Source organism: Streptomyces sp. NPDC033180, assembly GCF_055577645.1.
In genome coordinates this window covers 54748-110954 of sequence record NZ_JBVIPU010000001.1, presented here as the reverse complement: position 1 = coordinate 110954, position 56207 = coordinate 54748, and the positions used below count along the sequence as shown (strand labels likewise).

Genomic DNA, 56207 nt, shown 5'->3' with positions numbered 1-56207 from the left:
CACTCGGCACCACCGACCGGGCCTACGAGTTCGCCGTGCTCGACCAGGTGTGGAACTTCTGGCAGAGCGGCACCGTCGACAACTGCCCGACCGTGCCCGACGCCAAGAAGGCAGGCGACGACGAGCTCTACGACTGGTCGAAGAAGCACGGCTTCAGCGTCTACCAGGACGAGTCCCTCGGCACGAACGGCACGGGCCCCTACTACCGTCAGGCCGCCACCCAACTCGGCTGGGCCGACCTGAAGTTCAAGCACCTCAAGGATGTCCGCCACTACCCGGACATCTACCAGCCCAACTCCGTCCTTCCCGAGGCGATGCGCGGCTCGTACCGCAACAGGACGATCGCCGACGTCGACCGCTGGGTGAAGACCCGCGGCCAGCGGATGATGTTCATCTACGGCGAGAACGACCCGTGGAGCGCGGAGAAGTTCACCCCGAGCCACCACGACTCCTACCGCTACGAGGTCCCCGGCTCCAACCACGGCGCCTCCATCGCCAAGCTCCCGGCGGCCGAACAGACCCGGGCCATCGCGACGATCAAGCGCTGGGCCGACGTGAAGTAGCCGCCGCCGGTGGGGCCTTGAGCAGGGGCATGGCGATCAGCAGTCGTGCCCCGGCAAGGGCCGGCAGCAGGATGCGGTAGTCGACTGTCTCGATCAGGGCCGCGCCCAGGGCGATGCCCAGTGCGGTCGGCGTGAACATCAAGGTGTTCGCGGTCGCCGCCGCGCGGCCCAGGAGGGCCTGCGGTGTCTCGCGCTGTACCGCCGTCATGCCCGCGATCAGCACACAGGGCAGCCCGAGGCCGTTGGCGAGGCTGCCCGCCAGGGCCGTCCCGTCGTACGGCAGTGCGTGCAGGGCCGCGGCGAGGGCGGTGAGCGCGATGCCCGCCCCGCCGAAGCGGCGGCCTCCGAAGCGCCGCAGCAGCGCCCCCGAAGCCACGCCGACCGCGACCGAACCGGCTCCCTGTACGACGTACAGCACGCCCGTGTACGCGGGGGAGTGGCCGAGTCCCTCCACGACCGCGTAGACGGCGGCCCCGCTGATCCCCGAGGTGAGCATGGTCAGACCGCCCGCGCGGATGAGGAGGCGCAGCTGCTGGTTGCCCCACAAGTAGCGGGCGCCTTCGGCTGTTTGAGCGCGCCAGCTCTTCGAGACGCGTGCGGGTGCGTCCTCCTGTACTCGCAGCAGCGTGAACATTCCGGCCGCCAGTACGAAGGTGGCGGCGTCCAGGAGCGCCACCCGGGTGCCTCCGTACGCGGCGAAGAGGCCCGCCCCGGCGAGCGGCGCGATCAGTTTCATGCCCTCGTTCGCCGACATCCGCAGGCCGTTGAAGTCCCCCGTCAGGTCCCTGCCGACCGCCGACGTCACCAGCGCCGTCTCCGCCGCGTCGGTGACGGCGCCGCATGCCCCGTACAGGAAGAGCACGGCGTAGAGGAGCCACAGCGTGTCCGGGGAGTCGACGAACAGGAGGGAGGTCAGCAGGGCGCCCAGGGCGAGGTTCACGCCGATGAGCAGGGGTTTGCGGCGGGTGCGGTCGGCGAACGTTCCCAGGAGGGGGCCGATGAGGGTCGGGGCCCAGAGCGCGAAGGTGCACAGGGCCGCCAGGCCGTCCGAGCCGGTCAGTTCCTTCACCCAGACCCCGGCGACCAGCCACATCGCGGAGCTCCCGAAGCCGGAGACCACCACCGCGCCCAGGCAGAGGCTCGCGTCGCGGTTGCGCAGGACGCGCGTGATCGTGGATGTCGCGGCAGGTGCGGCAGGTGTCATGGCAGGTGATGGTGGTTCTAAGTTCCCTGGCCCCGCATAGGGCAGGTGCGGTAGATCGGCCTCTCGGCTTCGGCGATGACTTCCGGCGATGACTTCCGGCGGTGGGGCCGGTCTACAGGGCAGGACCGCGGTCCGCTGTGCGGGGCCGCCGAGAATCGGGAGCATTCATGACGGAGACGATCGACTTCGCGCCGCAGGCCCGGCTTGTGGCGGCTGTCGCGGAAGGCGTGAGGGACGAGCAGCTCGCGGGGCCCACGCCCTGTCCGGAGTACCGGGTGCGTCATCTCCTCGGTCATCTGGTCGGTCTGACCGGCGCGTTCCGGGACGCCGCGCGCAAGGACCTCGGGCCCCACCTCGACCAGGACCCGGGCAGCGCCGTGCCGGACCTCGACCCCGAGTGGCGTGCCGCCCTGCCGAAGCTGCTCGACGAGCTGACGGGGGCGTGGCGCGACCCGGCCGCATACGAGGGCATGACCAGGGCGGGTGGCGTCGATCTGCCGGGTGCCGCCGCCGGGGCCGTTGCCATGGACGAACTCGTGGTGCACGGATGGGACTTGGCGCGGGCGACGGGGCAGGCGTACGCACCCGACGAGGCGAGCCTGCGCGTGGCGCAGGGGCTGCTCACGCCCCAGGAGGGTGATGACTCGGGGAACAGCCTCTTCGGGGCCGTGGTGCCGGTGCCGGACGACGCCCCGCTCCTCGACCGCGTGATCGGTCTCAGCGGACGGGACCCGGGGTGGGCGCCGCCAGGGGCGTAGCCCCAGGCTTTCTCCGGATCAGGTATTGATCGGGTAAAGGGTCTCGCGGGGCAGCGTGTGATGCGCGTAGACAGTGCGCGTAGACAAGCACTGACCTGCCCTGACTCTGATCCGGAGAGAACGCACCCATGCGCAAGTCCCTACGAACGGCGGGCATCGCCACCGCCTGTGCCGTCGCCGGCGCCACGCTGTACGGCACCGGCACCGGCGCCGCCACCGCCGACAACGCATCGCCGCGGCACACCGCCGAGCCCCAGAACATCGGCGTGCTCGTCGGCGAGATCGACGACTACTACGGCGCGTACCAGGACGCCGACGGCGTCTGGCGCTCCTCGCCCAAGAGCCCGTACGCCAAGGATCTGGCACGCATCCAGGCCAAGGCGAGGAAGGACATCCGGAAGGCCGCTGCGCACGGCGGCGGTCACGGTGCGAAGACCGGCGGCCACGGCAAGAAGCCCGCGATCGTCCTCGACGTGGACGACACCGCGCTGCTCAGCTTCGACTACGAGAAGACCACCAACTACACGTACAACAACGGAACATGGGACGCGTACGTGAAGGCGGCCAAGCGCCCCGCCGTCTTCGGCATGCCCGGACTCGTCAAGTACGCCAAGAGCAAGGGCGTCGAGGTCTTCTTCCTGACCGGCCTGAGCGAGTCGCAGCGCGCGGGCGCCGTCACCAACCTCGCCAGGGCCGGGTACGACACGCAGCTCGACACCACGCACGTCTTCACCAAGGACAAGACGGCCCCGCCCGCCTATCTGAGCGACTGCGCCACACCCGCCAAGTGGGAGTGCACCACCGTGCAGTTCAAGGAGGGCACCCGCAAGCACATCGAGTCGAACGGCTACAACATCGTCGGCAGCTTCGGTGACCAGGTCTCCGACCTCGCGGGCGGGTACGCGGACAAGACGTACAAGCTGCCGAATCCGACGTACTTCGTGGAGTAGGCCCGTCGCCGGGTTCCAGTCTGCATGGCGAGATAGGTTGTATTCCTGACTAGGTCGCTCTACGGTCTAGGTAGCTCACGTGCTCATGGGGCCGCGCGGCACATCCGCCGCGGCCCCTTCGGGAAGGGGGATCCCGCCATGACCGTCTCGCCGGACTTCTCGGCCGCGTCCACGGCCATCACCGCCGTGCTCGGCGCCTATCTGCTGCTCGGTGAGCCCTGGCTCGGCCGCCGTCTCTACGGCTCGCTCGCCCGCCGCCGCGACACCGAACCACGCGCTCTCGTCGGCTACTTCGCCTTCGTGCTCGCCTTCTGGGCGTTGTTCGCCGCGCTCGCCGTGGCGGTACTGCTGCTCTCGCCGGGCATGGCCGCCGCCGACCTCGGCATCGCGGCACCCGCGTCACCCATGTCCACGGCCGTCGTCATCGTCCTGGTGGCGGCGATCTCGGTGGTGTCCGGGCGCAAGATGCGCGCCCTCGCCGAAGGCGGCAGGAACGTACCGGGACTCGCCTCCATCCAGGCGATGCTGCCGCGCACCGCACAGGAGCGCCGCCTCGCGATCGCCGTCGCCGTGACCGACGGCATCTGCGCCGAACTCGTCTACCGCGGGCTCCTGATCGCCTTCGGAGTGGGCGTACTCGGCCTCAACCTCTATGTGGCGGCGGCCCTTTCGGCGCTCGTGTACGCCATCGCCGGTGTCTACCAGGGTCGCAGCGGCGCCATCGCCTTCGGCCTGGTCGGTGCGCTGTTCGCCGGACTCTATGTGTCGACCGGCAGCCTGCTGCTGCCCATCGCCGTCCACATCGCCCTCTCCGTGAGGGACTTGACGCTCCCCGTCCCGGAACCGGTCGGCAGCTTTTCCGCGTACGAGCCGACCCCGAAGGGCAGCTGACCAATGACCGCACCCGCCTCCGGAGGCGCGAAGACCGACCGCCGGGCCAGCTGGTTCAAGGGCGTACTCGACCTGCTCGTGCTCGCGAGTCTCACCGACGGCGAGAGCTACGGCTACGAGATCGCCAAGCTGCTCGGCGCCGCGGGCTTCGGCCAGATCAAGGGCGGCACGCTCTACCCCGTGCTCAACCGCCTGGAGGAGGCGGGCCTGGTCGCTGCCGAGTTCCGCGCCACGGAGAAGGGCCCCGGCCGGCGCTACTACTCGCTGACGGACGCCGGACGCGCCACGCTCGGCGAGCAGGGCGGGCTGTGGCTCGCCTTCGACGGCTCCGTGCGCGAGGTGCTCGCGAAGGCGGGTGTGCGATGAGCTGGTTCGACGACCTCGCCGCGCTGCTGCGGGAGCGGGGGATGAGCTCCGACCACGTCACGGCGATCCTCGCGGATCTTCGGGCGCACCTGGAGGAGTCGGGCGGCGCGGCCCCGGAGGCCGAGTTCGGGCCGGCGGCGGAGTTCGCCGGCGAACTGGCGCCCGCCGGGGGCCGGGGGCCCGAGACTCCCGAGGCGCACGTCGAGACATGGCGGTGGACCGCGGACACGTACGTCGACGAGGAGCTGCTGAACCGCTTCGGGGACGAGGGCTGGGAGGTCGAGCGCGTCGACGCCCTCGGGCGATTCGTCAGCCACCGGGACCCGGAGCGGCCGCAGCGCTGGGAGTACCGGCGTGAGCTGGTCACGCGGGGGCGCGAGGGCCTGGACGAGCGGCTGGCCCCCGAGGGCTGGGAGGCCTGCGGGAACTGGATCGTCTACGCGTGGTTCAAGCGGCCGCTGGCTGCGAGCCTTGGGCCGGGGGCCGAGGTGATGTCGCCGCCGCCGGTGCCGGGGCGGCGGAACTTCTTGAGCCGGAAGTTCTACCTGCTGGTGGCTTCCATGCTGGTCGCCCTGGCCGTGGCGGGGGTGGCCGTCGCCCTGGACGAGGGTGACTCCGGCACGGGGCTCGGCTTCGCCGGGGGAGCGTTGGTGGGGGTCCTGGTACCTCTTGCTGCCCTGTGGAGCCGGCAGGTCCGGCGTTCGCGCCGTTGACCTCCGCGGGGTGCCGTCTTCTGTATCGGCACCCCGCGGGTGGGCCCGCCCGCAGCCGCAGCGGCTAGCGCTTCAGCGCCGCCGACATCATCGACTTCGCGATCGGCGCCGCCAGGCCGTTGCCGCTGACCTCCGACCTCGCCGCGTCCGATGACTCGACGATGACCGCCACCGCGACCTCCTTGCCGTCACTGCCCTTGGCATACGACGTGAACCAGGCGTACGGCGTCTTGCTGTTGTTCTCGCCGTGCTGGGCCGTGCCCGTCTTGCCGCCCACGTCCGCGCCGCTGATCCGCGCGTTCGTGCCGGTGCCCTTCTCGACGACCGTCTCCATCGCGGACTGCAGCTGGCTCGCCGTGTCCTCGCTCATCACCCGCTCGGAGTCCGCGTCGTCGAACGAGTCGAGCACATCGCCGTTCGAGTCGGTGATCTGGGACACCATGTGCGGCGAGAGCAGCTCGCCACCGTTGGCGATCGCCCCGGTGACCATCGACATCTGCAGCGGCGTCGCCGTCACGTCGAACTGGCCGATGCCGGTCAGCGCCGTCTGGGCCTTGTCCATGTCGGAGGGGTAGACACTCTCGGACGCGCGCACCGGCACGTCCAGCTTGTCGGTGTTGAAGCCCATCTTCTCGGCCATCGACTTCACCTTGTCCTGGCCCAGGTCGACGGCCAGCTTCGCGAAGACGTTGTTGCACGAGTACTGCAGCGCCGTACGGATCGAGGCGTCCTCGCAGGGCGCGCTCGCGCTCTCGTTCTTCAGGACCGTGCTCGTGCCGGGCAGCGTGTACGGGTTCGGGCTGTCGGTCCTGGTGTCCGCCGAGCCGTAGAGCCCGTCCTCCAGGGCCGCCGCCGCGACGACCAGCTTGAACGTCGACCCCGGCGGCAGCGGCTGCCGCAGCGCGCGGTTGACCATCGGCTTCTCCTTGTCCTTCAGGAGCGCCTGCCACTCCTTGGAGTCCGTGGAACTGCTGATGTCGGAAGGGTCGTACGAGGGAGTCGACACCATGCCGAGGATCTTGCCCGTCTTCGGGTCGACGGCGACCGCCGCGCCCTTCTTGTCGCCGAGCGACTCGTACGCGGCCTTCTGCACCGCCGGGTCGATCGTCGTGATCACGTCACCCGGGTCGGCGCGCTTGTTGGTCAGCGTGTCCAGTGGGTTCTTCAGCCGGTTGTCGGTGCCGTCGAGGACGTCCTTGTAGATGCCCTCGAGCTGCGTCGCTCCGAACACCTGCGAGCTGTATCCCGTGACGGACGAGTACAGGTCACCGTCCTTGTAGGTGCGCTTGTACTTGAGGTCGCCGCCCTTCGTCCGCGCGGAGCCGGTGACGGCGTCACCGCCCACGATGATGTCGCCCAGCGGGTTCGCGTACTGCTCGATCGCGTTGCGCCGGTTCAGCTTGTCGTCCGCGAGCGCCTTCGAGTCGTAGAACTGCACCCACGTCGCCCGCACCAGGAGGGCGAGCACGAGCAGCAGCGTGAAGACCGAGGCGTTCCTGATCGTCTTGTTCATCCCATAAAAGGACGAGCGGACCGGACGTATTCGTTCCGTTCTGCCAGGCTTCTTAGAGATTCCTCATACTGCGGGCGGCGGGTTCAGTCGGCGTTCATGAAACCCGCCTCGTACGCCGCGATCACCGCCTGCGTACGGTCCCTCGCCCCCGTCTTGGCCAGCACCGACGCCACGTGCGTCTTCACCGTCGCGGGGCCCACACCCATCCGCCCCGCGATCTCCGCGTTGGTCAGACCCGCCGCCATCAGCCGCAGCACCTCGCTCTCGCGCCCCGTCAGCCGCGCCACCCAGGACGGCGGCGCGGGCTTCGCGCGCGCGTGCTCGGCGGCCAGGGCACGCACCGCCGCGGGGAAGAGCAGCGAGTCGCTGCGCGCGACGAGCCGCACCGCCTGTACGAGCGAGTCCGCGTCGGCCCGCTTGAGCAGGAACCCGGAGGCTCCGGCGCGCAGCGCCTCGTACACGTAGGAGTCGTTCTCGAAGGTCGTCACGACCACGATGCGCGGCGGGTCGGCCTGCGTCCGCAGGATCTGCTCGGTGGCCCGGATGCCGTCGATCTCCGGCATGCGCACGTCCATGAGCACCACGTCGGGCCTCGCCTCGCGCACCACGGACACCGCCTCCGCACCGCTCGCCGCCTCGCCGACGACCTCCAGGTCGGGCTCGGCGGAGAGGATCACACGCAGGGCGGTGCGCACCATACGCTCGTCGTCGGCGAGCACGATGCGGATGGGGGCAGAGGCTGTCTCGGTCATGTGTGAACGGGTCCCTTCGGGAGGTCGGTCGTCATACGGGTCCCTTCAGGGGGAGCCTTACGTCCACGCGCCACACCCCGCCGACGGGGCCCGCCCGCACGGTGCCGCCGAGGAGCCTGGCCCGGTCGGTGATGCCGCGCAGGCCGTGGCCGCCGCCGGGGCGGGAGGCGGGGGTGTCGTCGGGCAGCGGGTTCTCGGCGAGGATCTCCAGGTCGGTGCCGTCCAGGGCGATCCTCAGCGTCACCGGGGCGCCGGGGCCCGCGTGCCGCAGCGCGTTGCTCAGGCTCTCCTGGACGATGCGGTAGGCCTCGCGGGACACCATCGGGGGCAGGGCGTCCGGTCCTTCGGGTCCGAGCTCGACCGTGGCCCGTACCCGCAGGCCGCCGGCGCGGGTGCGCTTGAGCAGCCCGTCGAGATCGGCGGCGAGGGTGGGGGCGGGAGCCGTCGGGCTCGCCTGATCGCCGCCGCCCTCCCTCAACACCCCGAGGACCGCGTCGAGTTCACCCACCGTGCGCCGGGTCGTCTCCTCGATGGCGGCCAGGGCCTCGCGGACGAACTCCGGGTCGTGGTCCAGGACCCTGCGGGCTGCGCTCGCCTGCAGCGTGACCGCGCTCAAGGCGTGGCCCACCGAGTCGTGCAGCTCCCGAGCGAGCCGGTTGCGCACGGCGAGGTCCGCGGCGCGCTGCTCGGCCGCCGCGAGCCGGTCGGCGGGCGAGGGGCCGAGGAGCGCGGGCGCCCAGCGCGCGAGCAGGCCCCCGGCCGCAGCGGCGCACCCCGCGAGTGCCACGAGGGAAAGGATCCCGATGACCGGGGAGAGCGCCAACATCCAGCCCTCGCCGAAGACTTCCGGCATCCCGACCCGGCTGCCCCGCAGCACCGCGGCGAACGGCAGCGCGATCAGCACCGCGGCGAACGGCGGCAGCGCGAGCGACATTCCGCTGATGATCCCGCCGAACCCGAGGTGCAGGGTGAACCACCCGACGGTGCGCCCGCGCGCCTGCCGTGACCGGGCGGGCCCGTCGGCGAGCACGTCGCCCGGCACGTCGCACAGCGCGCGCACGGCGGCCACCGACATGGGCCGTGTGAGGGGGAAGAGCGCGGTGATCGCGGCGAGCGGCAACCCCACGGCGAACGCGCCGAGTTGAGCGGTGAGCGAGCCGAAGATGTTGTCCTCGCCGAGCAGCGGCCCGACGATGACGGAGCCCACGAGGACGTACGGCATGGCGAGCGCGCCGCCGAGGACCAGATGGATCCACCGGCGCCGCGCCCGCCGCCCGAACAGGACCGACGGCGCCGTCAGGGTCGCGGCGAAAGGCTTCACGCGGTGAGCCGCGGTTCCGAAGCGGCGGCGCACGCCCGCTCCTTGAAGAACCGCACCCCGAGGGTGAGCACAAGCGTCCCGACGATCATCCGCACAGCGTAGGTCAGGATCATGGGCGTCGTCGGCTGCGCGGCGATGTCGTCGACGCCGCCGAGCGAGGCGAGCAGCAGCCAGCCGCCCCAGCAGGTGACCGCACCCGAGCCGAGCCAGGCGAGGGCGAGCGGCACCTTCACCGGCAGCGCGCGGCCTCGCCGGAAGGCGAGGAGGAGGCCGCCGCCGACGGCGGCGCAGAGGTAGAGCAGGTCGAGAGCTGCCAAGACGTGGAAGTCGGTCGTACGCTCCTCGATCCGCGCCTCGTTGAGGGCGAAGGTGGAGCCGGTGGCCCACAGGACGTTGAGGGCGGCGGGGCCGAGGGCCAGGAGGGCGGCGGCGAGGGCGAGGCGGCGGTTCCCGTGGGGGACGGTGCGGGGCAGGTCCCGCACACGGCCCCGCCACAGGTGGCCCCAGCGGTTGCGGGCGTAGAGGATGAAGAGGCTGCCGAGGGCGAGGCCTTGCAGGATGAATCCGGTGTAGACGACGCCGAAGACCCACTCGTGGAGAAAGACGTTCTCGCTGCCGCCGTCGCTGGCGCTGCTCGATTCGCTGTTGACGCTGCCGGCGAGCGCCTTGACCAGGAGCTGGAGGGGGAAGCCGGCCATGATCGGCGTGAGGAGACCAGTGGCCGCCCACATGGGAAATGCCAGCAGCCAGGCCGGTGTGCGCAGGCCCCAGGGGCGGGTCAGGAGCAGCGCGAGGACGATGACGCTCGCGTCCATCAGGACGGTCAGGCTGTTGGCGAAGATCATGGCGGTGCGGTGCTCGAGGAGGCTGCTGTTCTCGGGGATGCCGATGTGGCTTCCCGCGATCCAGGCGATCTTCAGGGTGAGGTAGGGGAGGGCGGCGAGAATCGCGAGGGCGCGGAGAGCGGCGGTGAGTGTCGGGGCCATGCCTCTACGCTCCCGGCGGCGGCTGCCGGGCACGTCCTGCGCGCCGATGATCCGCCTCCGCCGTGCGGGGGAGGGGCCGGAATCGATCAGCCCGTCCGGCGTTTGAGGACGAACTCGGCGGAGCCGGTGATCGACGGTGCGCGAGGCTCCTACGCCAGAACCAGCACTGCCTCGTCGATCTCCTCGCCCCGCGCATGTGCGAAGCCCCGCGCGGCGGCGGTCACCCGGAAGCCGCACTTTTCAAGCACTCGCAGGGACCCCGCGTTGTCCGCCGCCGCCCGCGCGTACAGCGGGCGCTCCGGCACCTCCGCGAGGAGAGCCCGCAGCGCGGCCGTGGCCAGGCCGCGGCCCCAGTACGCGCGGTCCATCCAGTACGTGACCTCCCGCTCGCCCGGCTCCCCGTAGACCGCCGCACTGCCCACCACGTCGCCGTCCGCGAGGACCGTGCGGGCGACGACGTCGCCCGACTCCCGAAGCCCCTTCCAGTGGGCTTCAAAAAGCGTCCAGTCCGCCGACTTCGGCGAGGTGAACGCCGCGACGCGGTTCGCCTCGGGATCGTTCATCTGCCGGTAGAAGACCGGGAGATCACTGTCGTGGACCGGGCGCAGACTGACATCCATGCTCATCACGCTCCTGCTCGGGTTCTCCATGCTCAGAGCCTACGAGTCGCCAGTGTCAGCCGGTCCCGCGCGTCGAACAACGCGTCCTTCACCATCTGTTCGTGCGCCGGCGTCAACCGGGCCACCGGCACGGAGCAGCTGATCGCGTCCCGCGCGGGCGTGCGGTACGGGATCGCGACGCCGAAGCAGCGCAGGCCGAGCGTGTTCTCCTCGCGGTCCACGGCGAAGCCCTGCTCGCGGACCGTGCGCAGCTCCTCGATCAGCTTCTCGCGGTCGGTGATCGTGTGCTCGGTCAGCGCGGGCAGCGTCTCGGGAAGCATCTTGCGGACCTGCTCGTCGGTGTGGGTGGCGAGCAGCGCCTTGCCCAGGGACGTCGAGTGCGCCGGGAGGCGGCGGCCCACCCGCGTGAAGGGCCGCAGGTAGTGCTGCGACTGGCGCGTGGCGAGGTACACGACGTTCGTGCCGTCCAGGCGTGCCAGGTGGATCGTCTCCGTGGTGTCGTCCGAGAGCCGGTCGAGCGTCGGACGTGCCGCCGCCACCACCTCGTCACCGTCGATGTACGAGGTGCCGACAAGCAGGGCCCGTACCCCGATCCCGTACCGCGTTCCCGTCGCGTCCGTCTCGACCCAGCCCAGCTCCACCAGCGTGCGAAGGAGCATGTAGAGGCTGGACTTGGGATATCCGACGGCTTCCTGGACGGCGGCCAAAGAGTGCATTCCGGGGCGTCCCGCGAAATACTCGAGCAACTCCACCGTCCGCACAGCGGACTTGACCTGTGCCCCGCCAGTCTCGCCAGCCGACATCGCCCTTGACCCCTTAGTTCGACGAGAAATAGTCTCCAAAGCCTCCGCTATTCATCATCGGAGACAGTGTTCAGCATATCGAACAGCCCAGGTGGGTGGCAGCACATCTGTGGCATCACCTCTGGAGGAGCCCGCGGTGGCAGCAGCACCAGTCTGGAGTGTCGACCCCCGAACCGGGAAGCAGCGCGAACAGGTTGCGGTCGAAGCCACAGTCCAAGAGGTGGATCAGGCGGTACGCGCCGCGCTGGCCGCCAAGGAGGCACTGGCCGACCGCGTCGTACGCGCCGCCTTCCTGCGGTCCGCGGCCGAACTGCTCGACGGATCCAAGGACTACCTGGTGGAGGCCGCGGACGCGGAGACCGCGCTCGGCCCCGTCCGGCTCACCGGTGAACTCGCCCGTACCAGCTACCAGTTGCGGGCCTTCGCGGACGTCGTCGACGAGGGCGGCTTCCTCGGCGTCGTCATCGACCACCCCGACAGCAGCGCTACGCCGCACATCCCGGACCTGCGGCGCTACAAGATCCCGCTGGGCGTCGTGGCCGTCTACTCCGCGTCCAACTTCCCCTTCGCCTTCTCCGTCCCCGGCGGCGACACCGCGAGCGCGCTCGCCGCGGGCTGCCCCGTGGTCGTCAAGGCGCACCCGGACCACCCGGCCACCTCCGAGCTGGTGGCGGCGACACTGCGGCGGGCCGCGGCCCTGCACGGCATCCCCGAGGGCGTCGTCGGCCTTGTGCACGGCTTCGACGCGGGAGTCGAGCTCGTCAAGCACCCGCTCGTGTCCGGCGCGGGCTTCACGGGCTCGATCCGCGGTGGCCGCGCCCTCTTCGACGCGGCGGCGGCCCGCCCCGTCCCGATCCCCTTCCACGGCGAGCTTGGCTCCCTCAACCCGGTCGTCGTCACCGAGGCCGCGGCTCTCGAGCGCGCGGAGGAGATCGGGGCGGGCCTCGCGGGCTCGATGACGCTCGGCGTCGGCCAGTTCTGTGTCAAGCCGGGCCTCGTCTTCGCTCCGGCGGGCGCGGGCGGCGACCGGTTCATCAAGTCCCTGACGGAGGCGGTCAGCGACACCGAGGCGGGGGTGCTCCTCGACCACCGGATGCGGGACAACTTCGTGGCGGGCGTGCGTGAGCGCGGTGAACTCCCCGACGTGGACGTGCCGGTGACGCCGGGTGCGGGCAGCGAGCACACGGTGAGCGCCGGCTTCCTGACGGTCCCCGCGGCGAAGCTCGCCACCGAGGGTGAGCACGATCTGCTCCTGGAGGAGTGCTTCGGACCGGTGACGGTCGTCGCGCGCTACGAGGACGACGCCGAGATCACCGCCGCCCTCACCCGCCTCTCCGGCAACCTCACCGCCACGGTGCAGCTCTCCGCGGAGGAGACCGCGGGCGAGGGGCGCGGGGCCGCGCTGCTCGCCGAACTGACCCCGCTGGCCGGGCGCGTGCTGGTCAACGGCTGGCCGACCGGGGTCGCGGTGGCGCCCGCGCAGCACCACGGCGGGCCCTACCCCGCGACGACGTCCACCTCCACCTCCGTGGGCGGTACGGCGATCGAGCGCTGGCTGCGTCCTGTCGCGTACCAGAACACGCCCGCCGCGCTGCTGCCGCCCGAGCTGCGGGACGACAATCCGCTGGGGCTGCCGCGGCGCTACGAAGGGCGCCTGGAACACTGACGTCCATGGACGTCAACATCCCCCAACTGCCCTTCTCCCTGCGCACGTACGGCCCCGACGGCAACTGGTCGTACGAGGACGGGGTGCTGACCGGCTGGGCGGGCGCCCGGCAGGACCGCTTCGTCCCGCCGACGGGCGAGGCCCTGGACCCGGCCTCGGACGCCCCGCGTCTCCTCGGCGCTCCCGAGGGGGACTTCCAGCTGATCGCCCGCGTGACGGTCGGCTTCGCGGCGGCGTTCGACGCGGGCGTGCTCTACCTGCACGTGGGCGACCGGGAGTGGGCGAAGCTCTGCCTGGAGCGGTCGCCGGACGAGGCGACGGTCTGCACGGTCGTCACCCGCGGCCGCTCCGACGACGCGAACGCCTTCGTGGTGGACGGCAGCAGCGTCTGGCTCCGGATCAGCCGCACCGGTGCGGCGTTCGCGTTCCACGCCTCGCTCGACGGGAAGCACTGGACGTTCGTCCGGATCTTCTCCCTCGGCGAGGAGAAGGCGGCGGGCGCGGCTCTGGTGGGCTTCATGGCGCAGTCCCCGGTGGGGGAGGGGTGCGTGGTGACGTACGAGGGGATCGAATTCCGCCCGAACTGGCCCCGGGGCCTCAGGGACGGTTCCTGACCCCGGGTCGCGCGCACCGTCTGTCACCGGCTTCGCCGAGTTCGTCCTCAAACGCCGGACGGGCTGGATCTGTCCAGCCCGTCCGGCGTTTGAGGAGGCCTCGCACGGGGTCACCGCCCTCGCCGCAGCCCCAGCGTCGCCACCCCCGAAGCCGCGAGCAGCCCCGCCGAGATCAGCAGACTCACCCGCATCCCGGAGACGAAGTCCCCGGCCACCAGCCCCCCGAAGGCCGCGATCCCCAGGCCTCCGGCCACCTGCCGGGCCGAGTTGAGCACCCCCGCGGCAAGACCGGCCCGGTCAGCAGGCACCGCCTCCATCATGGCCGCGGTGAGCGGCGGGATGGTCAGCGCGCAGCCCAGTGCCAGCGGCACCATGAGGAACGCGAGGGCGAGCGCGGGCGTCGAGGAGTCGGCGAGGAGCAGCAGCAACAGCCCCGCGACGGCGACCGCCTGCCCGACCAGCATCGGGATCCGCGGGCCGACCCGCGCCGCCAGCTTCCCCGCCGCGACGTTCGTGACCGCGATGAGCCCGGTCATCGGCAGGAACATCAGCCCGGCCCACAGAGCCGAACGCCCCTGCACCTCCTGGAAGAAGAGGCTGAAGACGAAGACGAGACCGTAGAAGGCGACGCTGCACGCGGCACCGGCCGCGACGGTGATCGCGACCGTCCGGTCACGGAAGAGCTCCAGCGGCACCACCGGGTGCGCCTGCCGCGCCTCCGTCCGCAGGAACACCGCTCCCGCCGCCACCGCGACGGCCAGGGCGAACAGGCCCGTAGTACCGCCCTCGATCACCGCGAAGGTCAGGGCCGTCAGCGTCAGGACCGCGAGCAACTGACCCGGCACGTCCAGCGGCGCGGGCCGCCGCTCCGAGCGCGGGGAGCGCAACAGCAGAACCAGCGCCACCGCGCCCAGCGGGACGTTGATGAAGAAGATGCCGCTCCAGTCCCACGCGGTGGTCAGCGCACCGCCCGCGACCGGGCCGAGCGCCACCGCCACCGAACCGCCCGCCGCCCACAGGGCCACCGCACGCGCCCGCTTGGCCGCGTCGGAGTAGGCCTGGCGCACCAGGGAGAGCGAGGCGGGCAGGACCACCGCGGCCGCCATGCCCTGCACCACCCGCGCGCCGATCAGGACGGGCAGCGACGGCGCGAGCCCGCACGCCACCGAGGCGGCCGTGAACACCGTGATGCCGGTCGCGTACGCCCTGGTCGCGCCGATCCGGTCGGAGAGCGCGCCGGTGGAGAGCATCAGGGCGGCGAAGGCGAGGGTGTAGGCGTCCACGACCCACTGGAGCCCGGACATGCCGCCGCCCAGCGAGTCGCCTATGGCGGGCAGCGCCACGTTCACCACGGAGGCGTCGAGCGTGATCAGGGCGAAACCGAGCATGGCGGCCGTGAGCGTGAGACCGGGGGAGACGCGGCCCCTGCCGGGCGCGGGGCGGGGCGCCGGCGAGGGGGCCGGGGCCGGGGCCGTCAAGTGCCCCGCCTCGCGGGGGCCTTCGGTGAGGGAGTTCGTTGCCATGCCCATGAGTCTGCTGATGGCGGCGCGGCTACAGTAGTGGCCTGAATGCCATACCTCCGGAGGTTCTGGCCATGCCCCATCGCGTCGCCGTCATCGCGCCCTCGCCCGTCTCGATGTTCAACCTCGCGATCCCCGAGATGCTCTTCGAGAAGGTCGAGGTGGCCGGCGGGCCCGGCTACGAGGTGGTCGTCTGCACTCCGCGGCCCGGCGCCATCGCCACCACCGGCGGGCTCAGCCTCCAGGTGGAGCGGGGGCTCGACGCCGTGCGCGACGCCGACACCCTCCTCGTCGCCGGCACCGGACACCGCTACGAACCCGACCCGCGGACCGTCGCCGCCGTCCGCGAGGCCGCAGGCGCGGGCCGGCGCATCGCGTCCATCTGCAGCGGCGCCTTCGTGCTGGCCGAGGCGGGACTGCTCGACGGACGCAGCGCGACCACGTACTGGCAGCTCGCCGAGGAGCTGCGCGGCCGCTACCCGGCGCTCGACCTCAAGGGCGACGTGCTCTACGTGGAGGACGGGCAGGTCATGACGTCCTCGGGGTACGCCGCCGGGATCGACCTGTGCCTGCACATCATCCGCACCGACTACGGGGCGGCCGTGGCCAACGAGGTGGCGAGGGCCGCGCTCGTCGCCCCCGTACGGCCCGGCGGCCAGACGCAGTTCACCCAGACCCCCCTCCCGCCCGAGCGCGGCAACGCCTGCGCCGACACCCGGGGCTGGGCCATGCGCCACCTCGACGAGCCGCTCACGCTCACCGACCTCGCCCGGCAGGCGGGCGTCAGCGTGCGCACCCTCACCCGGCGCTTCCACGCGGAGAGCGGGGTGAGCCCACTGCAGTGGCTGCTCCACCAGCGCATCGAGCGGGCCAAGGAGCTCCTGGAGACGACCCCGCTCTCCATGGACCAGGTGGCGCAGGCCTGCGGGCTCGGCAGCGCCGACTCGCTCCGCGGCCACCTGGTGCGCCGCACCGGACTCACGCCGAGCGCCTACCGCGCCCAGTTCAGCCGCCTCGGAACTCAAAGGTCCCGGAACACGTCTATCGCAGCGTGATCCACTCAGCACTCCCCACGACGATGCGGACCGTGATGCCGACCGTCATACGCAGCGCCCTCACCGCCGACGCCCCGGCCCTCGCCGCCCTGCACGAGCGCGCCCGTGCCACGTACTACCCCGAGGGGCTGCCGGACGAAGCCGTCGACGGGACGGCGATGTGGCGGGCGGGCATCGAGCGACGCGGCGGGCATGTGCTGTGCGCGGTCCGCGAGGGCCGGATCGTGGGCCTCGCGTCCTTCCGTACGCCGGAGGGCGAGGCCGCGGACACCATGACGCTCTTCCAGTTCCACGTCGACCCGGGCCACTGGCGCGCGGGGGTCGGCGCGGCGCTGCACGCCGCGTGCGTGGAGGAGTGGCGGGCCGACGGCATTCGGGAGGCCTCCCTGGACGTCCACCGCGAGAACCGACGGGCCCAGGCCTTCTACGCCCGCCTTGGCTGGCGGGAGGCGGCGCCGGGCGAGGGCGCCGACACGCATCTGCGGATGCGGCTTTCCGTGACGGCCGGGGAATGAGCGGGACAGGTCGTACGTTCTTCAACTGACCGGAGGGATCCTCCGCACTACCGTTCGACCTGAAGAGAGCTAGTCACATGCGCGTCGAGATCTGGTCCGATATCGCCTGTCCCTGGTGCTATGTCGGCAAGGCCCGCTTCGAAAAGGCACTCGCCGCCTTCCCGCACCGCGACGACGTCGAGGTGGTGCACCGCTCCTTCGAGCTCGACCCCTCGCGCGCCAAGGGCGACAGCGGGCTCGTGATCCCGATGCTCGCCAAGAAGTACGGCATGAGCGAGGAGCAGGCCCAGGACGCCGAGCGGAACCTCGGCGTGAACGCCTCGTCCGAGGGCCTCGACTACCTCACCGAGGGCCGCGACCACGGCAGCACCTTCGACATGCACCGCCTCCTGCACTTCGCGAAGGAGCAGGGCAGGCAGGACGAGCTGCTCGGGCTCCTCTACCGGGCCAACTTCGCCGAGGAACGCTCCGTCTTCGACGACGACGAGCGGCTCGTGGAGCTCGCCGTCGCGGCCGGTCTCGACGCGGAGGCGACCCGCGCGGTGCTCGCCGACCCGTCCCGCTACGCCGACGACGTACGCACCGACGAGCGCGAGGCCGCCGAGCTCGGCGCGAACGGCGTGCCGTTCTTCGTCCTCGACCGCAAGTACGGCGTCTCCGGCGCCCAGCCCGCCGACGTCTTCGCGCAGGCCCTGGAACAGGCGTGGGGCAGCCGCTCGCCGCTCACCACGCTCGCGGACGGCGACGCCTGCGGCCCTGACGGTTGCGCTGTTCCGCAGGCCTGAACCCCCTGGGAGCGGCGACGCGTGAGCGTCACTGAGAGCACCCCTCCGCGCTTCGGCGATGGACGTGGGTGCGAAGGGGCGCGAGAGTTGACCCCATGGGGATCACGCCTGGCGCCGAGTTCGCGCCCACGTCGACGTATCTGAACACGGCGAGCTGCGGCCTGCTGCCCGCCAGGGCCGTCGAGGCGATTCAGCGCCTCGCGGCCGAGAACGGCGCGGGCAGACGGGGCGGCTCGGGCGACTTCGGGATCGTGCAGGCCGCCCGAGAGTCGTTCGCGCGGCTCGTCGGAGTGCCGCACGCGCGCGTGGCCAACGGCGGATCGGTCGCCGTCCACGCCGGACTGATCGCCGCGTCGCAACGGCCCGGCTCCGAAATCCTCTTTCCCGAGGGGGATTTCAGCTCGATCATCAACCCCTTCGTGGTGCGCGGCGACCTCAAGATCCGGTACGCGCCCCTCGAGGACCTCGCCGATGCGATCCGCCCCACCACGGCCCTCGTCGTGTACTCCGGCGTGCAGTCGGCCGACGGCCGCCTCGCCGAGGACACCGCGGTCCGCGAGGCAGCCGCCGCCCACGGCACCCGCACCCTCAACGACGCGACGCAGGCGGCGGGTTGGCTGCCTTTCGACGCGAGTCTGTACGACTACACCGTCACGGGCGCCTTCAAGTGGCTGCTCTGCCCGCGCGGCACCTCGTTCCTGACGGTGAGGGAGGAAGCCCAGGAGTCCCTCGTCCCGCTGCACGGCGGCTGGCTCGCGGCGGCGGACACCTGGAACTCGACATACGGCCCGCTGTCGGAACTGGCCCCCGACGCACGCCGCTTCGACGAACCACCCGCCTTCCTCGCGTACCACGGAGCGGCAGCGGCCCTTGCGTACCTGGAGGAGACCGGCGTCGAAGCGGTGCACGCCCACGACACGGCGCTGGCGGCCCGCTACCGCGCCGGGCTCGCGGATCTCGGCCACGAGCCGGTGCCCGGCGCGTCCCCCATCGTCTCCGTCCCCGGGCTCGCCGACAGGCAGCCCGAGTTGAGCCGGGCCGGCATCAACACGGCCGCGCGGGCGGGACACCTGCGGGCCTCGTTCCATCTGTACAACACAGAGAGGGACGTGGACCGGATCCTCGACGTGCTCTCCGGCTGAACCCCGGCGCCGCGGGCGGCGGGGCGCGAGGAAGGCATGACGGGGTGGCCTGAGGAGGCGGTGGTATCAGTGGCCCATCCGGCCCATCCGGCCCATCCGGCCCATCCGGCACGGCACTTGCCGACGCTCCAGGTGAAAGAGGCGCGTGATGACCACGGATCACGAGGCCGTACATGAACTGCTCGGGGGCCTGGGCCGTCGGCGCGCTCATGCCGGGCGAGGAGCGGACGGTGGCTCCGCCATCTGGCCGACTGCGAGCCGTGCGTGGCGCAGACGGGGCGCCTGCGGGCGACAGCAGGCCATCTGGACGGCCCGACCGTGACGGTCCGGCCCCGCCCCCGCCGACCGGGTCCTGGCCCTCGCCCTGCGCTCCCGGCCGGCGGCCTCCGGTACGGCCGCGCATGCCGCGCCGTACGCTGCCGCTGTCGCCGGACTCCAGGCGCTGCTAGGGGAGTTGGACGCGCACGGGCCCTGGGCGACCCCCGTCGTGCACGACGGCGACGTTCACGACACGGTCGCGCATCTGCTGGCCGCGGACGAGCCGCTGCCGTGCGGCTCGGGCTGCGCGCACCCGGGCCGTGCGGCGGTGCGGACGGCACGCCGTGGCGTGTGGCGTGGGCCGCGCGTACGGAGGAGGCCCTGGTCCTTTCCCGGCTACCCACCCGATTGGCCCCGCAGCGACAGGACTGGGCGGGGACTAGGCGCCCCCGCCCCGCCCCTCCAAGGGGCAGTCCGCCGTCTCCGTGCACAGGTTCGCCTCCACCCGGCCGAGCAGCCGTGCCAGCTCCGCTCGCTCGTCCTTGTCCAGCCCCGCCAGTGTCTGCTCCTCCAGCTCGCCCCACGCCCGCTCCACCTCCGCCAGCAATCCGCAGCTCGCGTCCGTGGCCTCGACCAGTACCGCGCGGCGGTCGGCCGGGTCCGGGCGGCGGAGTACGTGGCCCGACTGTTCGAGGCGTTGCAGCATCTTGGTGACCGTCGACGGGTCGAGGTCGACTGCCTTGATGAGCTCCGACTGCCGCACAGGCCCGGCGTCCCAGAGGTACATCATCACGAACTCCTGGCCGGGGTAGAGCCCGAGCCTCTTGAGCACCTTGCCCGCCGCGATCCGGTGCAGCCGGGCCACCCGGCTCACGGTGTGGCTGACGGGGCCCCGCCGCGCCGCGGTGGGGAGCTCGGTACAGGCGGGGTCGGCGGGGGCGGCCGAAGCCTTCATCGGTACTCCTGAGGGGAGAGGAGGTGTCTCTGAGGGGAGAGGAGGTGTCCCTGAGGGAAGAGCGGGTGTACTTCTCCAGATTAGCTTGGCCGGCCAAGGAATAGGTTACAGTGGCGTCCGGTTCAATTACTTGGCCGACCAATCACCTTTCCTGGGGGCATCAAGATGACCACCGCGTTCGACTCCATCGACCTCGCAGGCACCCCGCTCGCCAACCGCATCGCCATGGCTCCGATGACCCGGAGCCGTGCGGGCGCGGGCGCCACCGCCACGGAACTCACCGCCGAGTACTACGCCCAGCGCGCCTCGGCGGGCCTGATCATCACGGAGGGCATCCAGCCCTCCGTTGTCGGCCAGGGCTACCCGGACACCCCGGGCCTGCACTCCGCCGAGCAGATCGAGTCCTGGCGCAAGGTCACGACCGCCGTCCACGCCGCGGGCGGCAGGATCTTCGCGCAGCTCATGCACGCGGGCCGCATCGGCCACCCCGACCTGCTCCCCGACGGCCTGGTGAACGTGGCCCCCTCGGCCGTCGCGGCCGAGGGGCAGGCGTATCTGGCCGGGGGTCCCAAGGACTACGTCACGCCGCGCGAGCTGACCGGTGAAGAGGTCCGCGCCACCATCGGCGACTTCGTGGCCGCGGCCCGCAACGCGATCGATGCGGGCTTCGACGGAGTCGAACTGCACGGCGCCAACGGCTACTTGATCCACCAGTTCCTGGCGCCGGGCTCCAACCGGCGCACCGACGAATGGGGCGGCACCCCGGAGAACCGCGTCCGCTTCGCGGTCGAGACCGCGAGGGCGGTCGCCGCCGAGATCGGCGCCGCCCGCACCGGCATCCGGCTGTCTCCCGGCAACCCCTTCAACGACATCTCCGAGCCCGCGGACGAGCTCGAAGCGACGTACACCTCCCTGGTGAAGGAGCTGAGCGCCCTGGATCTGGCGTACCTGCACGTCATGGAGGTGGGTCCGGTCCGCGATCTTGCGACCACCCTGCGCGACGGCTTCAACGGACACTTCATCCTGAACCCGGCGACCGAGGGCCCCACAGGCCACGACGCGCTCGCCCTGGTCGAGGACGGCACCGCGGACATCGTCGCCTTCGGAGCGCTGTTCCTCGCCAACCCCGACCTGCCGGCCCGCCTCAAGGCCGAAGGCCCGTACAACACGCCCGACCCGGCGACGTTCTACGGCGGCACGGAGAAGGGCTACACGGACTACCCGGCGCTGTAGGCGCGCGGGCGGCGGAGACGAGTGTGGCCCGGCACCCCCAGGTGCCGGGCCAACTCTCGTACGAGACTGCGTACTTCAGAGACCGCGTACTTCAGAGACTGCTTGTCTCAGAGACTGCTCACTTCACCGGAGTGAAGTCCCGAGCCCCAATGTATTCCGGCCGCCGTACCGGTGCCGCGAACGGCTCCACCGCTGTGTTCTCCACGCTGTTGAACACGATGAAGACGTTGCTGCGCGGGAACGGCGTGATGTTGTCCCCCGAACCGTGCATGGCATTGCAATCGAACCAGGTCGCGGAGCCCGCCTCACCGGTGAAGAGCCGGATACCGTAGTCCGAGGCGAGGCTGGTCAGCGTCTCGTTCGAGGGAATGCCCGCGTCCTGCATCTGCAGGGACCGCTTGTAGTTGTCCTTCGGCGTCGCGCCTTCACAGCCGAGGAACGTCTTGTGCGACCCCGGCATGATCATGAGGCCGCCGTTGGTGTCGTGATTCTTGGTGAGCGCGATGGAGACGGAGACGGTCCGCATGTTCGCGAGTCCGTCCTCGGCGTGCCAGGTCTCGAAGTCCGAGTGCCAGTAGAACCCGGAGGCTCCGAAGCCGGGCTTCACGTTGATCCGGGACTGGTGGACGTACACGTCGGAACCCAGGATCTGCCGGGCCCGACCCACCACTCGCGGGTCGGCCGCGAGCTTCTTGAACAGCTCGCTGATCTTGTGCACCTCAAAGATGGTGCGGATCTCCTGGGAACGCGGCTCCACGATGGAGCGCTCGTCCGCCCGCATCGTGGGGTCACCGATCAACCGCTCCAGCTCGGCGTGGTAGACGCTCACCTCGTCCGGGGTGATGAGCTGGTCGATCGCCAGGAAACCGTCCCGTTCGAACCCCGCCAGTTCATCGGCCGCGATCGGCCCCGGCGTACCCGGCTCGGACCACACGACGGGGTCCTTGCGCTCGATGAGGACCTCCTCGGTGCCTCGGGTCGGGTACAGGTCGGCGGTGCGTTCGGGTGCGGTGGTCATGGTGTTGCCTGCCTCTCCTCTCGTACGGCCCTTTCCGGGATGTACACCCCCGCCGCCCAGAGGAAAGGGCGGCGAGGGAGATTCTGGGTGCGCGCTCCGGCTAGGCCGGCTCCGGCTCCGTGAGCAGCGGGTACACGCCGTTCTCGTCGTGGTCCTCACGACCCGTGACGGGCGGGTTGAAGACACAGATGCAGTGGAAGTCCTCCTTGATCCGCATCGTGTGCTTCTCGTGCCCGTCGAGCAGGTACATCGTGCCCGGCGTGATCGTGTACTTCTCGCCGGTCGTGTCGTCGGTCAGCTCGGCCTCGCCCTTGGTGCACACGACGGCCTCGATGTGGTTGGCGTACCACATCGACGTCTCCGTACCCGCGTACAGGATGGTCTCGTGGACCGAGAAGCCCACCCGCTCCTTGGCGAGGACGATGCGCTTGCTCTCCCAGGTGCCGGACGCGGACTTCACGTGCCGGTCGGTGCCTTCAATGTCCTTGAACGAACGGACGATCACGGTGACTTGGTTCCTTTTCTCTTACGGGGGTGAAGACGCGGGCGGCCGGGCCGCCGAGGCGGTCCGGCGCACCGCTCAGGCGGTCTCGCGCACCGCGCGGGCCAGCGTGCGAAGTCCTTCGTCCAGCTCGTCGGCGGTGATGGTCAGCGCCGGAAGGAGCTTGACGACCTCGCTCTCGGGGCCTGAGGTCTCGATGAGCAGACCGAGCTCGAAGGCGCGCTTGGCGATGGCGCCCGCGCGTGCCTTGTCGATGAACTCCATGCCCCAGACGAGACCGCGGCCGCGGTACTCCTTGATGGCGCCGGGGTTCTCGTCGACGATCGCGGCGAAGGCCTCCTCGACCTGCTCACCGCGGGCGCGGGTCTGCTTCTCCATGGCCGGGCCGTCGGACCAGTAGGTCTCCAGGGCGGCGGCGGCCGTGACGAACGCGGGGTTGTTGCCGCGGAAGGTGCCGTTGTGCTCGCCCGGCTCCCAGATGTCCAGCTCGGGCTTGAACAGGGTCAGCGCCATCGGCATGCCGTAGCCGCTGATGGACTTGGACACCGTCACGATGTCCGGCGTGATGCCCGCCTCCTCGAAGGAGAAGAACGCGCCGGTGCGGCCGCAGCCCATCTGGATGTCGTCGACGATGAGCAGCATGTCCCAGCGCTCGCACACGTCGGCGAGCTTGCGGAGCCACTCGGCGCGGGCGACGTTGATGCCGCCCTCGCCCTGCACCGTCTCGACGATCACGGCGGCGGGCTGGTTGAGGCCGGAGCCCTGGTCCTCGAGCAAACGCTCGAACCAGACGAAGTCGGGGGTCGTGCCCTCGAGGTAGCGGTCGAAGGGCATCGGTGTGCCGTGCACCAGCGGGATGCCGGCGCCGGCGCGCTTGAAGGCGTTGCCGGTCACCGCGAGCGAACCGAGCGACATGCCGTGGAAGGCGTTCGTGAACGACACGATCGACTCGCGGCCCTTGACCTTGCGGGCCAGCTTCAGCGCGGACTCGACGGCGTTGGTGCCCGTCGGGCCCGGGAACATGACCTTGTACGGCAGGTCACGCGGGCGCAGGATGATGTTCTGGAACGACTCCAGGAACGCGCGCTTGGCGGTCGTCGACATGTCGAGTCCGTGGACGACGCTGTCGCGCTCCAGGTAGTCGATCAGGGCGCGTTTGAGGACCGGGTTGTTGTGGCCGTAGTTGAGCGAGCCGGCCCCGGCGAAGAAGTCGAGGTACGAGTGGCCGTCCTCGTCGAACATGCGGCTGCCCTGCGCACGGTCGAAGACAGTGGGCCAACCGCGGCAGTAGCTGCGCACCTCCGACTCCAGGGTCTCGAAGACGCTCAGGTCGGGCTGGGTGATGGTCACAGCAGATCTCCTGGGAGATGGAAAGACGTGGGAGGTGGGGGGTGACGGGTGGTACGTGAAGTGCGTGAAGCGCGTGGGGGAAGGGCGGGAACTCAGCCGAGTGGTTCGACCGGTTCGGTCCGCGCGACTTTCCCGGTCTGTGCGATCGGCTCGATGAGGAACAGGACCTCGGGCAGGTGCCCCTCGTCGGGGAAAAGACCCGCGTCGAAGAGCACCGTGCGCTCGACGGACGCTCCGTGGCGCTGTGCGAACGAAGTGAACAGCCGCTGGGAGGCGGTGTTGTCCGGCGTGATGGTCGTCTCGACCGAGACCAGCTCCCGGTCGGCGGCGACCTTGGCGGTCAGCCCTTCGAGCAGCGCACCGGCAAGGCCGCGGCCTCGGTGCGCCTGGTCGACGGCCACCTGCCAGACCACCAGGGTGCGCGGCCGCTCGGGCCGGATGTAGCCGGTGATGAACCCGGCGGGCTCACCGTTCGAGTCCCTGGCCACCATGGAGGTCGCCGCGAAGTCGCGACACCACAGCAGGTAGCTGTACGAGGAGTTGAGGTCCAACACCTTCGAGTCGCGGGCGATGCGCCAGATCGCGGCGCCGTCGGCAACGTCGGGGGTGTCGAGTCGCAACCCCTCGGGCAATTCCAGGGAATTCGCGTGCAGGTCGGTCGGTAGATCGGCTTGTGCAGCGGTCATGCGGATTGAATTTACCGAGCAATTTCTTTAATTGCATCGCCGTGAGGGGTTACGTCGGAGCGCCGTATGTGTTATCAGGCGGGGGTGCGCGCCCGCAGGAGTCCCCGGCGGTATGGCCTGATTTGATGGGGTCATACAGAGCATATCGGGCGCGCTGTGGAGTACGTCACAGAACCGTAACTCCCTCGAAGCATGTCCGAATTGTGAGACTTGGTGCTGTCGAAACCTTAGTGTTTAGGTCTCCGGAAAGCGGGCAGAAGAATACGGGAAGCTGTGCTCATAAAGTGGATAAAGAAGCGGTGAGAATTCGTCCGTGAATTTACGTAGAGTATTTACGGCCCTGTCGCTCCGTCGATCCCCTCCCTGAGAAGATCGGCGTGACCGTTGTGCCGCGCGTACTCCTCGATGAGGTGGACCAGGATCCAGCGCAGGCTGACCTCGGCGCTGCCCGTCACGGCCGCCTCCTGCTCGCTCAGCCGCCCGACCGCGTCCAGCGGGCGCCCCGCGCAGATCTCCCGGCTCACCGCCACCTCACGGCGCCACACGGCCAGGGCCTGCTCGCACGTCCGCTCCGGGTCCAGGGTGAAACCCCCTACCGGACCCTCGTACACCGGCGGCACGTCCCGCCCGGCGAGGACGCGCTGGAACCAGTTCCGCTCCACCTCGGCCAGATGCTGCACGAGACCGAGCAGGGTCAACGACGAGGACGGGACCGAAGCGGCACGGGTCTGTGCGTCATCGAGCCCGGAGCACTTGACGGCGAGGGTCCCGCGATGGAAATCGAGCCAGTCCGCCAGCATCGCGGGCTCCGCGGCGGTCGGGTCGGGAACAGGGCGGCCGTCCGGGAGTGTGGGCATGGCCGTCACGCTGCCACGCCGGCCGCTCCGGACGACCGCTGTTCGCTGTGAGCGATGGGTGATGGGCGGTGGGCGACGGGTGGTGGAGGCGTGCCCCTACGGCGCCTACCGCCAGGCTGCCGTTACCGCGCGCCGAGCCGATTCCAGGTCGACCGTGAGGCCGGTTTCGCCCATCGCGGCGCCCAGTGCGGCGAGCGAGGCGTGGACGACGCCGCGGGTCGCGTCCGGGCCGTAGTGGTTCACCCGGATCATCTCCTTGGCGAGGGCGCCGCCACCGGCGACCAGCGGAAGCACGGGGTCCGCCGCGAGCGCCCTGGCGACGAGCTCCGAGGCGTCGACTCCGTCCGGGGTACGCAGCGTCGTGGCGACCGGAGCGGCGTCCCGCGCCTCATGCACGTACGGCGCGAGGCCACCGCCCAGGGCGATCGCGCCCGCACGCGTAGCCTCGGCGGCGGTGGCGTGCCGCGCCATCAGGGCGTCGAGCCCCTCCGCCTCGATGCGCTCCACGCATGCTTCGAGCGCGAGCATCTCCAGCTGGGCCGGGGCGTGCAGCAAGGCCTTGCGCCCGCCGTCGATCCACCGCTCCTTCCAGTCCAGGAGGGAGAGGTAGGAGCGGCGCGGCGCCTGCGGATTGGCGGCGAGGCGTGCCCAGGCCCGTTCGCTCACGGAGACGGCCGAGACGCCCGCGGGACCGCCCATCGCCTTCTGCGCGCCGATCACGCACAGGTCCACGCCCCACGCGTCGGGAAGCAGCGGCTCGGCGGCCACCGAGGCGACGGCGTCGAGCATGAAGAGCGCGCCGTGCTCGCGCACGACCTCGCCGATCTCGGCGACGGGATTGGTGTTGCCGGTCGCGGCCTCGGCGTGGACGAGGGAGACGAAGTCGATCTCGGGGTGCGCGGCGAGGGCCTCGCGGACCTGCTCCGCGGTCACTGCGGTGTGGAAGGGAACGGCGAGGTCGACGACGGTCGCCCCGCAGTCCCGCAGCCAGTTGCCGAAGGTCTGCCCGTAAGGACCGGTGATGACGTTCAGCGCGGTCGTGCCGGGCTGCGCCGCACCCCGGATACAGCCCTCCAGGGGAAGCAGCGCCTCGCCCTGCATGATCACGACGTCCTGCGAGGTGGAGAGCAGCCCGGCGACGCGCTCCTCGATGGAGGCGAAGTGCTGGGCGCTGAGGGGGGCCAGGTCAAGGAATGGATGCGTCGTCACGTGTGTCGTCACGGTGCTGCTCACTTCGCTGCTCACTTCGTTCACGAGTTCGTTCGGGCTGCCGGACCGAGCGTACCGACAGGCTCCTAAGCTGCTGTACATGAGCGATCACACGGTGCTGCACGTGAAGGGGCGGGTGCTCGTCGGCCCGGACGAGGTCCGGGACGAATTGTGGGTGGTCGGGGGCAGGGTGACGTTCGACCGCCCGTCCGCGGCACCGGACGTCACGGTCGACGGATGGACGCTCCCCGGTCTGGTGGACGCGCACTGCCACGTGGGCCTGGACGCGCACGGACCGGTGGACGCGGCCACGGCCGAGAAGCAGGCGCTGACCGACCGCGAGATCGGCGCGCTCCTCATCCGCGACGCGGGCTCACCGTCGGACACCCGCTGGATCGACGACCGCGAGGACCTCCCGAAGATCATCCGCGCGGGCCGCCACATCGCGCGCACGCGCCGCTACATCCGCAACTACGCCCACGAGATCGAGCCTGCCGACCTCGTCGCGTACGTCGCCCGGGAGGCGCGGCGCGGCGACGGCTGGGTCAAGCTGGTCGGCGACTGGATCGACCGCGACGCCGGAGACCTGACGGCGTGCTGGCCTCGGGCCGAGGTGGAGGCGGCGATCGCCGAGGCGCACCGCCTGGGCGCGCGGGTCACGGCGCACTGCTTCGCGGAGGACTCCCTGCGGGACCTGGTGGAGGCGGGCATCGACTGCGTCGAGCACGCCACCGGACTGACCGAGGAGACCATCCCGCTCTTCGCCGAGCGGGGCGTCGCGATCGTCCCGACCCTGGTGAACATCGCGACGTTCCCACAGCTGGCCGACGGCGGCGAGTCGAAATTCCCCAAGTGGTCACGGCACATGCGGCGGTTGCACGAGCGCCGCTACGACACGGTGCGGGCGGCGTACGACGCCGGGGTGCCGGTGTTCGCGGGCACGGACGCGGGAGGCTCGCTGGCCCACGGCCTCGTCGCCGCGGAGGTGGCCGAGCTGAGGCTCGCCGGAATCCCGGCGGTGGACGCGTTGTCGGCGACGACGTGGGGGGCGAGGTCCTGGCTGGGGCGCCCTGGCCTGGCGGAGGGAGCGCCGGCGGACCTGGTGGTGTACGGGGCGGATCCGAGGGAGGACGTGGGGGTCCTCGCGGCGCCGCGGAGGGTGGTGCTGAACGGGAGGGTGGTGGGGTAGTCCGCCTCTCCCCGCGGGCTGCCCACCGATCTGCGGCCCAAGTGGCCCCCATTGACGGAGCGTTACTCGCGACGCCTTCGGTTCGTTGAACGTCATTCGGCCATCGCGTCGGCGTCAACCGGTGTGTTCGAGACAGGGAGTTGCTCGGGTGGCTGGGGGGAACGTCCGTGCCGGAAGATTCGAAAGCAGGGGCGGAAACCTCCCTTTGGAGTGAACTCACGCTTCGTCGCTGGCTATTCACTCTCAGTGCGTAAAGATTCCCCCTGTCGATGTTGCCGGTGTCGTGCTCATGCGATGTCCCCATCCAGCGAAGCGCGAGGCTGCCGGCGGCTCCGTAACTCTTGTGGGGGTTCCACCACCTTGAACAGCAACACCTTCCGCATGCCCGCACGCCGTCTCGGCGTGATCGCCACCGCCACGGTTCTCGTCGCGGCTCCCGTGGCGCTCGCCACCGCGGGAACCGCATCGGCGACGGGCGGCGACAAGGGCCGCGCGAACGCCGTCGTGCTGCGCACCGGGCTCGACGTGTCCCTGCTCAACAAGACCCTGAACGTCCCGCTCAAGGTTTCCCTCAACGAAGTCCAGGCGCCGGCCAGCGCGGGGAAGACCGCGCTCACCGCCGAGTTGGACGGAATCAACGGCGGGCAGCCGTTCAGTGTGCTGCGGGCGGACGTCGCCACCGCGAAGGCGACCGTCGAGAACGGGAAGGCGGAGGGGTACAGCAACATCGCGCGGGCGAAGGTGCACGTGCCGGGCCTGCCGCTGCTGTCCCTGATCGAGGTCGAGCAGGTGACGTCCAAGGCGGTCTGCGCGGCGGGCAAGCGGCCCGTCGCCGAGGCGAATCTGCTGGGCGGCGTCACGGTGCTCGGCAAGAAGGTCACGCTCTCGGCGGGGGGAACGACCCAGGTGACGGTGCCGGGGGTCGGTGAGGTGCGGCTCGACCTGTCCAGGACGCACACGACGTCGCGTACGGCGGCGGCGACCGCACTGGAGCTGAAGGTGTCCGTGAACCCGCTGAAGCTGAATGTCGCGGAGGTGGAGGGGACGGTGACGCTGGCGGGTGCGTCGTGCGAGGCGCCTGCGGCGGCCGCGAAGCCCGAGCCTTCGGCTCCGCCGGTGAAGCCGCAGGGGGGCGCGGAGGAGAAGCCGGTGGCGGCGAAGCCGGCCGCCAACCTCGCTGAGACTGGGGGTAACTCGGCCACTCCGTACCTGGTGGGGGGCGGGGCTCTGCTGCTTGCTGGGGGTGGGGCAGCGGTGGCGATGACTCGCCGGGGGCGTAGGGGCTGAGGTTCGGGCGTTCCCTGCGGGGCTTTCCCCGCTGCACCCATCAGCGCGCTCCGCGCGCGGGCACCCCTTCCCGGCTGCGTCTCCCGGGCCGGTGGGAATCTCAGCCCGTCCGGCGTTTGAGGACGAACTCGGCGGAGCCGGTGATGACGGCAACCAAGGCTCTCGCGCCAGAGCGAGTTCTCGGGAAGGGGCGGGGTTGGGGAAATTACCCCCCGAACGCCCCCCGCGCCGCCCCCAGCAATTGATCGGTGGTCCCCGGGTCGCGGACAGCGACCCGCAACCACTCCACCCCCAGCCCCGGAAACGTGTCCCCCCGCCGCAACGCGAACCCCCGCTCCCGCAACTGCTCGCGGAGGGCCGCTGCCCCCGGAGCCCGGAGCAGGACGAAGGGACCCTCCGCGGGCTCGACGGCCCGCACCCCGAGGGGGGCGAACTCCCGCAGGCCGCGGAGGAGATAGGCCCGGTCATGAGCCACCCGCACCGCCGCCGCCGAGGCCTCGGCAAGCGCCGCAGGGGCCACACACGCCTCCGCCGCCGCGAGGGCGGGTGAGGAAACCGGCCACAAGGGCTGGGCCCGCGACAAGGCGGCGATCGTCTCCGGGTCGGCGAGGACGTAACCGATCCGCAAACCCGCAAGGCCCCACGTCTTGGTGAGGCTTCGCAGGACGACGAGGCCGGGCACGTCCGTGCGGCCCGCCAGCGCCTCCCGTTCCCCCGGCACCGCGTCCATGAACGCCTCGTCGACCACCAACACCCGTCCAGGGCGGGCCAGTTCGGTGATCGAGGAAGCGGGGTGGAGAACCGACGTCGGGTTCGTCGGGTTGCCGATCACGACCAGGTCGGCGTCCTCGGGGACCTTCGCCCCCGCGAGACGGAAGCCGTCCTCCTCCCGGAGCAGCACCCGCCCCACCGAGTGCCCCGCATCCCGCAGCGCCGCCTCCGGCTCGGTGAACTGCGGGTGCACGACGACAGGCTGACGCGCTCTCAGGGCGCGGGCGAGGAGCACGAACGCCTCCGCCGCGCCCGACGTGAGCAGCACCCGGCCCGGCGACACCCCGTGCCGCTCCGCCACCGCCGCCCGCGCCACCCGGCCGTCCGGATAGGCGGCGAGGCCGTCGAGCGAGGCGGCGATGTGCCGCTTCAGCCAGGCGGGCGGGGTGTCCGCGCGGACGTTCACCGCGAGGTCGGTGAGGTCGGCGGCGCCCCGGACCTCGGCATCCCCGTGATGCCGCAGGTCCGGTTCACCGTCGTACCCGGTCCCGGTCCCGGTCTCAGTGCGAGTGCGCATGGGACCCGTGGTGGTGGCCGTGCCCATGACCGTGCCCATGACCGTGCGCGTGGTCCCCGTCGTCGTCCGGGTGGAAGTGCGGCTGCTGCGGGAGCCCCACCTTGTCCTCGAAGCCGGGGAGCGCGATGCGGTAGACGCAGGAGTCGCAGTTCATCCGCAGATCGCCCTTGACCGCCTCCCGGTAGCGTTCCATGACGAGGTCGAGCAGCTCCTCCTCGGGGCCGATCACGTTCGCCGAGCGCACCTCGGTGTCGGGGTGCGCGGCCGCCCAGCCGTCCGTCTGCTGGCGGACTCGGTCCGGCAGGATGCCGGTGAACAGGAAGTAGGGCAGGACCACGATCCGCTTGGCGCCCAGGCGTACGCAGCGGTCGAGGCCCGAGGGCACATCCGGCGCCGCGAGCGACACGAACGCCGTCTCCACGCCCGCGTAACCGCGCCCCTCCCACAGCAGCCGCGCCGCCTTGTGCACCTCCGCGTTGGCGTCCGGGTCGGTCGAACCGCGGCCCACGAGCAGCACCGTGACGTCCGCGCGGTCCTCGGGCGTGCGGACCGAGCCGCCGAGCGCCTCGTCCAGGCGGCGGTCGAGGACCTTCAGGAGCGAGGGGTGCGGGCCGAGCGGGCGGCCGTAGGTGTACGAGATGCCGGGGTGGCGCTCCTTCTCGCGGGTGAGCGCCGCGGGGATGTCGCCCTTGGCGTGCCCGGCCGACACCAGCATCAGCGGGACCGCCGCGAAGCGTTTGACACCCCGGTCCACGAGATCGGTGACCGCGTCACCCAGCGGCGGCGGCGACAGCTCGATGAAGCCGCCGGCGACCGGGAGTTCGGGGTTGCGCCGGGCGAGCTCCTGTACGAAGTCCCGGAAGGCTGCCGCCCCGGCGTCGTCACGGGTGCCGTGTCCGGCGATGAGCAGTGCGGGCGGGGTGGTCACTGGGACTCCTTGATTGCTTCGGTTGTTTCATTCGTACGATGCGACGGCCGGCCCGGGGCGGGGTGGTAGAGCAGCGCGTTCAGCGCCGCCGCAGCCACCGCCGAACCGCCCTTCTCCGACACGTTGCTGACGGCGGGAAGACCGCTCTCGCGCAGTGCCGCCTTGGACTCCGCCGCCCCCACGAAACCGACCGGCAGGCCGATCACCAGGGCGGGAGCCGCGTCGAGGACGAGCAGTTCCTCCAGGGCGGTGGGCGCGCAGCCGATCACCCAGAGGGCGCCGGGGCCCACTTCCTCGTACGCGAGACGGATCGCGTGGGCCGAACGCGTCAGATCGGGCGACGACTTGGCGTCCTTGAGGCGGCAGACCGTCTCGCGCTTGGTGATGCCCGCGGCGACCATCTCCACGTCGGTGACGACGGGGGCGCCCGCGTGCAGCGCCGCGTGTGCGGTCACCAGCGCGTCCTCGTCGGTGACGAGATCCGTCGCGTACTCCAGGTCCGCGGCGGAGTGGATGACGCGCTCCACGACCGCGCGGGTCAGCGGCGCGAAGTGCGAGGTGTCCAGGCGGGCCCGCAGTCGCCGGAACGACTCCTGCTCGATGGGGTGGACGACACGGGTCACTTGGACACCTCCGAAGGGGCCGCGGGGGCCTCGGAAGGGGCCGCGGAGACCTCGGAAGGGGCCGCGGAGACCTCGGAAGGGGCCGCGGGGGCCTCCGAAGGAACCGCAGGGTCCGCGTGCTGCCAGCGGTAGCCGCGCGGCGTCACCATGCGGCCCGCGATCTCGCGGGTCGCGGTGTTGCCGACGGTCACGACCGTCATCATGTCGACGACTGCCGGGTCGAGTTCGCCGATCGTGCTCAGACGCGCCGACTCGTCCGGGCGCGAGGCATTGCGCACCACACCCACGGGGGTCGTGGGCTCCCGGTGCTCGGCGAGGATCGACAGGGCCTTCGGCAGCTGCCAGTCGCGGCCCCGGCTGCGGGGGTTGTAGAAGGTGACGATGATGTCCGCCTCGGCCGCCGCGCGCACCCGGCGTTCGATGACCTCCCACGGCGTGTGCAGGTCGGACAGGCTGATGGACACGTGGTCGTGGCCGAGCGGTGCGCCGAGGATCGCCGCGGCGGCCAGCGCGGCCGTCACGCCGGGCACACCGATGACGTCGATGTCGTCGCTCGCCTCGGCGAGCGCGGGCGACGCCATCGCGTACACGCCCGCGTCACCGGATCCGATCAGCGCGACCGCCTGCCCCTTCTGGGCCTCGGCGACAGCGGTACGGGCGCGCTCCTCCTCGGCGCCCAGACCGGACTCGATGACCTTCGTGCCGGGCCGCAGCAGGTCACGGATCTGGTCCACGTACTGGTCGAGGCCGACGAGGACCGAGGCCCGGCGCAGCTCGTCGCGGGCGCGCGGCGTCAGCAGATCACGCGCGCCGGGTCCGAGCCCGACCACGGCGAGCCGGCCGCGGGGCGCACGGCGCACCACCGCGCAGGTCGCCATGGGCGCGCGGCCATCGGGCGCCGACTTCCGCTTGGGTACCAGGAGTTCACCGCCACCGCGCAGTGCGGCGGCCTCCGCCACGGAGGGCGTACCGACGGCGGCGAGCGGCGCGTCGGAGGGGTTCGGTACGTCGACACCGGCCAGCTCGTCGGCCGCGTACGTCACCACCGGCACCCCGAGCCGCGCAGCCGCCTCGACGATGCCGGGCTCCTCGGCCTTCGCGTCGACGGTCGCGAGCGCGGCGACGGAGGCGGGGGAGAGCCCCGCTTCCCGGAGGGTGTCCCGGATGAGCCCGATGACTTCCTCGGCGGGTGCGCCCCTGCTCGCGCCCACGCCCACGGTGAGCGAGCCGGGACGCAACACGGCCTCACCCGGGCCGAGTTCGAGCAGCCGGTCCGTCACCCACACGGCCGACCGTCCCTGACCGGGCGTGACGTTGGGTGGCAGTGCGGGCAGCGGGTGGGCCAACTCCGCGTGCAGGGCGACCGGTTCGCCGTCCAGGATCGCGCGGGTGACCCCGGCGACATCCCCCTCCGCCGGAATGCCGAGCGTGTCGAGCCCAGGGACGTCCACGGAGTCGGTCGCCGTCGTCACGACAGGCGTGGCCCCCAGAAGCTCTCCCACCTCCTGGGCCAGGGCATTGGCGCCCCCCTCGTGGCCGCCGAGCAGGGCGACCGCGAAACGCCCGGCCTCATCGACGCACACGACCCCCGGGTCGACGTCCTTGCCCCGCAGGAGCGGCGCGGCAAGGCGCACCACCGCGCCGGTGGCCAGGAAGCACACCACCTGCTCGCACTCCGCGAAGGCCCGCTCCAGGGCCTCCCGCACGGGACCCTCGTACACCCGCGTCCGCGAGGACCACGCTGCGGCGACGCGGTCGCGTGCCGCGCCGCCCGCCGCCGTGGCGGAGATCAGGCCGATCACTGAACTACTCCTTCAGGCAAGGAAGATGGGGGGCGGGTGCCCCCCACCGATGAGGGGCGGGTGCCCCACACCAGAAAGACCGGATTGGCCGCGGCGAGCCGCGAGACCTCACCGGGCAGCGGCGCGAGCCGCGACGACTGCAGCAGTACGCCGTCGCAGTCGTACCCGGCACCGCTCAGCGCGGCCCGGACCGCGGGCACCCGGTCGATCGCGGCCATGGCGACCACGACGGTCCGCCGTGCGCGCCGCGCGCACGCGGTCACTATGGCGGGCAGCTCACGGCCGCCGCCGCCGATGAACACGGCGTCCGGGTCCGAGAGGTCGGAGAGGACAGTGGGCGCGGCCCCGTGCACGGCGCGTACGTCGACACCGTGCGCGGCGGCGTTGGCACGCACGCGCTCGACGCCGTCGGCGGTCTTCTCCACGGCGACGACGGCCGCCCCGAACCGCGCGCACTCCACGGCGACCGATCCCGAACCCGCGCCGATGTCCCACACGAGGTCGCCGACGCGCGGCCCGAGCCGGGCCAGGGCGAGCGCCCGCACCTCGAACTTGGTGATCATCGAGTCGCGGTGCGTGAACTCGTCCTCGTCCAGGGCCCAGCGGCCGGGGGAGGGGCGTGGCCCGGCGACAGTGCGCACGGGCGCCAGGGCCCGTTCCTCGTCCAGGCACAGGACGACGCTCACCCCGGTGCCCCAGTCGCGGCCCGCGGCCTCGGCAGGCGTGACCCGCTCGACGCGCTCGTGCTCCGGGTCGCCCAGGGCGGACGCGACGACGAGAACGCGGGTGTCGACGCGGCGCATCAGCTCGCCGCCGAGCTCGGCGGGGCCGCTGCCGGGGCCGGTCAGGACGGCCACCTTGGGGTGCGCGCCGCAGACGTTCACGGCGGTGCGCGGATCGCGGCCGTGCGCGCTCACCACCACCGCGTCGTCCCACGGAAGCCCGACCCGCGCGAAGGCGGTGGCGACGGACGAGACGCCGGGCCGGATGTCCAGCGCGGCGGGCCCGAAACGCTCGGCGAGCGCCCGCACGATCCCGAAGAACCCAGGGTCCCCGGAGGCGAGCACGACCACACCGCCGCCCTCGGTCGCGCCGTCCGCGTCCGCCTTCGCCAGCTGCTCCTCGACGGCGTCGAGCGCGGGGGCGAGCGGCCCCATCACCACGCGGGCCGTCCCCGGCGGCAGCTGGGCGGCGTCGATGTGCCGCCGTGCTCCCACCACGAGACCCGCGGCGCGCACGGCGTCGAGGGCCGCCGCGTCGAGCGGCGCCCCCGTCCCCGTACCGAAGACCGTGATCATGAAGTGGCCTTCTCGGCCCGTAGCGCGGCCCGTGCCCGCGGGTCCGCCTTGCGGTAGCCGTGGAAGTGGCCCGGGTGGTACAGGTGCGAGCGGGTGCCGTGCGCGGCGAGGGCGGGGCCGACCAGGAAGAGGGTGTGCTTCCAGAGCTTGTGCTCCTTGACCGTCTCTTCGAGGGTCTCGATGGTGCAGTGCAGGACGAGCTCCTCGGGCCACGTCACCTGGTACGCGATGACGACGGGTGTGGTCGTCGGGTAGCCCCCTTCCAGGAGCTCCCGCACCAACTGGCCGCTGCGCGCCGTCGAGAGGAACAGCGCCATCGTCGTGCCGTGCCGCGCGAACTCCCGCACTTCCTCGCCGGGCGGCATCGGCGTCTTGCCGCCGCCGAGCCGGGTGAGGATCACGGACTGCGCGACCTCGGGGATCGTCAGCTCGCGCTGCGCGATCGCGGCGACCGCCGAGAACGACGAGACGCCGGGCACGATCTCGGTCGCCACGCCGATGTCGGCGCACCGGTCGACCTGCTCCTGGGTGCCGCCCCACAGGGCGGGGTCGCCGGAGTGGATCCGGGCGACCTTCAGGCCCTCGGTGGCGGCCCGCTCGTACACGGCGACCACCTCTTCGAGGGACATCGTCGCCGAGTCGAGGATCTCTGCGCCCTCACGCGCGTGTTCGAGAACTTCCGGCTGTACGAGGCTGGCCGCCCAGATGACGACATCGGCGTCGGCGATGGCTCGTGCGGCGCGGAAGGTGAGCAGGTCGGCGGCGCCGGGCCCTGCCCCGACAAAGGTCACCTTGCCGGTGGTGGCTTCGGCGTCGGCCATGGGTGGGTTCCTCTCGTACGAAACAGAAAAAACAGTGGGTGTCGCCCCGCGCCGGATGTGCGGGGCGGGGGGTCAATCGGCTAGCAAGGGCGCATGGCGGTGTTCGTGGCGCTCGGCGCCTTTGTGATGACCCTGGTGGGCGGCTGGACGGCCCAGCGGGTCACCGACCGGCGCCACCTCGTCCTGGGGCTCGCGGGCGGTCTGATGCTCGGCGTGGTCGGCCTCGACCTGCTTCCGGAGGCGCTGGAAGCCGCAGGCACCCCGGTCTTCGGTGTCCCCGCGGCGCTGCTCCTCTTCGTCGCGGGCTTCCTCGCCGCGCACCTCGTGGAGCACCTCCTCGCGGGCCGGCACGCCGGGCACGGGGCGGAGGAGCACACGAACGGACGGGTCCCCCAGGTGGGCCTGACGGCGGCCGGCGCGATGGTCGGGCACAGCGCCATGGACGGCATCGCGATCGGCGCCGCCTTCCAGGTGGGCGGCGGCATGGGAGCGGCGGTGGCCGTCGCGGTCATCGCCCATGACTTCGCGGACGGCTTCAACACGTACACGCTGACCAGCCTGTACGGGAACGCCCGCCGCAAGGCCATCGCGATGCTGTTCGCGGACGCGGTGGCCCCGGTGGTGGGCGCCGCGTCGACGCTCCTGTTCACCATTCCGGAGCAACTGCTCGGTGGATATCTCGGCTTCTTCGGCGGAGCGCTGCTCTACCTGGCCGCGGCGGAGATCCTGCCGGAGGCGCACCACGAGCACCCGGCCCGCTCGACGCTGCTGTGCACGGTGGCGGGGGCGGCGTTCATCTGGCTGGTGGTGGGCATCGCGGAGTGAGGCCGCGGCACGCGCCGAGGCGTGCGCGGTGATCACAGTTTTCCGCCCCGGCCGCCTTCGCGCCGCGCGGGAGCGATGAGCGTGGACAGATAGGGCAGCGGGGCATCGCCGATACCCGCGGCGCCCTGGATGGACTCCTCGGGCAGTCCGAGCGCGGAGCCCCACACGGCGTCGTCGGCACGCCCGGTCTCGCGCAGCGCGGCGGCCACCTCATGCGCGAGCCGCCCGAACTTGTACGCGACGACCGTGCCGGGCCCGGCGAGCGCGTCCTTGAGGACGGCGGCGCCCGCGGTCACCGGCACCAGCGTCAGCGGCTCGGTCCCCTCGGTGAGGACGGCGCCGCTGCGCGCGGCGAGATCCTGCATGGCGGTGATGCCGGGCACGGTCTCCACCACGACGCCCGGCACCAGCTCCGCGATGGTCTGCGCGAGATAGGTGAACGTCGAGTACACATTGGGGTCGCCGATCGTCGCGAACGCCACCGAGCCGTGCTCCCGCAGCAGCGCGGCGACCCGCTCACCGGCGGCGTCCCAGGCGGCCTCGCGGCGCTGCCGGTCACTGCGCTCGTTGAGCGCGAACACGACACGTACGACCTTGTCCTCGGGGACGTAGTGCAGCACGGTCGCCTCGGCCCGGCCGCGCTCCCCGCCATCGGTTCCGTCGGCCGCGGCCATGACGGGTACGACGACGACAGCGGCGGCGCGCAGGGCGTTCACGCCCTTGACGGTCACGAGCTCGGGATCTCCGGGGCCGACCCCGACACCGACCAGCTTGCTGCTCATGCTCTGCACCTCTCTACGAACCGACGGGCGATACCGGGTTCGGCGGCCCAATGCGTGTGCAGGTAACTCGCGTGCACACCCTGTTGTACGAAGCCTTCGACGCGCCGTTCAGGGGCGTGCAGACCCCAGGCGGGAGCCGCCCCGGCGCCCGGCTCGACGACGGTGCGGTGGAACTCGTGCCCGCGCATCCGGGTCCCGACCGCCGCGAGGGAGCTGTCGGACACGGCCACGGCCTCGCGGTAGCCGAGCGTGAGCCGCTCGGACATGCGCGCGTGCGCGTCCAGCACCCCGCACATCGGCTTACCGTCCAACTCCCGGGTCAGATAAAGCAGTCCGGCGCATTCGGCGGCGACGGGCGCCCCGCTCAGCGCCAGCTCGGCGACGGCCTTGCGCAGCGGCTCGTTGGCGGAGAGCTCGGGTGCGTACACCTCGGGGAACCCGCCCCCGATCACCAACCCCGCTGTACCGGGGGGCAGTTCTTCATCGTGCAACGGATCAAAGGTGACGACGTCGGCCCCGGCGGCGGCAAGCAGCTCGGCATGCTCCGCATAGGAGAACGAGAAGGCGGCTCCACCGGCGATGGCGATGACGGGGTTCGTCATCCCTCCCGGTGGCACATCCAGCCCCTCCGGCGTTTGAGGAGCGGGGTCTGGGGCGGAGCCCCAGTTTCGGGAAGGGGCGGGATTGGGGAAGGAAGCGCCGCAGGCAAGAGCCGCACCCGCATCCCAAGCGTCGCCCCCCACCGGGGGAGCGCTCCGTGCCAAGGCAAGCAACGCGTCCAGATCGCAGCCCTCCCGCACTTGCGAAGCCAGAGCCGCGACAGACTCCAAAGCCTCAGCCCGCCGCTCGGCGACCGGCACGAGCCCAAGGTGCCGCGAGGGTGCCTGGACCTGCGGTGCGCGCCCCAGCGCCCCCAGCACAGGCACCCCGCACTCATCAAGCGCCTCCCGCAGCAACGCCTCATGCCGCGCGGACCCCACCTTGTTCAGGATCACGCCCCCGATCCGCACCTCCGGGTCCCAGGAGGCGAAGCCGTGCACCAGCGCGGCCACGGACCGGGACTGCGACGACGCGTCGACGACAAGCACGACCGGCGCCCGCAGCAGCTTCGACACCTGTGCGGTGGAAGCCAGTTCACCCTGCCCGGAGGCCCCGTCGTAAAGACCCATGACGCCCTCGACCACGGCGAGATCACACCCACGCGCCCCGTGGGCGAACAGGGGCGCGACCAACTCCGGCCCGCACATGTACGCATCCAGGTTGCGGCCCGGCCGCCCCGTGGCCAGCGCGTGATACCCGGGGTCGATGTAGTCGGGCCCCACCTTGTGCGGGGACACGGCGAGCCCGGCCGCGGAGAACGCGGCCATCAATCCCGTGGCGACGGTCGTCTTCCCGCTTCCGGAAGACGGCGCCGCGACGACGAGCCGAGCTACCACTCGATGCCCCTCTGGCCCTTCTGCCCGGCATCCATCGGATGCTTCACCTTGGACATGTCGGTGACGAGATCGGCGAACTCGACCAGATCAGCGGGCGCGTTGCGCCCCGTGATGACGACATGCTGGTTCCCCGGCCGCCCCCGGAGCGTCTCGATCACCTCGTCCGTGTCGATCCACCCCCAGTGCATGGGGTAGGCGAACTCGTCGAGGACGTACAGCTGGTACGTCTGCGCGGCGAGGTCACGCTTGACCTGCTCCCAGCCCTCGCGGGCCTTCTCCTCGTTGCTCTGCTCGCCGTCGGCGGGCGCCCGCTGGATCCACGACCAGCCCTCGCCCATCTTGTGCCAGTCGACGGACCCGCCCTCGCCGGATGCCCCGAGCACCTTCAGGGCGTTCTCCTCGCCGACCTTCCACTTCGCCGACTTCACGAACTGGAAGACCCCGATGGGCCACCCCTGATTCCAGGCCCGCAGCGCGAGACCGAAAGCGGCGGTGGACTTCCCCTTGCCGATCCCGGTGTGCACGACGACCAGCGGACGGTTGCGCCGCTGGCGCGTGGTGAGCCCGTCGTCCGGCACCACGCTCGGCTGCCCCTGAGGCATCAGGCCACGCTCCTCGTTCGAGTTCCCTGTACGTCCTTGACGAGCCCGGCGATGGACTCCGCCCGCAGTTCGTCGAGCGTCACGGCGGTCCCGCCGAGCTCACCCGCGAGCTGCCCCGCGAGCCCGAGCCGCACGGGCCCCGACTCGCAGTCGACGACCACCGAAGCGATCCCCGCGGCCCCGAAGAGCCGCGCGGCACGCCCCGCCTGAGCCACCGGCTCCACGCCTCCCGTGGCCCGCCCGTCCGTCACGACCACCACCAGCGGACGCCGCGCGGGATCGCGCAGCCGCTCCACCCGCAGCACCTCGTGCGCCCTGAGCAGCCCGGCCGCCACGGGGGTACGCCCGCCCGTGGGCAGCGACTCCAGGCGCGCGGCGGCAGCGTCCACGGAGGACGTGGGCGGCAGCGCCACCTCGGCATCGGCTCCCCGGAAGGTGACGAGGCCGACCTTGTCCCGCCGCTGGTAGGCGTCGAGCAGCAGCGAGAGCACCGCCCCCTTCACGGCACTCATCCGCTGTCGCGCCGCCATGGACCCCGAGGCGTCCACGACGAAGAGCACGAGGTTGCCCTCACGCCCCTCCCGCGTCGCCTGCCGCAGATCGTCACGCCGCACGACGAGCCCCCGCCCCGAGCGACCGCGCGCCCGCTGATGCGGGGCAGCCGCCTGCACGGTGGCCGCCAAGTGCAGCTTGGTGAGCGCCCCTTGGGGCCGCCGGGCCCCGGTGGTCCGCCCGTGCTCGGTGCGCGCCCGGGAGCGCCGCCCCGCAGCGCCCTCGCCGAGGCCGGGCACGCTCAGCATCTTGGTGCGGAACGGCTCGGCGGCCCGCACGGGCTGCTGCTCACCGCCGCCGGCGGCCGGAGCCTGCGCGGGCGACGCCTCGTCGTCCTGGCCCGCGTCGTCCTGGCCCGCGTCGCTCTGCGACTCCGGCGAGCCGGGGGTGTCGGGCGTGTCGGGTCCGTTCTCCGGGGGCTTGCCGCCACCGCCGGGGCCGTCGGGGTCCGGGTCGTCGTCGCCCTGGTCACTGTCCGAGGACTGCTCCAGCGTGTCGTCGAGCTTGTCCTCGTCGAGCCCCGGCGCGTCGAAGGGGTTGCGCCGACGCCGGTGCGGAAGCGCCAGGAGCGCGGCCTGCCGGACATCCTCGGCGAGCACGTCCTCGCGCCCCGCCCAGGCGGCGAGCGCTGTCGCGGTGCGCGCCATCACGATGTCGGCCCGCATCCCGTCGACCTCGAAGGCCGCGCAGGTGGCCGCGATCTGCCGCAACGCCCTGTCACCCAGCCGTACTTGGGGGAGCAGCGCGCGGGCGGCGACGATCCGGGCCCGCACCGCGGACTCCTCGTCGTGCCACCGCGCGGCGAACCCCTCCGCGTCGTCGTCGTACGCGAGCCGTCGCCGTACGACCTCGACGCGCTGATCGGTCTCGCGCGAGGCGGCGACCTCGACGGTGAGCCCGAACCGGTCGAGCAACTGCGGGCGCAGTTCACCCTCTTCGGGGTTCATGGTGCCCACGAGCAGGAACCGCGCGGCATGCCGCACGGAGACGCCCTCGCGCTCGACGTACGAGGCGCCCATGGCGGCGGCGTCGAGCAGCAGGTCGACCAAGTGGTCGTGCAGCAGGTTCACTTCGTCGACGTAGAGGATGCCGCGATGGGCGTCGGCGAGCAGCCCCGGCTCGAAGGCCTTGACGCCCTCGGCGAGCGCCCGCTCGATGTCGAGCGCTCCCACGAGGCGGTCCTCGGAGGCGCCGACGGGCAGCTCGACCATCCGGGCGTCCCGCACGGAGGCCCCGCCGACGTCGTGCGGGCCGTCCGGGCAGGCGGGGTCGGGGGCGGCCGGGTCACAGGAGAACCGGCAGCCGGCGACGACGGGCACCTGCGGCAGCAGCGCCGAAAGGGCGCGCACGGCGGTGGACTTGGCGGTGCCCTTCTCGCCGCGGACGAGCACGCCGCCGACGGCGGGCGACACGGCGTTGAGCAGCAGGGCGAGCCGCAGGTCGTCCTGACCGACGAGAGCGGTGAAGGGATAGGGAGTGGTCACAAGGCCTCCATTGCGTGATCCAGGGCGGGGCAGGGGACGGCGGGCCTCACCCGTCCCCCTCCAACTCGCCCTCAAGCTCCAGGTAGGTGGCCCGCAGCCGCTCCAAGGTCGCCGCGTCGGGCTCGGCCCAAAGACCGCGCTCGGCCGCTTCGAGCAGCCGCTCGGAGATCCCGCGCAGCGCCCAGGGGTTGGACTTCTGCATGAACTCCCGGTTCTCGGGGTCGAAGACGTACTCGGCGGAGAGCTTCTCGTACATCCAGTCGTCGACCACGCCCGCGGTCGCGTCGTACCCGAAGAGGTAGTCCACGGTGGCGGCCATCTCGAAGGCCCCCTTGTAGCCGTGGCGCCGCATGGCCGCCATCCAGCGGGGATTGACCACGCGCGCCCGGAAGACCCGGTGGGTCTCCTCGCCCAGGGTCCGTGTCTTGACCTGGTCGGGCGTGGCCGAGTCGCCCACGTACGCCTCGGGGGACTCGCCCGTCAGATGGCGCACCATGGCGACCATGCCGCCGTGGTACTGGAAGTAGTCGTCGGCGTCGACCAGGTCGTGTTCCCGGGTGTCCACGTTCTTGGCCGCGACGTTGATCCGGCGGAACGCGGTCTCCATGTCCCCGCGCGCGGCCTTCCCGTCCAGGCCGCGCCCGTACGCGTATCCGCCCCACACCGCGTACACCTCGGCGAGGTCGGCGTCGCTGCGCCAGTTGCGCGCGTCGATCAGCGGAAGGAGGCCCGCGCCGTACGCACCGGGCTTGGATCCGAAGATCCGGGAGGTGGCCCGGCGCCGGTCGGCGTGCTCGGCGGTGTCCTCGTCGGCGTGCGCCCGTACGTAGTTGGCTTCCGGGGCTTCGTCGAGTTCCGCCACGGCCCGCACCGCGTCGTCGATCAGGCCGATGACGTGCGGAAACGCGTCGCGGAAGAACCCGGAGATCCGCACCGTCACATCGATGCGCGGCCGCCCGAGCTCCTCCGCGGGCACGATCTCGAACCCGGTGACGCGCCGGGACGCGTCGTCCCAGACGGGGCGGCAGCCGAGGAGCGCGAGGATCTCCGCGATGTCGTCGCCCTGCGTGCGCATGGCCGACGTGCCCCACACGGTCAGGCCGACCGACTTCGGGTAGTCGCCGGTGTCCGCCAGATAGCGCGCGATGAGCGAGTCGGCGAGCGACTGGCCGACCTCCCAGGAGAGCCGCGAGGGAATCGCCTTGGGGTCGACGGAGTAGAAGTTGCGGCCGGTCGGCAGCACGTTCACGAGCCCGCGCGTGGGCGACCCGGAGGGACCGGCGGGGACGTAACCGCCGTCGAGCGCCCGCAGAATGTGCCCGATCTCGTCCGTGGTCCTGGCCAGCCGGGGCACGACCTCCTCGCACGCGAAGCCCAACACGGCCACCGCGGGCGGCAGTTCGACGCCGACCACGTCCCGCACGAGCTCGCGCACGGCCAAGAGCTCCCAGCCGCGCTCCTCCATGCCCTCGGCGAGCCGACGGCACAGCTGCTCCAGGAGGTCCAGCGCGTCGGCGCCGCTCCGCGCTGGCCCGTCGACCAGCGACGTCAGACCGTCCGCGACCTTCACCGCGGCGCCCGGCTCGGCGAGCAGCTCCTTCTCGCTGAGACCGAAATGCTCGGCGAGGCAGGCCCGCAGACCGGGAAGGGCGTTCGCCTGACCTCCCCACACCTGCGAGGCCCGCAGAACGGCGAGCACCAGATTGACGCGCGCCTCGCCCTCGGGACCGCCGCCGAGGATGTGCAGACCGTCGCGGATCTGCACATCCTTGATCTCGCACAGATATCCGTCGATGTGCATGACGAACTCGTCGAACTCGACGTCGTCGGGCTGCTCGTCGACATGCAGGTCGTGATGGAGCTCGGCGGCCTTCACCAGCGTCCAGATCTGCGCGCGCACGGCAGGGGCCTTCGTCGGATCAAGGTCGCTGACCAGCGCGTACTCGTCGAGGAGCTGCTCCAGCTTCGCCAGGTCCCCGTAGGTGTCCGCGCGCGCCATCGGCGGCACCAGGTGGCCCACCACCGTGGCGTGCCCGCGCCGCTTGGCCTGGGTGCCCTCGCCCGGGTCGTTCACGATGAACGGGTAGATGAGCGGCAGCTCGCCGAGCACCGCGTCCGGGGCGCAACTCCCGCTCAGGCCAAGGCCCTTGCCCGGCAGCCACTCCATCGTGCCGTGCTTGCCCATGTGCACGATCGCGTCGGCGCCGAAGGACAGCTCCAGCCAGCGGTAGGCCGCCATGTAGTGGTGCGATGGCGGCATGTCGGGGTCGTGGTAGATCGCGATCGGGTTCTCGCCGAAGCCGCGCGGCGGCTGGATCATCACGACGACGTTCCCGAACTGCAGGGAGGCGAGCACGATGTCGTCGCCGTCCACGTACAGATTGCCGGGCGGCTCGCCCCACGCCTCCAGCATGCCGTCGCGCAGCTCCGGGTCCAGCTTGTCGAACCACGCCCGGTAGTCCGCGAGCGGCACGCGCGCGGGGGCGGCGGCCAGCTGCTCCTCGGTGAGCCACTCGACGTCATGGCCACCGGCGTTGATGAGCCGGTGGATCAGCTCGTCGCCGTTGTCCGGGTGGCCCTCGACGGCGTACCCGGCGTCCCGCAGCGAGTCCAGGACGCGGATCGCCGAAGCGGGGGTGTCCAGGCCGACCGCGTTGCCGACGCGCGAGTGCTTCGTCGGGTACGCGGTGAAGACCAGCGCGAGCTTCTTCTCGGCGTTCGGCTTGTGCTTCAACTGGGCGTGGCGCAGGGCGATTCCGGCGACCCGGGCGGCGCGCTCGGGGTCGGCCACGTACACCGGTACGTCGTCGGGGCCCTGCTCCTTGAAGGAGAACGGCACGGTGATGACACGGCCGTCGAACTCGGGGATCGCCACCTGCATGGCCGCGTCCATGGGGGAGAGCGCGGCATCCGACGCGTCCCACGTGGCACGCGAGGAGGTCAGGCAAAGTCCTTGCAGGACAGGGATGTTGAGGTCGGCGAGGGCGCCGATGTCCCACGCCTCCTCGTCGCCGCCCGCGCTCGCGCCGGAGGCGTGGGTGCCGCCCGCCGCGAGGACGGTCGCCACAAGCGCGTCCGCCCGCCCCAGGATCTCGTACAGGCCGGCGTCAGCGCCGCGCAGCGAACCGCAGTACACAGCAAGGGCGTTGGCGCCCCGCGCCTCGATCGCGTCGCACAGCGTGTCGACGAAGCCGGTGTTCCCGGAGAGCTGGTGTGCCCGGTAGAAGAGCACCCCCACGGTCGGTCTGCCCTCGACGTGGGCGCGGCTGCCGTGCACCCCGTACTCGGGCATCTTCCGCGGTTCGGCGCTCTGCCGCTCGTGAGCGTCTCCGGAGCGCGTGTGCCCCGCCGCGAGGACGTCCTCCTTGAGGAATCGCGCGAGCTCGCGCAGATTCTCCGTGCCGCCCTCGACGAGATACCGCAGCGCCTCCGCCACGGACCCCGCGTGCACGGTCGACTCGGCCATCAACTCCGCGTCCGGCACGGCCTCGCCACCGAGCAGCACCGTCGGGATCCCGGCGGCCTTCAGCGCCGCGAGCCCGTCCTCCCACGCCCGCTTGCCGCCGAGCAGACGTACGACGGCGATGTCCGCGCCCTCGATCAGCGCGGGCAGCTCGGCCTGCGCGTCGACGCGGGTCGGGTTGCCGATGCGGTAGGGGGCGCCGGAGGCACGGGCGGCAAGGAGGTCCGTGTCGGCGGTGGAAAGAAGCAGGACGGTCATGAGGGTGCCCCCGGTGCGATGAAGGGGAGACCGGACGGTGCGCCGGTCTCGATCAGGCTGAGCAGCGCGTCCGTGTCCGCGTGTTCTTCGATCAGGTCGCCGAGCAGGTCGAGCTGCTCCTCGCGCAGGGCGCCGAAGCTGGTGTCGGGCGCGGGCACGAAGCGGCGCCCGGCGGCGCGGGCGACCTCGGTCAAGAAGCGGCGCCGGAACGCGTCGGACTCCAGGGAGCCGTGCCAGTGCGTGCCCCACACCTCGCCGACCCGACAGCCGTCCAAGAAGGGCTCTCCGCCCAGGACTTGAGCGACGCCGTGATGGATCTCGTACCCCTCGACGGGTTCACCGAGGGCTTCACCGACCGGTCTGGCGAGGGTCTTCTCGCGCGCGAACCGCACGCGCACGGGCAGCAGTCCGAGCCCGCGCACCGCTCCCGCCCGTGACTCGACCTCGTCCTCGATGTGCTCGCCGAGCACCTGGAATCCACCGCAGATCCCGAGCACGGGACGCCCCTCGGCGGCGCGGCGCGCGATGGCGTCGGCGAGACCGCGTTCGCGCAGCCACTGCAGGGCGCGGACCGTGCCGCGCGTCCCCGGCACGATCACGAGATCGGCGTCGACCAGTTCCTCGGCCCGGTCCACGAACCGCACGACGACGCCGGGTTCGGCGGCCAGGGCGTCCACGTCGGTGAAGTTCGACATGAGCGGAACGGCGCACACAGCGACCCGCAGCACGTCCTCACCGACCGGGGGAGCGACGACGGACTCCCGCACGGCGCCCCGCAGGGACACCCTCAGCCCGTCCTCCTCGTCGATGCCGAGGCCGTGCTGGAACGGCAGCACTCCGAACGTGCGCCGCCCGGTCAGCTCATGGAGCATGTCGAGCCCGGGTTCGAGTAGCGAGACGTCGCCCCGGAACTTGTTGACGAGATACCCGGCGACCAGCTCCTGGTCCTCGGCGCTCAGCAGCGCGGTGGTCCCGAAGAAGGAGGCGAAGACGCCCCCTCGGTCGATGTCTCCCACCACGACGACGGGGAAGCGGGCGGCCCGCGCGATCCCCATGTTCACGATGTCCGTACGTCGCAGATTGATCTCGGCGGGACTGCCCGCACCTTCGCAGATCACGGCGTCATAGCTGCCCCGAAGTTCCCCAAGGCATCCCACGACGGTCGACAACAACGCTTCCTGCCGCCCCCCGTGGTAGCCGCGCGCACTCATCTCGCCCACCGGCTTGCCCATGAGGACGACCTGGCTGCTGCGGTCGCTGCCCGGCTTGAGCAGCACGGGGTTCATCAGCGCGGTCGGCTCGACCATGGCGGCCTGCGCCTGCATGGCCTGGGCCCGTCCGATCTCGGCACCTTCGCGCGTGACAAAGGAGTTGAGGGACATGTTCTGCGCCTTGAAGGGCGCCACGGAGACCCCTTTGCGGGCCAGCCACCGGCAGATCCCGGCGGTGACGACGCTCTTCCCCGCGTCGGACGTGGTCCCGGCGACGAGCAGTCCACCACTCATGAGGCCCTGCCTTTCCGTAGCGTGCTCACGGCCGCGGCGACGCCCAGGGCGAGCAGCCCGACCCGCCGCGACAGCTTCACGGCCCGTTCGATGTCGAAGACTTCGACGCCCCGCCCGTCCCCGTTCAGGACGGGCCGGTGCTCGACACGCCCCGCGTACGAGAGAGTCCCCCCGAGCCGTACGCCCAACGCCCCCGCGAAGGCCGCCTCGACGGGCCCCGCGTTGGGGCTCGGATGCTTGGCGGCATCGTCACGCCAGGCCCGCACCGCGCCACGCGGCGCGTCCCCGGCGGCGGCCGCGAGGACCGCGGTGAGCCGGGCGCCCGGCCACCCCAGAACGTCGTCGAGCCGCGCCGAAGCCCACCCGTAGCGCCGGTACTTCACGGACCTGTGCCCGACCATGGCGTCGAGCGTGTTGACGGCACGGAAGGCGACAAGCCCGGGGACCCCGCCAACGGCCCCCCACACCAGGGCCCCCACCACGGCGTCGGACGTGTTCTCGGCGACGGACTCGACCACGGCCCTCGCGATGCCGTCGGCATCGAGCGCCTGCGGATCCCGGCCGCACAGATGCGGCAGCCGCTCCCGCGCCACCTCGATGTCCCCGGCGGCGAGCGCCCCGCCGACGGCCCGCGCCTCACGCCCCAGCGAGGTGCCGCCGACCACGGCCCAGGTGGTGGCGGCGGTCAGCGCGACGGACGCGGCGCGCGAGTCACGTACAAGAGAAGAGGCCAGGACGGCGGCGCCGTACGCGCCTCCGGCACACACCACGGCGTGCAGGGCGCCCCACCCGCGGTGGTCACGCCACAGCACACGCTCGACGGCGCCCGCGGCCCGCCCGAACGCGGCGACCGGATGCCCGCGGCGAGGATCGCCCAGGAACAGATCACCGAGGAGGCCGGCGGCGGCGCCGTACGCGAAGTCGCGATCGGCACGCATGGCTTCAGCCGGTCGTCGTGCCGAGAGGAGAGCTCGCGCTCGGGAACTGGTCCGGCAAGGGGCGGCCGCGCATGGCGATATGTCCTCACTCAGGGTGTCCGCGCCCTGGTACGACGTGATCGGCGGCGAGAGTTCCTGGCTTCCGAGGAGTCAGCTCCTCGATGACAGTGGCGGGACCGCGCCGGATTCGCACCGGCTTCCTCTTCTGCTGCCGTATTGGCTCCGGCAGTCCACCACGGCCCGCGAAGGCCCGTCAACTCGCCGTTGACCTGCGACGGGAGAGTGTGCGGAGGCCCACATACGAAGGTGGGGTGCGGGCCGCCGAAGCGTCCCGCACCCCACCCGGAAGCCCGGTTGTCAGGCGACGATCAGATAGATCCCGTACGCCACGGCTGCCGCGCAGAGCGCGAAGCACACGTACGCGCCCGTGCGGGCCGCGGCGGCGGTGCCGCCCGCCGCGGAGGCACCCGCCGAGGAGGCGCCGGACGTGGCCGCCTCGCGCTTGGAGAGGCCGACGATGCCGAGGGTGAACAGGCCCACCAGGGCCACCGTCACCGCGAGGCTGACTCCGAAGACGGAGCCGAGAGCTGCCCAGTCGATGTTCATGCTGACTTTTCCTTACACCGTGGCGGGCCGGGCGGGGTCCGCCACGGTGCTGGTCGGGGCCGCGATGGTGGCCTTGACGAAGTCGACGTCCGCGCTGGCCACGGCCGACCCGGTGGGGGGCGGTGTGACGGCGGCCATCGCGTTGGTCACGACGCCCACGGGCTCGGCGGCGGGGGAGCCGCCGATCTCGTCGTCGGCGACGTTCGTGTGGTCGACGGCGTTGCGGCGGGACAGCGCCCAGATGACGGCGGAGCCGCCGATGAGGAGCGCGGCGGTGACCGCGATGCCCCAGGGGCCCTGCTTGGTGAGGAACTCGGCCCCCGCGCCGACCAGACCGGCGGCCGGCAGGGTCAGACCCCAGGCGACGAACATGCGGGTCGCCGTGGACCAGCGGACCACGCCGCCCTTGCGGCCGAGGCCCGCGCCCATCACGGCGCCGGAGCAGGACTGGGTGGTGGAGAGCGAGAAGCCGATGTGCGAGGAGGCCAGGATGACCGTCGCGGCACTGGTCTGGGCGGCGAAGCCCTGCTGCGGCTGGAGGTCGGTGAGGCCCTTGCCCATGGTGCGGATGATGCGCCAGCCGCCGAGGTAGGTGCCGAGCGCGATGGCGACACCGGCCGAGACGATGACCCACAGCGGGGGGTTGGCGCCCGGGTTCAGTACGCCGCCCGTGACCAGGGCGAGCGTGATGATGCCCATGGTCTTCTGCGCGTCGTTCGTGCCGTGGGCCAGCGAGACGAGGCCCGCGGAGGCGATCTGACCGGCGCGGTAGCCCTTGGCCGTGGCCTTGGTGTCGGTGTTGCGGCCGATCCGGTACGTCAGGCGCGTGGCCACCAGCGCGGCGAGACCCGCCACGAGAGGCGCGGCCAGGGCCGGGATCAGGATCTTGGTGACGACGGTGCCGCCGTTGATCGACGACCAGCCCATCGACATGACCGCGGCGCCGATGAGGCCACCGAAGAGTGCGTGGGAGGAACTGGAGGGCAGGCCCACCAGCCAGGTCAGCAGATTCCAGAGGATCGCGCCGACCAGGGCCGCGAAGATCACCTCTGTCTTCAGTCCGTCCTCGTTGACGATGCCGCCAGAGATCGTCTTGGCGACTTCGACGGAGAGGAAAGCGCCGACCAGATTCAGCACGGCGGACATGGCCACCGCCGTCTTGGGCTTGAGAGCGCCAGTCGAGATGGTGGTAGCCATCGCGTTGGCTGTGTCGTGGAAACCGTTCGTGAAGTCGAACACGAGAGCGGTAACGATCACGATCCCGAGGAGAAGCGTGATGTGTTCCATTTACCCAGGCTTCTGTTGGACGTCAGTGGCAAGTGGAACGTAGGCAACCTTGATGAACGGAAAGTGAACTGGGCCGGGCCGTGCGGTGACCCAATTCGGGGCGCCTTCGCTCCGGTTCCGCTTGCGCCCCGCCGGTGATCGACCGGAGTGGCGGTGGGAGGCCCGGAATCCCGGCTTCCCAGAGTGCCTCACCACCCTCGGGCACACGCCTCAGGCCGGCTCGGCGAGCCGTCGAAGAGATTCTGATCACCAGTGCCGCCCGGCCGCCGCGCCGGTCGATCACCAGCCGCCTGGCAGGATCACGGCATGACGGAGCAGCGGGACGCAGGCCGGGGCCGGCAGGACGCGATGGAGCGGGCGTGGGAGGAGCTGGTGGCGGCAGCCCGCAGAACAGTGGCGGACGGCCTGGTGGTCGGCACGTCGGGCAACGTCTCGGTGCGCGTCGGCGGCACGATCCTGGTCACCCCCAGCGGGGTCCCGTACGACCGGCTGAGACCACAGGACGCGGTCGGTGTCGACGCGGACGGCCACCAGCTCTTCGGTGATCTCGCCCCGACCAGCGAACTGCCCATGCACCTGGCGGTCTACCGCACCACGGACGCCAGAGCCGTGGTCCACACCCACGCGGTGCACGCCACCGCCGTCTCCACCCTGGTCCCGGAGCTCCCGCCCATCCACTACATGGCCGCCGCCCTCGGTGGTCCCGTCCGGGTGGCCCGGTACGCGCCGTACGGCTCGGACGAGTTGGCCGAGAACATGCTCCGGGCCCTCAGGGAACGCACCGGCTGCCTGCTGCGGAACCACGGCACCATCACCTACGGGGACACTCTGGACCAGGCGTACGACCGTACGGCGCAGCTGGAGTGGATGTCCCGCCTGTGGCTGACGGCCAGCTCCGTCCCGGGCCACGCCCCGACCCTCCTGTCCACGGGACAGCTGAGGGAAGCGGAGGACAGGCTGCGGGGCTACGGCCAACAGTGACGCCTCCCGTGGAGCCGCGGACGCCTCCCGTGGAGCCGCGGACGAAGCGACGTCACCCCGCGGGCCCCGCCCACTGGCCCAGGGCCGGCCAGGGCCCGACACTGGGCAGGTGCGCCCAGCCAAAGCGACGGCAACGGCCGTCACCGCCGTCACCACCGCCCTCCTGGGCGGCGCAGCCGCCGTCGCCGCGGGCCGGTTCGCCAGCAACGCGGCCCTGAAAGCGCCGGCGGGCCGCCCACTGCCGACCGAGCCCCGCCTCACGGTCCACTCCACGGCCGCGGGCCAGATCACCCTGACCCGCGCTCTGGCGAGCCTGCGCCCCGGCACGTACGGTCTCAGCGGCCACGGCAGCCATGCCGTGATCGGCCCCGTCCTGGACGCCGCTCCGCACGCGGCCGACACCGTCGTCCGCCGCCTGGAGAGCGTCACGCACGGCTCTCTGGAACCCGGGGCCAAGGTCTGGCTCACCCCGCAGGTGCACATCGGCGACCCGCACGCCGCCCTGGACATCGACCACGCGGACGTCGACATCCCCGGCGAACTCGGCGGTCTGCCCGCCTGGTTCGTGCCGGGCGTCCGCGACACCTGGGTGATCACCGTGCACGGCCTCGGCACCACCCGTGAGCACCCCATGGTCGTCATGGACTTCCTGCACCACCAGCAGCTCCCCGTCCTCGACCTCGCCTACCGCGGCGACCTCGGGGCGCCCCGCTCCCCGGACGGCCTCGGCCACCTCGGCGAGACCGAGTGGCGCGACCTGGACGCGGCCATCCGCTACGCCGTGCGCTACGGCGCTCAGAAGGTGATCCTGCACGGCTGGTCCACCGGCGCCGCCATGGCCCTGCACGCCGCCGCGTACTCGGCCCTGCGCGACCGGATCAGCGGACTCGTCCTGGACTCCCCGGTGCTGAACTGGGAGACCACCCTGCGCGCGCTCGCCGCGGCCCGCCGCACACCAGGACCCCTCCTGCCGCTCGCGGTGCGCGCCGCCCAGGGCCGCACGGGACTGCGCGGCGACCGCATCCTGGAGGCCGCCGACCCCGAAGTGCTCAGGGTCCCCACGCTCCTCTTCCACGGCCCCGACGACGTGATCGCCCCCTGGGCGCTCTCCCGTCAACTGGCCGAACGACGCCCGGAACTGGTCACACTCCACACCGTTCCGGATGCTCCCCACGGGGCTATGTGGAACGCCGACCCCGCGGGCTACGAAGAGGCGCTGCGGCGCTTCCTCACGCCCCTCATGTAGCGCGCGAAAGCCGGCTGACGCAGCGCTCCGAAGCCTTGCGCAGGCATTCCGTTTGGGTTTTCGGACCGTCAACAGGAAGACTGCTCCCGTGACGTCCCGTATCCCGCGCGACTCAAGGCTCCGACTCGTCCGCGCTCAGTCCCCCAGGGCCGAGAGGCGAGCGGGGGTGGAGCGCGGCACAGCGCGACCCCTGACCGCCCCCGGCGCAGTGACGCAAGCGCGCGCACGCCGTCCCGCGCCCCGGCCGCCCGAGGGCACACCCGCCCCCGGAGAGCTGGCCCGGATGGCGCGGAGCAGCCTCGCCGACGCTGTACGGATCGCGCGCTGGGCCGACGCCTCCCTGCGCCCGGGACCCAGCCGAGCCGGAGCGACGCCCGACGGCCGAGGCACCCTCTCCGCCGCCACCGCCGAACGGGCCGCCGCGGCACTCGCGCTGACCCCGGATCAGGTCCGCGCCGACTGGGACACCGCACGGCTCGCGGGGCTCATCGAGGTGCACGGCGACAGCGCGCGCCCCGGCTGGCGGCTGCGCGCCTGGGACCGTGACGACGCCGCCGTACTGCGCGGCTGGGTCGCCCTCTTCGACGCCTGGTCGCTCGCGCACCCCGCGTCGCGCGAACTGCCGCCCGCCACCGTGGCCGAGACCGTCGAGGCCATGCCGCAGCTCCTCACCCTGCTGCAGCTCTCCGCGGGCCCCGTCCCCGTGCCGCAGCTCCTGGACCTCCTCGACCAGCGCGTCACCGAACTGCGCACGGAGCGCTGCGAGATCCCCTACGGCCCGCAGCCCGAGCCGGTGGACCTGGCCGACACCCCGTCCCTCGCCACCCTCCTGGACTGGGCGCTGCGCGGCCTCGCCGCCGTCGGCGCACTGACGTACGCCGACGGACAGGCCACCCTCACGCCGCTGGGCAGCTGGGCGGTCTGGGTCAAGCTGGAGCAGATCTGCGTGGCCGCGCAGAGCCCCGCGGGCAACATCGAGCAGGCCGCCGACGACATGCTCCGCGGCTGCGCGCGCCTGCGCCCGAACGCGGCCCGCTCCGAGTACCGCGCCTGGCTCGCCGCCCGTCCCGTCGGCAGCGCCGTCGCCGAGCTCCTGGAGGCGGCCCGCGGCGAGGACGCCCTGCTGCGCGGCCTCGCCTTCGAAGCCCTGCGGGTGGTCGGCGCCCCGGCCGAGGCCGAGGTGCGGGCCGTCGTGGACGAGACCCCGCTGCGGCCCTACGCCCTCATCTGGCTCGCGGAGCAGGAGGGCGCCGACCCCGAGGACGTCCACCTCGTCCTGACGCGGGACGAGTCGACGTGGCTGTGGGTCGACACCGCCGCGGCCGTCGCCGACCACGGGGAGATCAACCTCCTCGTACGCCACCTGGAGTCCGCGGTGCAGCCCACGGTGCCCGCGCTCCTTGACGAGGTCCGCCGCATCGGCCACCCCCGCACGGTCCAGGTCCTTGTCGCCCTCGCCGCGGCCCACCCCGACCCGGCGCTGGCCAAGGCCGTGCGCCGGGCGGCCTTCCAGGTGCACACCGGAGGGGTGTAGAGCCTGCAGAGCCTCACCGGAAGGTGTTGCACTGCGCCATGTCGCCGGTGCGGTAGCCCTGGTAGAACCACTGCTGACGCTGCTCGGCCGAGCCGTGCGTCCAGGACTCGGGGGTGACCCGGCCCTGGAACTTCTCCTGGATGCGGTCGTCGCCCACGGCGGCCGCCGCGTCGAGGCCCTCGCGGATGTCCGCCTCGTCGAGGCTGGTGATCAGCGGCTTGCCCGTCCTGTCGTCGGGGGTGCGGGTCGCGTGCCGCGCCCAGACGCCCGCGTAGCAGTCGGCCTGCAGCTCGACCTTCACGGCGTTGCTGTTCCGTCCCGTACGCCCGTCCTGGGAGCGCTGCAGCGTCCCCATCAGGTTCTGCACGTGGTGCCCGTACTCGTGCGCCACGACGTACGCCTGCGCGAAGGGGCCGCCGCTCGAGCCGAACTTCGTCCGCAGCTCGTCGAAGAAGCCGAGGTCCAGATAGACCTTCCGGTCACCGGGGCAGTAGAACGGGCCGACCGCCGACGACGCGGCGCCGCAGGCCGTGCCCACCCGGCTGGTGTACAGGACGGTCGGCGCGGGGGAGTAGGTCCCCTTCCTGCGCTGGAACTCCGGGCGCCAGTAGTCCTGCACGCTGTTGACCACGGCCACCATGCGGCAGTCGTCCTTGGTGTTCGCGTCCTCCCCGGTACGGCAGCTCTGCTGGACCTGCGCGAGGGACGAGGAGGTGGCGGCGGGCTCCTCGTTGCCCGATGAGAGGCCCAGCTGGTCGGGGCCGACCCCGAAGAACAGCCCCAGGAGCAGCGCGATCAGGCCCGCGATGCCGCCGCCGACCGTCGCCTTGCCGCCGGGGATCCGGCTGCCCCGCACATCCTGCACCTCGGACGTGTCCAGATCGGCGTCGTCGTCGAACTGCATGGGCGCACCACCCTCTGCCTCGCGTCCGGGGCGGCGCCGCGCCGCCCTGTGCCGAGATGCCGGCGCCTTCATCCTGATATGCCCCACCCGGTGTGGCGCCGGACGGGGGTCCGAACGGGGGACCCTCGCCGAGCGGTGCGTCGTGTCGCGACCGTCGCCCGGGGCCGTGCGGCGGGGCCGCCGCTACGCTCTGCGCCTGTTGCGTGGGCAGAGGTACCGGCCGAGGTGCCGCAGAGGGGGGGCGTCGTGTCCGTTGTGCCGTTCGAGGTGACCGGGTCCGGTCCCGCGAGCCCCGTGAGCCCTGCAGGGCCGGTGCCCGCCCGCCGCGGCTCCCGGCTCGCCCTCCCGGCGGCTCTCGGCCTGCTCGCCCTGCCCCTCATCACCGCGGCCCACCACTCGCTGCCCGCCCCCTACGGAGACCACGTCACCGTCCACGCGCGCGTGGACGCCGGCCGCGCGGCCCCCGAGCTCCGCACCACGGGCCGCGCGGTCGAGGCGTACGACCCGGCGACCGGGCGTGCCCACTGGACATATCGCCGTGAGGGAGCCCGCCCGCTCGCGCTGCTCCCCGCCCCCGGTCACGCCGTCGCGCTGTGGAGCGACGGCCTGGTCACCGACACCGCACCACGTGCCGACGGCAGCGCGGTCCGCTGGCACCGCGCCATCCCCGGCAGCGCCTCGTGGCTGCGCTCCGAGGACTCCCGCGGCGCCGCCGGAGTCCTCCAGCCGCTCGACCCACGTGGCCGCATGCTCGCCGTGGTCACCCCGCAGCGCATCGCCGCCTACCGCAGCGCCGACGGCGACCTGCGCTGGGTGCTGCCCGCCCGCCGCGGCTGCGCCTTCGAGCCCGCACGCTCCGTGCGCCACGGGGACGCACTGATGGTCGCCCAGCCCTGCGGCGACGCCGCGACGCCGTGGACCTCGCAGCTGATCGCGGTGGACGACCTCGGCCGCATCGTGCCCCGCCGCTCGCCCCTGGGCAACGAGCTGCCGGGCGACGCCCCCGACGACGTACGAACCCGGGCAGAAAAAGCGGTTGCACGGCCCCGTTAGAATTGGCCGCATGGCCATTCTCCTCGTGCACTAGACGGCGTGATCGCCCGCCCGCCAGCCCGCCACCGCCCTTTCAACGGCGCGCTGCGCGCGGCACCTGTTTTCTGTCTTTCCGCCGTCCGAACCCACCCCCGCCCAGGAGTCTGTCCGTGATCACCGCTTCCGGCATCGAGCTGCGCGCCGGCGCCCGCATCCTCATCGAGAACGCCACCTTCCGTATCGCCAAGGGCGACCGCATCGGCCTGGTGGGCCGCAATGGAGCGGGCAAGACCACGCTCACCAAGTGCCTCGCCGGTGAGGGCATCCCGGCCGGCGGCACCATCAGCCGCTCCGGAGAGGTCGGCTACCTCCCGCAGGACCCCCGCACCGGCGACCTGGACGTGCTCGCCCGCGACCGCATCCTCTCCGCCCGCGGACTCGACACCCTCATCCGCAAGATGCGCGAGAACGAACAGCGCATCGCCAGCGGCTCGGGCGCGACGCGCGACAAGGCGATGCGGCAGTACGAGCGCCAGGAGACGGAGTTCCTCACCAAGGGCGGTTACGCCGCCGAGGCCGAGGCATCCACCATCGCCGCCGCGCTCAGCCTCCCCGACCGCGTGCTCGGCCAGCCCCTCCACACGCTCTCCGGTGGCCAGCGCCGCCGCGTCGAGCTGGCCCGCATCCTCTTCTCGGACGCCGACACCCTGCTCCTCGACGAGCCGACGAAC

At 71.9% G+C, this 56207-nt stretch carries 52 protein-coding genes and 1 riboswitch (2 of these 53 only partly in view); of the genes, 21 read left to right on the top strand and 31 right to left on the bottom strand.

The features are described from left to right. On the top strand, positions 1-563 hold the final stretch of the coding sequence (locus ACZ5WE_RS00550; RefSeq protein ID WP_467690202.1) for a S28 family serine protease. It extends 781 nt beyond the left edge of the window; only the last 563 of its 1344 coding nucleotides appear in the window; the start codon falls outside the window, past its left edge; the stop codon is at positions 561-563. Here the strand turns inward: ACZ5WE_RS00550 and ACZ5WE_RS00545 are convergent. Then, positions 538-1767, bottom strand: coding sequence for an MFS transporter (locus tag ACZ5WE_RS00545; RefSeq protein ID WP_467690204.1), 1230 nt, complete (start codon positions 1765-1767; stop codon positions 538-540). The genes ACZ5WE_RS00550 and ACZ5WE_RS00545 overlap by 26 nt on opposite strands. Positions 1768-1934: 167 nt before the next feature. On the opposite strand from ACZ5WE_RS00545, the gene ACZ5WE_RS00540 reads away from it, so the two are divergent. From ACZ5WE_RS00540 to ACZ5WE_RS00520, 5 genes are all read left to right on the top strand, one after another. Beyond that, a complete protein-coding gene (locus tag ACZ5WE_RS00540) occupies positions 1935-2525 on the top strand; it encodes a TIGR03086 family metal-binding protein (protein WP_467690206.1) in 591 nt (196 codons plus the stop codon). Positions 2526-2653: 128 nt separating this feature from the next. Then, positions 2654-3475, top strand: coding sequence for an HAD family acid phosphatase (locus tag ACZ5WE_RS00535; RefSeq protein WP_467690207.1), 822 nt, complete (start codon positions 2654-2656; stop codon positions 3473-3475). A 138-nt stretch (positions 3476-3613) separates the two neighbouring features. Continuing rightward, complete coding sequence (locus tag ACZ5WE_RS00530) at positions 3614-4366, top strand: CPBP family intramembrane glutamic endopeptidase (RefSeq protein WP_467690208.1); 753 nt, start codon at positions 3614-3616, stop codon at positions 4364-4366. A gap of 3 nt (positions 4367-4369) precedes the next feature. Further along, complete coding sequence (locus ACZ5WE_RS00525) at positions 4370-4732, top strand: PadR family transcriptional regulator (RefSeq protein WP_467690209.1); 363 nt, start codon at positions 4370-4372, stop codon at positions 4730-4732. Beyond that, complete coding sequence (locus tag ACZ5WE_RS00520) at positions 4729-5445, top strand: hypothetical protein (protein WP_467690210.1); 717 nt, start codon at positions 4729-4731, stop codon at positions 5443-5445. The genes ACZ5WE_RS00525 and ACZ5WE_RS00520 overlap by 4 nt, the downstream gene beginning before the upstream one ends. A gap of 64 nt (positions 5446-5509) precedes the next feature. On the opposite strand, the gene ACZ5WE_RS00515 is transcribed toward ACZ5WE_RS00520, so the two are convergent. From ACZ5WE_RS00515 to ACZ5WE_RS00490, 6 genes are all read right to left on the bottom strand, one after another. Further along, positions 5510-6958 carry a peptidoglycan D,D-transpeptidase FtsI family protein gene (locus ACZ5WE_RS00515; protein WP_467690211.1) on the bottom strand — a complete coding sequence of 483 codons (1449 nt, stop codon included), beginning with the start codon at positions 6956-6958 and terminating at the stop codon, positions 5510-5512. A gap of 83 nt (positions 6959-7041) precedes the next feature. Then, positions 7042-7710 carry a response regulator transcription factor gene (locus tag ACZ5WE_RS00510; RefSeq protein WP_467690213.1) on the bottom strand — a complete coding sequence of 223 codons (669 nt, stop codon included), beginning with the start codon at positions 7708-7710 and terminating at the stop codon, positions 7042-7044. A 31-nt stretch (positions 7711-7741) separates the two neighbouring features. Further along, positions 7742-9010, bottom strand: a complete 1269-nt coding sequence (locus tag ACZ5WE_RS00505; RefSeq protein ID WP_467690377.1) for a sensor histidine kinase — start codon at positions 9008-9010, stop codon at positions 7742-7744. Between the two features lie 17 nt (positions 9011-9027). After that, positions 9028-10017 carry a hypothetical protein gene (locus ACZ5WE_RS00500; RefSeq protein ID WP_467690215.1) on the bottom strand — a complete coding sequence of 330 codons (990 nt, stop codon included), beginning with the start codon at positions 10015-10017 and terminating at the stop codon, positions 9028-9030. Positions 10018-10166: 149 nt separating this feature from the next. Continuing rightward, positions 10167-10637, bottom strand: coding sequence for a GNAT family N-acetyltransferase (locus tag ACZ5WE_RS00495; protein ID WP_467690379.1), 471 nt, complete (start codon positions 10635-10637; stop codon positions 10167-10169). Positions 10638-10669: 32 nt separating this feature from the next. Next, complete coding sequence (locus tag ACZ5WE_RS00490; protein WP_160504308.1) at positions 10670-11440, bottom strand: IclR family transcriptional regulator; 771 nt, start codon at positions 11438-11440, stop codon at positions 10670-10672. Between the two features lie 136 nt (positions 11441-11576). Between ACZ5WE_RS00490 and ACZ5WE_RS00485 the strand changes: the two genes are divergently transcribed. Both ACZ5WE_RS00485 and ACZ5WE_RS00480 read left to right on the top strand, forming a co-directional pair. Next, positions 11577-13106, top strand: a complete 1530-nt coding sequence (locus ACZ5WE_RS00485) for an aldehyde dehydrogenase (NADP(+)) (protein ID WP_467690217.1) — start codon at positions 11577-11579, stop codon at positions 13104-13106. A gap of 5 nt (positions 13107-13111) precedes the next feature. Further along, entirely contained in the window at positions 13112-13720 is a 609-nt protein-coding gene (locus ACZ5WE_RS00480) for a DUF1349 domain-containing protein (protein WP_467690219.1), read from the top strand. 110 nt (positions 13721-13830) lie between these two features. On the opposite strand, the gene ACZ5WE_RS00475 is transcribed toward ACZ5WE_RS00480, so the two are convergent. Further along, complete coding sequence (locus ACZ5WE_RS00475) at positions 13831-15243, bottom strand: MFS transporter (RefSeq protein ID WP_467690221.1); 1413 nt, start codon at positions 15241-15243, stop codon at positions 13831-13833. A 71-nt stretch (positions 15244-15314) separates the two neighbouring features. Here ACZ5WE_RS00475 and ACZ5WE_RS00470 point away from each other — a divergent pair, with 71 nt between their 5' ends. The 4 genes from ACZ5WE_RS00470 (at position 15315) to ACZ5WE_RS00455 (ending at position 18737) form a co-directional block, all read left to right on the top strand. Then, on the top strand, positions 15315-16295 hold the full coding sequence (locus ACZ5WE_RS00470; protein WP_467690223.1) for a GlxA family transcriptional regulator: 981 nt from the start codon (positions 15315-15317) through the stop codon (positions 16293-16295). 23 nt (positions 16296-16318) lie between these two features. Then, on the top strand, positions 16319-16810 hold the full coding sequence (locus tag ACZ5WE_RS00465) for a GNAT family N-acetyltransferase (RefSeq protein WP_469157278.1): 492 nt from the start codon (positions 16319-16321) through the stop codon (positions 16808-16810). Positions 16811-16887: 77 nt separating this feature from the next. Further along, complete coding sequence (locus ACZ5WE_RS00460; RefSeq protein WP_467690226.1) at positions 16888-17595, top strand: DsbA family oxidoreductase; 708 nt, start codon at positions 16888-16890, stop codon at positions 17593-17595. Between the two features lie 95 nt (positions 17596-17690). Then, a complete protein-coding gene (locus ACZ5WE_RS00455) occupies positions 17691-18737 on the top strand; it encodes an aminotransferase class V-fold PLP-dependent enzyme (protein ID WP_467690228.1) in 1047 nt (348 codons plus the stop codon). Positions 18738-19434: 697 nt separating this feature from the next. Here the strand turns inward: ACZ5WE_RS00455 and ACZ5WE_RS00450 are convergent. After that, on the bottom strand, positions 19435-19950 hold the full coding sequence (locus tag ACZ5WE_RS00450; protein WP_467690229.1) for a MarR family winged helix-turn-helix transcriptional regulator: 516 nt from the start codon (positions 19948-19950) through the stop codon (positions 19435-19437). 165 nt (positions 19951-20115) lie between these two features. Between ACZ5WE_RS00450 and ACZ5WE_RS00445 the strand changes: the two genes are divergently transcribed. Continuing rightward, positions 20116-21183 carry an alkene reductase gene (locus tag ACZ5WE_RS00445; protein WP_467690230.1) on the top strand — a complete coding sequence of 356 codons (1068 nt, stop codon included), beginning with the start codon at positions 20116-20118 and terminating at the stop codon, positions 21181-21183. Positions 21184-21301: 118 nt separating this feature from the next. Here the strand turns inward: ACZ5WE_RS00445 and thpD are convergent, their stop codons facing one another. The 6 genes from thpD to ACZ5WE_RS00415 all read right to left on the bottom strand — a co-directional run bounded on the left by thpD (position 21302) and on the right by ACZ5WE_RS00415 (position 26805). Beyond that, positions 21302-22201: an ectoine hydroxylase gene (gene thpD, locus ACZ5WE_RS00440; RefSeq protein WP_467690232.1), complete on the bottom strand. Its 900-nt coding sequence runs from the start codon at positions 22199-22201 to the stop codon at positions 21302-21304. A 100-nt stretch (positions 22202-22301) separates the two neighbouring features. Further along, positions 22302-22706 (bottom strand): ectoine synthase, encoded by a 405-nt coding sequence (locus ACZ5WE_RS00435; protein WP_361826232.1) that lies wholly within the window; start codon positions 22704-22706, stop codon positions 22302-22304. A 75-nt stretch (positions 22707-22781) separates the two neighbouring features. Continuing rightward, complete coding sequence (gene ectB / locus ACZ5WE_RS00430; RefSeq protein WP_367040581.1) at positions 22782-24053, bottom strand: diaminobutyrate--2-oxoglutarate transaminase; 1272 nt, start codon at positions 24051-24053, stop codon at positions 22782-22784. Between the two features lie 92 nt (positions 24054-24145). After that, positions 24146-24739: a diaminobutyrate acetyltransferase gene (gene ectA / locus ACZ5WE_RS00425; RefSeq protein WP_467690234.1), complete on the bottom strand. Its 594-nt coding sequence runs from the start codon at positions 24737-24739 to the stop codon at positions 24146-24148. A 332-nt stretch (positions 24740-25071) separates the two neighbouring features. Further along, positions 25072-25596, bottom strand: a complete 525-nt coding sequence (locus tag ACZ5WE_RS00420; protein ID WP_467690236.1) for a DinB family protein — start codon at positions 25594-25596, stop codon at positions 25072-25074. Positions 25597-25701: 105 nt separating this feature from the next. Next, entirely contained in the window at positions 25702-26805 is a 1104-nt protein-coding gene (locus tag ACZ5WE_RS00415; RefSeq protein WP_469157271.1) for a pyridoxal-phosphate-dependent aminotransferase family protein, read from the bottom strand. A gap of 100 nt (positions 26806-26905) precedes the next feature. On the opposite strand from ACZ5WE_RS00415, the gene ACZ5WE_RS00410 reads away from it, so the two are divergent. Together ACZ5WE_RS00410 and ACZ5WE_RS00405 are read left to right on the top strand one after the other, a co-directional pair. After that, complete coding sequence (locus ACZ5WE_RS00410) at positions 26906-27994, top strand: amidohydrolase family protein (protein WP_467690239.1); 1089 nt, start codon at positions 26906-26908, stop codon at positions 27992-27994. Positions 27995-28354: 360 nt separating this feature from the next. Beyond that, positions 28355-29281 (top strand): SCO1860 family LAETG-anchored protein, encoded by a 927-nt coding sequence (locus tag ACZ5WE_RS00405; RefSeq protein WP_467690241.1) that lies wholly within the window; start codon positions 28355-28357, stop codon positions 29279-29281. Between the two features lie 205 nt (positions 29282-29486). On the opposite strand, the gene cobC is transcribed toward ACZ5WE_RS00405, so the two are convergent. Genes cobC through cobM form a run of 6 tightly spaced genes read right to left on the bottom strand, consistent with a single transcriptional unit; the run spans position 29487 to position 36041 of the window. After that, entirely contained in the window at positions 29487-30569 is a 1083-nt protein-coding gene (gene cobC / locus ACZ5WE_RS00400) for an Rv2231c family pyridoxal phosphate-dependent protein CobC (RefSeq protein ID WP_467690242.1), read from the bottom strand. After that, positions 30553-31497, bottom strand: coding sequence for a sirohydrochlorin chelatase (locus tag ACZ5WE_RS00395; protein WP_467690244.1), 945 nt, complete (start codon positions 31495-31497; stop codon positions 30553-30555). Before ACZ5WE_RS00395 ends, cobC begins: the two co-directional genes overlap by 17 nt. Further along, a complete protein-coding gene (locus tag ACZ5WE_RS00390; protein ID WP_467690246.1) occupies positions 31494-32120 on the bottom strand; it encodes a precorrin-8X methylmutase in 627 nt (208 codons plus the stop codon). The genes ACZ5WE_RS00395 and ACZ5WE_RS00390 overlap by 4 nt, the downstream gene beginning before the upstream one ends. Further along, on the bottom strand, positions 32117-33922 hold the full coding sequence (gene cobJ, locus ACZ5WE_RS00385) for a precorrin-3B C(17)-methyltransferase (RefSeq protein WP_467690247.1): 1806 nt from the start codon (positions 33920-33922) through the stop codon (positions 32117-32119). The genes ACZ5WE_RS00390 and cobJ overlap by 4 nt, the downstream gene beginning before the upstream one ends. Beyond that, a complete protein-coding gene (gene cbiE, locus ACZ5WE_RS00380) occupies positions 33919-35220 on the bottom strand; it encodes a precorrin-6y C5,15-methyltransferase (decarboxylating) subunit CbiE (RefSeq protein ID WP_467690248.1) in 1302 nt (433 codons plus the stop codon). The genes cobJ and cbiE overlap by 4 nt, the downstream gene beginning before the upstream one ends. Then, positions 35217-36041, bottom strand: a complete 825-nt coding sequence (gene cobM / locus ACZ5WE_RS00375) for a precorrin-4 C(11)-methyltransferase (RefSeq protein WP_467690250.1) — start codon at positions 36039-36041, stop codon at positions 35217-35219. The genes cbiE and cobM overlap by 4 nt, the downstream gene beginning before the upstream one ends. A gap of 93 nt (positions 36042-36134) precedes the next feature. Here cobM and ACZ5WE_RS00370 point away from each other — a divergent pair, with 93 nt between their 5' ends. Continuing rightward, positions 36135-36866, top strand: coding sequence for a ZIP family metal transporter (locus ACZ5WE_RS00370; RefSeq protein WP_467690251.1), 732 nt, complete (start codon positions 36135-36137; stop codon positions 36864-36866). 32 nt (positions 36867-36898) lie between these two features. Here the strand turns inward: ACZ5WE_RS00370 and cobI are convergent, their stop codons facing one another. From cobI to ACZ5WE_RS00325, 9 genes are all read right to left on the bottom strand, one after another. After that, positions 36899-37648, bottom strand: coding sequence for a precorrin-2 C(20)-methyltransferase (gene cobI, locus ACZ5WE_RS00365; protein WP_467690253.1), 750 nt, complete (start codon positions 37646-37648; stop codon positions 36899-36901). Beyond that, positions 37645-39084, bottom strand: coding sequence for a cobyrinate a,c-diamide synthase (locus ACZ5WE_RS00360; protein WP_467690254.1), 1440 nt, complete (start codon positions 39082-39084; stop codon positions 37645-37647). Before ACZ5WE_RS00360 ends, cobI begins: the two co-directional genes overlap by 4 nt. Further along, positions 39078-39686 carry a cob(I)yrinic acid a,c-diamide adenosyltransferase gene (gene cobO, locus ACZ5WE_RS00355; RefSeq protein ID WP_467690256.1) on the bottom strand — a complete coding sequence of 203 codons (609 nt, stop codon included), beginning with the start codon at positions 39684-39686 and terminating at the stop codon, positions 39078-39080. Before cobO ends, ACZ5WE_RS00360 begins: the two co-directional genes overlap by 7 nt. After that, a complete protein-coding gene (locus tag ACZ5WE_RS00350; RefSeq protein WP_467690257.1) occupies positions 39686-41722 on the bottom strand; it encodes a putative cobaltochelatase in 2037 nt (678 codons plus the stop codon). The genes cobO and ACZ5WE_RS00350 overlap by 1 nt, the downstream gene beginning before the upstream one ends. A 46-nt stretch (positions 41723-41768) precedes the next feature. Beyond that, complete coding sequence (gene cobN, locus ACZ5WE_RS00345) at positions 41769-45443, bottom strand: cobaltochelatase subunit CobN (protein ID WP_467690259.1); 3675 nt, start codon at positions 45441-45443, stop codon at positions 41769-41771. Beyond that, entirely contained in the window at positions 45440-46948 is a 1509-nt protein-coding gene (locus ACZ5WE_RS00340; RefSeq protein WP_467690260.1) for a cobyric acid synthase, read from the bottom strand. The genes cobN and ACZ5WE_RS00340 overlap by 4 nt, the downstream gene beginning before the upstream one ends. Beyond that, positions 46945-47886 carry a cobalamin biosynthesis protein gene (locus ACZ5WE_RS00335; protein ID WP_467690262.1) on the bottom strand — a complete coding sequence of 314 codons (942 nt, stop codon included), beginning with the start codon at positions 47884-47886 and terminating at the stop codon, positions 46945-46947. Before ACZ5WE_RS00335 ends, ACZ5WE_RS00340 begins: the two co-directional genes overlap by 4 nt. Before the next feature lie 107 nt (positions 47887-47993). Then, positions 47994-48139: riboswitch (cobalamin riboswitch) on the bottom strand. Positions 48140-48243: 104 nt separating this feature from the next. Continuing rightward, the gene (locus tag ACZ5WE_RS00330; RefSeq protein WP_467690263.1) at positions 48244-48492 is read right to left on the bottom strand and encodes a hypothetical protein; all 249 of its coding nucleotides are present in this window, start codon (positions 48490-48492) and stop codon (positions 48244-48246) included. Positions 48493-48504: 12 nt separating this feature from the next. After that, positions 48505-49779, bottom strand: a complete 1275-nt coding sequence (locus ACZ5WE_RS00325) for an inorganic phosphate transporter (RefSeq protein ID WP_467690265.1) — start codon at positions 49777-49779, stop codon at positions 48505-48507. Positions 49780-50085: 306 nt separating this feature from the next. Here ACZ5WE_RS00325 and ACZ5WE_RS00320 point away from each other — a divergent pair, with 306 nt between their 5' ends. From ACZ5WE_RS00320 to ACZ5WE_RS00310, 3 genes are all read left to right on the top strand, one after another. Then, complete coding sequence (locus tag ACZ5WE_RS00320) at positions 50086-50760, top strand: class II aldolase/adducin family protein (protein WP_467690266.1); 675 nt, start codon at positions 50086-50088, stop codon at positions 50758-50760. A 109-nt stretch (positions 50761-50869) separates the two neighbouring features. Continuing rightward, positions 50870-52006: an alpha/beta hydrolase gene (locus ACZ5WE_RS00315; RefSeq protein WP_467690267.1), complete on the top strand. Its 1137-nt coding sequence runs from the start codon at positions 50870-50872 to the stop codon at positions 52004-52006. An 88-nt stretch (positions 52007-52094) separates the two neighbouring features. Next, entirely contained in the window at positions 52095-53540 is a 1446-nt protein-coding gene (locus ACZ5WE_RS00310) for a hypothetical protein (protein ID WP_467690268.1), read from the top strand. Positions 53541-53553: 13 nt separating this feature from the next. Here ACZ5WE_RS00310 and ypfJ read toward each other — a convergent pair whose 3' ends face one another. Continuing rightward, positions 53554-54444, bottom strand: a complete 891-nt coding sequence (ypfJ, locus tag ACZ5WE_RS00305; protein ID WP_467690269.1) for a KPN_02809 family neutral zinc metallopeptidase — start codon at positions 54442-54444, stop codon at positions 53554-53556. Positions 54445-54690: 246 nt separating this feature from the next. Here ypfJ and ACZ5WE_RS00300 point away from each other — a divergent pair, with 246 nt between their 5' ends. Both ACZ5WE_RS00300 and ACZ5WE_RS00295 read left to right on the top strand, forming a co-directional pair. After that, positions 54691-55497, top strand: coding sequence for a PQQ-binding-like beta-propeller repeat protein (locus tag ACZ5WE_RS00300; RefSeq protein ID WP_467690271.1), 807 nt, complete (start codon positions 54691-54693; stop codon positions 55495-55497). A gap of 149 nt (positions 55498-55646) precedes the next feature. Beyond that, positions 55647-56207 carry the start of an ABC-F family ATP-binding cassette domain-containing protein gene (locus ACZ5WE_RS00295; protein ID WP_467690272.1) on the top strand. The gene runs 1038 nt beyond the window's last position, so 561 of the gene's 1599 nt are visible here — the first part of the coding sequence; the start codon lies at positions 55647-55649; the stop codon falls past the right edge of the window.

Bases quoted from the DNA above. Each gene is read 5' to 3' on its own strand.
- ACZ5WE_RS00545 (WP_467690204.1), bottom strand. From the start codon at position 1,767: ATGACACCTGCCGCACCTGCCGCGACATCCACGATCACGCGCGTCCTG.
- ACZ5WE_RS00540 (WP_467690206.1), top strand. From the start codon at position 1,935: ATGACGGAGACGATCGACTTCGCGCCGCAGGCCCGGCTTGTGGCGGCT.
- ACZ5WE_RS00535 (WP_467690207.1), top strand. From the start codon at position 2,654: ATGCGCAAGTCCCTACGAACGGCGGGCATCGCCACCGCCTGTGCCGTC.
- ACZ5WE_RS00530 (WP_467690208.1), top strand. From the start codon at position 3,614: ATGACCGTCTCGCCGGACTTCTCGGCCGCGTCCACGGCCATCACCGCC.
- ACZ5WE_RS00525 (WP_467690209.1), top strand. From the start codon at position 4,370: ATGACCGCACCCGCCTCCGGAGGCGCGAAGACCGACCGCCGGGCCAGC.
- ACZ5WE_RS00520 (WP_467690210.1), top strand. From the start codon at position 4,729: ATGAGCTGGTTCGACGACCTCGCCGCGCTGCTGCGGGAGCGGGGGATG.
- ACZ5WE_RS00515 (WP_467690211.1), bottom strand. From the start codon at position 6,958: ATGAACAAGACGATCAGGAACGCCTCGGTCTTCACGCTGCTGCTCGTG.
- ACZ5WE_RS00510 (WP_467690213.1), bottom strand. From the start codon at position 7,710: ATGACCGAGACAGCCTCTGCCCCCATCCGCATCGTGCTCGCCGACGAC.
- ACZ5WE_RS00500 (WP_467690215.1), bottom strand. From the start codon at position 10,017: ATGGCCCCGACACTCACCGCCGCTCTCCGCGCCCTCGCGATTCTCGCC.
- ACZ5WE_RS00495 (WP_467690379.1), bottom strand. From the start codon at position 10,637: ATGGATGTCAGTCTGCGCCCGGTCCACGACAGTGATCTCCCGGTCTTC.
- ACZ5WE_RS00490 (WP_160504308.1), bottom strand. From the start codon at position 11,440: ATGTCGGCTGGCGAGACTGGCGGGGCACAGGTCAAGTCCGCTGTGCGG.
- ACZ5WE_RS00480 (WP_467690219.1), top strand. From the start codon at position 13,112: ATGGACGTCAACATCCCCCAACTGCCCTTCTCCCTGCGCACGTACGGC.
- ACZ5WE_RS00475 (WP_467690221.1), bottom strand. From the start codon at position 15,243: ATGGCAACGAACTCCCTCACCGAAGGCCCCCGCGAGGCGGGGCACTTG.
- ACZ5WE_RS00470 (WP_467690223.1), top strand. From the start codon at position 15,315: ATGCCCCATCGCGTCGCCGTCATCGCGCCCTCGCCCGTCTCGATGTTC.
- ACZ5WE_RS00465 (WP_469157278.1), top strand. From the start codon at position 16,319: ATGCGGACCGTGATGCCGACCGTCATACGCAGCGCCCTCACCGCCGAC.
- ACZ5WE_RS00460 (WP_467690226.1), top strand. From the start codon at position 16,888: ATGCGCGTCGAGATCTGGTCCGATATCGCCTGTCCCTGGTGCTATGTC.
- ACZ5WE_RS00455 (WP_467690228.1), top strand. From the start codon at position 17,691: ATGGGGATCACGCCTGGCGCCGAGTTCGCGCCCACGTCGACGTATCTG.
- ACZ5WE_RS00450 (WP_467690229.1), bottom strand. From the start codon at position 19,950: ATGAAGGCTTCGGCCGCCCCCGCCGACCCCGCCTGTACCGAGCTCCCC.
- ACZ5WE_RS00445 (WP_467690230.1), top strand. From the start codon at position 20,116: ATGACCACCGCGTTCGACTCCATCGACCTCGCAGGCACCCCGCTCGCC.
- thpD (WP_467690232.1), bottom strand. From the start codon at position 22,201: ATGACCACCGCACCCGAACGCACCGCCGACCTGTACCCGACCCGAGGC.
- ectA (WP_467690234.1), bottom strand. From the start codon at position 24,739: ATGACCGCTGCACAAGCCGATCTACCGACCGACCTGCACGCGAATTCC.
- ACZ5WE_RS00420 (WP_467690236.1), bottom strand. From the start codon at position 25,596: ATGCCCACACTCCCGGACGGCCGCCCTGTTCCCGACCCGACCGCCGCG.
- ACZ5WE_RS00410 (WP_467690239.1), top strand. From the start codon at position 26,906: ATGAGCGATCACACGGTGCTGCACGTGAAGGGGCGGGTGCTCGTCGGC.
- cobC (WP_467690242.1), bottom strand. From the start codon at position 30,569: ATGCGCACTCGCACTGAGACCGGGACCGGGACCGGGTACGACGGTGAA.
- cbiE (WP_467690248.1), bottom strand. From the start codon at position 35,220: ATGATCACGGTCTTCGGTACGGGGACGGGGGCGCCGCTCGACGCGGCG.
- cobM (WP_467690250.1), bottom strand. From the start codon at position 36,041: ATGGCCGACGCCGAAGCCACCACCGGCAAGGTGACCTTTGTCGGGGCA.
- ACZ5WE_RS00370 (WP_467690251.1), top strand. From the start codon at position 36,135: ATGGCGGTGTTCGTGGCGCTCGGCGCCTTTGTGATGACCCTGGTGGGC.
- cobI (WP_467690253.1), bottom strand. From the start codon at position 37,648: ATGAGCAGCAAGCTGGTCGGTGTCGGGGTCGGCCCCGGAGATCCCGAG.
- cobO (WP_467690256.1), bottom strand. From the start codon at position 39,686: ATGCCTCAGGGGCAGCCGAGCGTGGTGCCGGACGACGGGCTCACCACG.
- cobN (WP_467690259.1), bottom strand. From the start codon at position 45,443: ATGACCGTCCTGCTTCTTTCCACCGCCGACACGGACCTCCTTGCCGCC.
- ACZ5WE_RS00340 (WP_467690260.1), bottom strand. From the start codon at position 46,948: ATGAGTGGTGGACTGCTCGTCGCCGGGACCACGTCCGACGCGGGGAAG.
- ACZ5WE_RS00335 (WP_467690262.1), bottom strand. From the start codon at position 47,886: ATGCGTGCCGATCGCGACTTCGCGTACGGCGCCGCCGCCGGCCTCCTC.
- ACZ5WE_RS00330 (WP_467690263.1), bottom strand. From the start codon at position 48,492: ATGAACATCGACTGGGCAGCTCTCGGCTCCGTCTTCGGAGTCAGCCTC.
- ACZ5WE_RS00325 (WP_467690265.1), bottom strand. From the start codon at position 49,779: ATGGAACACATCACGCTTCTCCTCGGGATCGTGATCGTTACCGCTCTC.
- ACZ5WE_RS00320 (WP_467690266.1), top strand. From the start codon at position 50,086: ATGACGGAGCAGCGGGACGCAGGCCGGGGCCGGCAGGACGCGATGGAG.
- ypfJ (WP_467690269.1), bottom strand. From the start codon at position 54,444: ATGCAGTTCGACGACGACGCCGATCTGGACACGTCCGAGGTGCAGGAT.